This window comes from Burkholderia sp. Bp9099 (assembly GCF_003857805.1).
Taxonomy (GTDB): Bacteria; Pseudomonadota; Gammaproteobacteria; order Burkholderiales; family Burkholderiaceae; genus Burkholderia.
Genome location: NZ_QTPU01000012.1, coordinates 168,678 through 226,348 on the forward strand (window position 1 = coordinate 168,678; position 57,671 = coordinate 226,348).

The following is a 57,671-nucleotide window of genomic DNA, read 5'->3' on the forward strand; positions in this document are numbered from 1 at the left end:
GCGACACGTTCAGCTTCGTCGCGATATCGACTTCGTTGAGCTTCTCGCCCGGCGCATATTCGCCGGACACGATCGCGCGCTCGAGCATGTCCTGGACAATCATCGCGAGCGACTGGCTTTGCAGGAGTTCGATGGCGTTGAGCGCGTTCGGGGCAGTCATGGTCGGGCAGGCAGCGACGCTGCGGAAGAAAAACGAGGGCGCCATGTCGGCGAATGATCGTTATATACCCTCGGCCCGATATATTGTCAACAGTTTTCAGTTTCCAAAAACCGGTTCCGCGTGCCGGAATGCAACCGGCACGCGGCATCGTGCGGCCGGCGTGAGCACGCCGAACCGCTCGATGCGGGCCCGCCGTCAGGCCGTCTGCTTCACCGGCCCCGGGTCGCTCTGGCTCGGCCGCCCCGTCTCGACGTGGCCCGCGAAGCGGCGCACGACCTTGTCGTCGCCACCGCGCAGCGTGGTCGCGGTGATCGTCAGATCGTACCAGCCGTGGCTCGACGACAGCTCGAAGTGATCCTCGATGCGCTCGCCCGGCTCCAGCGTGTAGCTGCGCGCATGCGCATGGCTGTACGCGTTGTCGACGACCACGCGGCACGCCGCGCCGCCGCTGTTGCGCAGCTGCAGGTACACGTGGCGGTTGCGCACGTCGTAGCCGATCTTCGCTTCCGGGTTCGCGTGGCGGCCGTCCGCGGCCAGCCGCGTGTTGCCCTGGAATTCGCACAGATAGCCGTTCGGGCCATAGGCGGCGAGATGGTAGTCGCCGCGCGCGGCCGACGTGCTCCAGGTATCGGCGAAGCGGTCGTGCGAGGACACCGCGTAACGGCGCGGCGGCGTCGCCGGATTGCGGCGGTCGTACACGTAGAATGCGGCGCCCGCGTCACCCGAATTCGCGAAATCGAGCGACACGCTGTCGTCGCGGCCGTTCACGCGGGCATGCACGAACAGCTCGTACGGCAGCGCCCGCGCCGGACGCGTGCCGGGCTCCTGCGCCGGCATCGACTGCTGCGCGGGCACCTGGTACGCCTGGCCGGCCGTCTGGATGTGCTGCGGCACCGTGAAGCTCACCGTGCGCGTATCGGGTCGCGCGGAGAAATCGAATGCCGACGTGAGGTCGCCGCAGACCGAGCGGCGCCACGCGCTGATGTTCGGCTCCTGCACGCCGAAGCGCGCTTCGAGGAAACGCAGCACCGACGTGTGGTCGAACGTCTCCGAGCAGACCCAGCCGCCCTTCGTCCAGGGCGAGATGATGATCAGCGGCACGCGCGGCCCGAGGCCGATCGGCTGGATGCCGCCCGGGTCCGCACCCGGCACGAGCGGGCTCATCTCGCCCGGGTACTTGTTCAGGTCGAGCAGCTCGTCGCCGAGGTTCGACAGCAGGTTCGACGACACGATGCCCTGGCCGCCCACGCCGCTCCTGACCGGCGGCACCGGCGGCACGACGTGGTCGAACAGCCCGTCGTTTTCGTCGTAATTGAGGATGAACACCGTCTTCGCCCACACCTCCGGGTTCGACGTCAGCGCCTCGAGCACCATGTTGATGTAGAACGCGCCGTCGGTCGGCGACGCCTGCGGGTGTTCGCTGTACTTGTACGGCGACACGATCCACGACACCTGCGGCAGCCGGTTCGCCTGCACGTCGGCCTTCAGCTCGGCGAGCGTGTGGTCCGACGCGCCCTTGTCGACCAGCGGGCCGCTCGCGCCTTCCTTCACCTGGAAGCGCTTGAAGAACATCAGCGAGTTGTCGGTGTAGTTGTCCGTCGGGTCGCCCGGGATGCCCGTGCCGCCCTGGTACAGCTTCCAGCTGATCTTCGCGTTCTCGAGGCGTTCCGCGTAGGTCGTCCACGTGTAGCCGTTCGTGTTGTTGCGCTCGCCGATGCCGGGGCCGTTCGGCTGCGTGCCGTAGACGTTGCGCGAATCGATCGTGCCGGTCCACAGGTAGATGCGGTTCGGCGCCGTGTCGGCGTGCGCGGAGCAGAAGTACGAATCGCAGATCGTGAACGCGTCGGCGAGCGCGTAGTGGTACGTGAGGTCCTGGCGCTTCAGGTAGCCCATCGTCAGCACGTCCTGCTTCTGGTTCACCCACTGGTCCCACTGGCCGTTGTTCCAGGACAGGTGGCCGCTGCTCCAGCCGTGGTTGGTGCCCGGCTGGAATTCGGTCGTCTGCTTCGGGTCGAGGTAGAACGGCAGCACGTACGGCGCGGACGGGTCGAGCCCGCGCGAGTGGTAGTTCTTCGTGAACACCGACGCCGGCGGCTGCTGCCACACCGGCGCGCCGCTCGGCAGCAGGTGCGGGCGCGGGTCGTTGAAGCCGCGCACGCCGCGCAGCCCGCCGAAGTAATGGTCGAACGAGCGGTTTTCCTGCATGAAGATCACGACGTGTTCGACGTCGCGGATCGTGCCGGTGCGATAGGCGGCCGGCATCGCGAGCGCCTTGCGGATCGCCGGCGGGAAGCCGGCGTAGGCGGCCATCGCGCCGGCCGACTGGGCGGCGAGGCGCAGGAAATCGCGTCGATTGGTGGCGGACATGAGGAGGATCCTGTGGGTCGGTAAGGGTGGCGCCGGTCGAGCGGGGCCGGCGGTCGGTGCGTTGCCGCTATTACTCCGCACCGGCATGTCCCGGCCGTGACCGGTTCCAGCAGGTTTCTTGCGGTCACCCCCAGCTTTTTTTCGAAGCGGCGCACGACGCACCTTTCACGTGGCCGACACACGCATGCGCTACGCTGACGCGCGATGAAGAGGGGGGAGAAGCCGAGTCGTGTTCGATCAGCTGAAGGCGTTCCACGCGACCGTCCGGCAGGGCAGCATCACGCGCGCCGCGCGCCACCTGGGCGTGAGCCAGCCGACGATCGCCGCGCAGATCCGGCAGGTCGAGCAGTTGTACGGCGTCGAGCTGTTCTATCGCAGCGGCCGCAAGCTCGAGGTCACCGAGACCGGCATCGAGCTGCTGCCGCTCGTCGAGAAGATGATCGCGCTCGAGGCGCAGGCCGACATCATGCTGCGCAACGTCGGCGGCCTGTTCGAAGGCCATCTGCGGATCGGCGCGACCGGGCCGTACTACATCATGGACGCGGTCGGCCGCTTCTCGCACGCGCATCCGTCGATCGCGCTCACGTGCCGGATCGGCAATTCCGAGGAAATCCTGCAGGCGCTGCACGAATTCCGCATCGACCTCGCGGTGTCGTCGCAGCGCAATGACGCGGACGGCCTCGAACGCAAGGTGATCTCGACCGATCCGCTCGTGCTCGTCGTGCATCGCGACCATCCGCTCGCACGCTTCGACGCGATCGACGCCGCGCAGCTCGCCGACGTGCGGCTCCTGATTCGCGAGGAAGGGTCGGTCACGCGTCGCTGCACGGAGACGATCCTCGCGGCGGCCGGGGTCGCGGCCACGTCGGTCGCCGAGATCGGCAGCCGCGAAGCGATCCGCGAGGCGATCCTGCATGGCGTGGGCGGAAGCCTGTTTCCGCGCGGCGAGGCCGAGCGTCACCCGGACCTGCGCGTCGTCGCGCTGCGCGGCGTCGACACGACGATCGACGAATACGTGTACTACCTGAAGGCGCGCCGCCAAAGCCCGGCGATCGATGCGTTCCTCGCGTGCATCGTACCGGCGCAGTCCGCGACCCGCGACGCAACGCACGCGACGCGGCCGGTGAACGCGCGCTGAGCCGCCGCGCGTTCGTCGGCTTCGCGTTTTTCCCTTCGCGCTTCCCGGCGCTTTTCCGGGCGCGTTTCCCGCGTTGTTCCCGCGTTGTTCCCGCGCCTTCCGTCGTTGTGTTCCTCGTGCCTTCCTTGCCGCTTCCCGCCGCGCGTCACTTCGGCAGCGCGGGGATCATCCACGTCAGCACGTGCTGCTGCAGGAACACGAGCACGCCGAGCAACAGTGTGAGGATCACGCTGTGCCAGAACGTGCGCGCGAACACGATGCCTTCCTGCCCCTTCAGGTCGGTCGTCGAGACGCCCGTCGCGATGTTCTGCGGCGAGATCATCTTGCCCATCACGCCACCCGACGAGTTGGTCGCGGCCATCAGTACCGGATCGAGGCCGAGCTGCCGCGCGGCGACCACCTGCAGGTTGCCGAACAGCGCGTTGCCGGACGTGTCGCTGCCGGACAGGAACACCGCGATCCAGCCGAGCGACGCCGACACGAGCGGGAACAGCGCACCGGTCGACGCGACACCGGTGCCGAGCGTGTAGCTGATTCCCGAGTAGTTCAGCAGGTACGCAAGCCCGACGATCATCATCACCGTGATGATCGCGATCCACGTCTGCCGCCACGTCTTGACCACGCATTCGAGGAACGCGCCGGCGCCGGTGCGCGTCAGCACGGCCGTGATGATCGCCGACAGGAGGATCGCGGTGCCGGTGCCGAGCGGCTGGAAGTCCCAGATCGCCGCATACGGCTTGTGGTACAGCGACACGAAGACCGCGTTGTGCAGGCCCGGCCACTTGATCTTCACGTCGCCGATCGCCGCGATGTTCGCGTGCACCCAGACGATCACGACCACCGACACGACGATCCACGGCAGCCAGCCGCCGAAGCCCGCGCGCGCGGCGCCGGCCGTCGCGGGCACGCTGCGCGCGAGCGCGTATTGCGGATCGGGCTGCGGCTTCCACACCTGCAGGAAGCCGATCGTGACGATCAGCGACGTGAGCGACGACAGCACGTCGGTGAGCTGGTAGCCGAGGAAATTCGACGTGACGAACTGCGCGATCGCGAAGCTCGCACCCGACACGAGCAGCGCGGGCCACAGTTTCGAGATCGAGCGCAGGCCGCCGTACGCGCCGACCACGTAGAACGGCAGCAGCAGCGCGAAGAACGGCAGTTGCCGGCCGACCATCGCGCCGAGCGTCGCGGGCGGCAGCGACGTGACCGCGCCGAGCACGGTGATCGGCACGCCGAGCGCGCCGAACGCGACTGGCGCCGTGTTGAACAGCAGCGTGTAGGTGAGCGCTTCGAGCGCGGGGAAGCCGAGCGCGATCAAGAGTGCGCTGGTGATCGCGACCGGCGTGCCAAACCCGGAGATCCCTTCGAGCAGGCAGCCGAAAGAGAACGCGACGACGAGCAGCACGAGGCGGCGGTCGTCGGGCAGGTGGTCGAGCATCCACTGCCGGAACTGGTCGAAGCGGCCCGACTTCACCGCGATGTTGTACAGCAGCAAGGCGTTGAACACGATCCACATCACCGGCACGACCGCGAGCGCCATGCCGGCGCCGACCGCGTTGAACGCGAGGCCGGCCGGCATGCCCCACGCGCCGATCGCGACCGCGAGGCCGGTGACGAGGCCGGCGAGCGACGCCTGCCATGCCGGCCGGCGCAGCACGCCGAGCGCGATCAGCGCGACCGCGATCGGGATCACGGCAACGAGGAACGACAGGAACAGCGAGTTGGCGACGGGCGTCAACGGCTGCGCGAACAGGATGCCGGGCGGCAGGGTTGCGGTGGGATTCATCGTGTCTCCGTGTCGACAGGAGTTAGCGCTTTAGCGCTTACTCCTGTCCCATGCTTCGCGGTCGACAGGAGTTAGCGCTTTAGCGCTTACTCCTGTCCCATGCTTCGCGGTCAACAGGAGTTGGCGCTTTAGCGCTTGCTCCTGTCCCATGCTTCGCGGTCGACAGGAGTTAGCGCTTTAGCGCTTGCTCCTGTCCCATGCTTCGCGGTCAACAGGAGTTGGCGCTTTAGCGCTTGCTCCTGTCCCGTATCAAACGTGCGTTCCACGACGGCGAAGATCACCCGACGCTTGCGCATGCAACCATGCCGCAGCGCCGACCGATCGGTCGCTTAAAAAAGGTTAGGAGGCGCATCGCGCTTGCACAAGGAGGGCAAGCCCGATGCGCGCGGCGTCGACACACGGAATCCGCCGCACGCTGAACGGCGGCTGGCGCCGCACTGACACGCACGCCAGCATGCCGCCGGCGCAATGTTGCTCAGGCGACAAAGGTGACTGACGGCACGCGGGGTGTTTCGTTTGGCGTCCGAAGCCTAGACTGGCTGCATCGATTCCGCCCGCGCCGACGAAGGGCGCGGCGCCGGATACCTCACGGAGCAAACACGATGAAGACCATAAAACTTGCGGCGTGCGCATTCCTGCTGATCGGCTCGGCTGTCGCCGCCCAGGCCCAGGCAGCGTCGACGCTGACGCGCGCGCAAGTTCGCCAGGAACTCGCGGAACTGCAGGCCGCCGGCTACCGGCCGAGTCTCGCCAGCAGCCCGGACTTTCCGCAAAACATGCAGGCGGTCATGCAGCGCGCCGCGCAGGCGCGCGGCGACGCGGCCGGCTACGGCAGCAACGGCCATGCGAATGTGGAATCAGGAAAACCGGCACTGCCGCACGTGGTCGATCGCGACACGTACGCGCATCACTGAAGTGGACGAAACCGGGCCGGGCGCGTGACTGCGCAACCGGCCTGCCCGCCGCGCAATGCGCAGCGGGCAGCGGGCAGCGGCCATCAAACGCTGAAGCGGTTCAGCGTATACGCACGATAGGCCGCGACGAACGCGTCGAACGATCCGGCCTCCTTCGTTTCCAGCTCGGCCTGCTCGGCCAGCGACTTCGCGGCGAGCGCCTGCTCGGCGCGCATCGTCTCCGCCGACGGCGGGTTCGCGCGCAAATGCGCGGCATGCGCTTCGCTGTGTGCGCACGCGAACGCGAGGAACGACTGCCCGTTCTCGCGCATCGTGCGCAGCACGCGCGCCGACGGCGTGCGCTCCGGATCGGCGAGCTTCTCGCGCTGCGCGGCAATCGCACGCACATGCTCGTCGCCACCGCGGATCTCGTCGAGACGGCGCCCGACGGTTTCGATATCGGTCATCAGGTCGTCCGCCCACGCCTGCAGCGTGACCGGCTGGCCGTCGCGCGTCAGCGTCAGCCCGGGCTTGCGCCCGTCCATCGTCACGCTGCCGAAGTTCGCGTTCGCTTCCTTGTACGCGTCGCAGTCGAGCGCGGGGCTCTCGTCGAGCGCGCACGCGAGCAGGAATGCGTCGATGAAGCGCGCGGTCTCCAGCGCGATGCCGGTCGGCTCGAACGGATCGATGTCGAGGCAGCGTACTTCGATGTACTGCACGCCGCGCGACGCGAGCGCATGCAGCGGGCGCTCGCCCGAATACGTGACGCGCTTCGGCCGGATCGTCGAGTAGAACTCGTTCTCGATCTGCAGCACGTTCGTGTTGATCTGGATCCACTCGCCGTCGCGATGCGTGCCGATCGCCTCGTATGGCGGATACGGCTCGCTCACGGCCTTCGACAGCGCGTCGAGATAGCCGGGCAGCGTGTTGTAGTCGACTTGCAGCGCGGCCTGCGCGGTCGTGTTCGAGTAACCGAGGTCGCTCATCCGCAGGCTCGTCGCATATGGCCGGTACAGCGTATCGGCGTCGAACGTGTCGAGCTTGTGCGGCTTGCCGCGCAGGAACTTCGTGTCAAGCGCGGGCGACGCGCCGAACAGGTACATCAAGAGCCAGCTGCGGCGGCGGAAGTTGCGGATCTGCGCGAGATAACGCTCGGACTGGTAGTCGACCAGCGTGGCCGTCGAGCCCTCTTCCGCATGCAGGCGCCGCCACACTTCCTCGTGCAGCGAGTAGTTGTAGTGGATGCCGGCGATGCACTGCATCGTGCGGCCGTAGCGATACGCGAGGCCGCGCCGGTACACCGTCTTCAGGCGGCCGATGTTCGACGTGCCGTAGTCGGCGATCGGGATTTCGTCGTCGGCCGGCAGTTGGCCCGGCATCGAGTTATTCCACAGCATCTCGTCGCCGAGCGACGCATACACGTAGCGGTGCAGATCGTCGAGGCGTTCGAGCGTGATCGACGCGTCGGCTTCCGCCGGCGTGATCAGTTCGATCAGCGCTTCGGAATAGTCGGTCGTCAATGACGGGTGCGTGAGTGCCGAACCGAGCGCGCGCGGATGCGGCGTGAACGCGATCATCCCGTCGCGCGTCACGCGCAGGCTTTCCTTTTCGATGCCGCGCAGGCCGTCGGGCAGATGCTGCCGCGTCGGGCCCGAGCTCAGCGCTTCGAGACGATTCAGCAGCAGTTCGGACTGGCGGTGAGTCATGGTGTTCGACATGGAGACGCAAGTGCGTGACGGCCGCGCGCAGGATGCCGCGCGGCCGGCTGGATTATTGGTCGCTTCGTTGGTAGCGGGCACTTTAACATCTCGCCGTCACGCGCGCTTGAGGTGACTCCGGGTGGTGCGCGCCCGCCGCGGCGGGCCGCCGGGCGGGCCGATGACGACGATCGCCGCGCGCGCGGCGGACCGTCCGTCGGCACCGCCGGACGCGACGATCACGCGAAATTCGTCGGAAGTAACATGAGCCGTGCACGCCACGGCGCCGCCAGGTGCAACCCGCGCAGCCGAACCCGCGATGCGTCGCCGTCACGCTCGAGCCGTCCGCACGCCGGGGGATGACGGCCGCCGGAACGGGGTGATCGCCGTCAAGCGTCGCAACCGTGAGCACCACCGACCGATCGCTGCCGGCCCGGCGCCGTTTGCGGGTCGCAGCGCGGCCCTGCCCCGCGCACCCGCCGGCCGGCCGCGGCGACCGTCATCCGCCGCGCGCGCCGCCGGCCCGGTCGGCCACGTCGTTCCACAGATGCAGCGCCGCATACGCGCGCCACGGCCGCCAGCCTTCGGTGCGGCGCTTCTGGCTCGTGAGCCGGTCGAGCGACGGATCGCGCGCGGTGATCGACTGCATCAGCACGAGATCGGACGCCGGCCATGCGTCCGGGTCGCGCCACGCACGCATCGCGATGTATTCGACGGTCCACGGGCCGATGCCGGGCAGGTCGAGCCAGGCGCTCCGCAGCGTCGCGAGATCGGCCTGGGCGGGATCGAGCGGCGCGTGGCCGGCCGCCACCGCGCGCGCCACGCCCGTCAGCGCCGCGGCCCGCTTGCCGGGCATTCCGATCTTCTCCAGATCGCAGGCTGCGAGCGCGTCCGGCGTCGGGAAACGCCAGGCGGGCACGCCGTCCGACGCCGCCATGCCGTCGTCGTGCGCGACGCGCTCGCCGGCCCGCTGGACGAGCCGGCCGACGATCGTCGTCGCCGCCTTCACGCTCACCTGCTGGCCGACGATCGCGCGCACCGCGAGCTCGAATCCCGACCATGCGCCCGGCACGCGCAGCCCCGGGGCTGCATCGACGAGTGGCGCGAACCACGGATCGCGTGCAAGCCCGCTCCCGATCGCGGCCGGATCGGCGCCGAGGTCGAACATCGACGCGACGCGGCGCGCGAATGCATCGTCGACATGCCGCGCGGCCGCCCCGTCGACCGTCGCGATCAGGCAATGCCTGCGCGGATGCTTCGTGACGGTGAGCCGGCCCGCGTCGCCGTGCAGGTCGACGATGCGGCGATACACGCCGTCGACGACCTGTTCGACGCCCGGAATCGCCCGTCCGCTGAAGAAGCGCAGCACGCGCGCCCAGTCGTACGGCGCCTTGAAGCGCAGTTCCATCTGCGCGGACGGCGGCACCTGGCCGCCATCCGCGATCGACGTAATCGTGTTTTTTTCGATGCTCAAACTGCGTTGCCCTCCGCAACGGCTTCGGTTTCATCGTCGTGCGCATGGCGCGCCTCGGACGCGAGCAGCGTCGCCTTGCGGCGCACGCCCCAGCGATATCCGGCGAGCGCGCCGCCCTTCTGCACGACACGGTGGCACGGGATCGCGAGCGCGACCGGGTTCGACGCGCAGGCCGATGCGACGGCCCGCACCGCACGCGGCGCGCCCAGTGCCTCGGCGATCTCCGAGTAGCTGCGCGTTTCGCCGTACGGGATGTGCGTCAACGCTTCCCAGACGCGCTGCTGGAACGCGGTCGGCGCGATGTCGAGCGGCAGGTCGAACGCGTGCCGCGTGCCGTCGAGGTAGGCGCGGATCTGCGCGACGAACGGCGCGAGCCGCGAAGGCGATTCGACCAGCTCGGCACGCGCGAACGCATCCGTCAGTTCGCCGACGAGCGATGCAGGCTCGTCGCCGAACGCGATCCGGCAGATGCCCTGTTCGGTCGCGGCGACGAGCACCGTGCCGAGCGGCGTCGACGCGGTCGCGTAGTCGATCCGCAGGCCGGCGCCCTGGCGACGGAACGCGGACGGCGCCATCCCCAGTTCGCGCGGCACCGATGCGTAGAGCCGCGACGGCGAGTTGAAACCCGCGTCGACGGCCGCCTGCGTGACCGGCTGCCCGCTTTGCAGCGCCTCGCGCAAGGCGGCGCCGCGCTGCGCGGCCTGGTACTGCCGCGGCGACACGCCGACCACGCGCTTGAACAGCCGCTGCAGGTGGAACGGGCTTACGTGCACGGCGTCGCTCAGTTGCTGCAGCGTGAGCCGCTCCGCATGCGCGTCGAGCACCGCGCAGGCACGATTGACGATCTCGAGCTCGCGCGGCAGCCCTTCCGGCTGGCAGCGCTTGCACGGACGAAAACCGGCCGCGCGCGCGTCGGCCGGACTGGCAAAGAAGGACACATGCTCGCGCCGCGGCAGCCGCGACGCGCAGCTCGGGCGGCAGAACACACCGGTCGTGCGCACGGCGTAGAAGAACGCGCCGTCCGCATGCGGGTCGCGGGCGGTCACGGCGCCCCAGCGGGCATCGTCGGTCGGATAGGCGGTTTTCATCTGAACCTCGCACTCTCTAGTGTAGATGGTGCCTACTCTAGACATCGGCATGGGCCGTCGCGCCCTGAATCTTGCTCTGTGATTCGCACCGGCGAAACCGGGGGCACATCGCAATCGATCAATCGGACGAAACACCGCGCAAAGCGCTGCTCCGGCACCGCTTTCGTCATCGGCGCGTCACCCTTTTGCTGCAGTGCGGCTGCGACCAATCGCCGTCCTGACCATTTTTTACACTCGGAATATTGCAACGCACCATCGCCGTGTGTATAGTTGGAACTGTCTCCTCCATGTCTCCTCCTGATATGGATTAAGCCCGTTCCGCTCTGCGTGAACGGGCTTTTTTTCGTCCGTCGATCGTGCAGCATTGCGGCATCCTTAGCCGGCGCGGTCTACACTCGGTGCACGCCATCCGAAGGAGTGCCCCGCTCATGAAACCGACCATCCGCGCGATCGATCACGTCGTGCTGCGCGTGACCGACATGGCTGCGATGACGCGCTTTTACTGCGATGCCGTCGGCTGCCACGTGGAGAAGGAACAGCCCGACCTGGGCCTCGTGCAGTTGCGCGCCGGCGACGCGCTGATCGACCTGCTGGCGGTCGGCGGCCCGATCGATCGTCCCGACAGCGGCCCGCCCGGCACCGGCCGCAACCTCGACCATCTGTGCCTGCGCGTCGAGCCGTTCGACGCCGACGCGCTGATCGAGCATTTCGCCGCGCATGGCGCGCGCCCCGGCGCCCCCGCCGATCGCTACGGCGCCGGCGGCTACGGGCCGTCGATCTATCTGTTCGATCCCGAAGGGAACATGCTGGAATTCAAGGGGCCGCCCGCCGCGTTCGGCTGAGCGGCGCGCCGGCGGTCAAGCGTCGGCGAACGGCTTCAGCACCGTCCATTCGACCGCCACCGGATCGTGGTCGGCGCTCGAGATCCAGGCGGCGCCGTCCTGCACCGTGCACTGCAGGCGCATCGTGCGCTCGGCGAGACGCCCGAGCGCGGCCGCGACGCCATCGGCCAGCGACAGCACCTGCACGTTGCGCAGCCGCTCCACCTTGCTGCGCACGCCCTGCCACCAGATATCCGAGGTCTTGCCGCCGTACGCGATCACCGTGACCTGCCCGGCGCGGCCGGCCGCCTTCGAGATGCGCCGTTCGTCGGGCTGGCCGGCCTCGATCCATACGTCGATCGCCCCCGTCAGGTCCTTCTGCCACAGATCGGGCTCGTCGACGTCCGACAGCCCCTTGCAGAATTCGAGACGCTCGTGCGCGAACAGCGCGAACGCGACGATGCGCACCATCATCCGGTCGTCGGTTTCGGACGGGTGACGGGCGACCGTCAGCGCGTGATCGGCGTAGTAGTGCCGATCCATGTCGGCGATTTGCAGCTCGGCTTTGTAGATCGTGGATTTCAGCGCCATGCGGATACGGCCCGGGCGGGCATTCGGTTCGGTCGGGCCGTGATGATACCGAATGCGCGCCGCCCGGCGCGTGACGGGCGCGCCACAGCACGACGGCCCGGCATCGGCCGGGCCGCGTTCGGGTCGCGCCGCCGGCGGTTGCGGCAGGCGCGCGGGGGCGAGAGGTGCGCGTGCGGGTTACTGCTTGACGAAGCGCGAATCGGTCCAGAGGCCCTGCTGGTCGCTGTTGTCGGCGCTGACGAACTGGACGTCGCCCTGATCGACCGACACCACGCGGAAGCGCTGGCCTTCCGGCACCGACAGGCAACGGTAGTCGTCGAAGTACTGCTGCTTCGCCTGCGACTTGCCGTCACGGTCGTGACTCAGTACGGAGTCCAGATTGTCTTTCGACAGACAGCCCCACGCATTCTTCGTCAGCTGGATTTCCTGCTTCGGCTGGACAGCCGCATCGCCGCCCGCCTGGGCGATCGACACCACGGAAAATGCGCCGACGAGGGCAAAAAGGACACCGGTACGCTTCATCATGTTCTGTCTCCAGGCTTGCGGGCACCAGGCTCGGTTAGCTATGTGTTTAAAGGTGATCGTGAACCCGCGTTTTTCACTTTAGAAGACCGGCAAGCGATATCAAGCACATTTGTTGTGCGATCGCAATAGCGGCGAATTGTCGCACCCTGCGCGCGCCCGGTTTTTCACTTGCTGCGGCGTCTGCCGTCCGGCGGATTCGCCAGCGCCGCCGGAAGCAAAGCCTCATCCGGCAAGCCTTTCGGAGAAACTACAGTCCATCGGCTGAACGGTTTGGATAATTCATTTCAATAGCGGGACCGTTTTGATGCGTTGCACATAAAGTCATCCGAAATGATCTGAATTTACCGCAGTGCGGCACCGGATTTACCTGATACAAGAAAAATGCCAGGTATAAGCGCACTCGTATTTACCCGTATTTTTCCGGGCAGGCTTGGCGCCCGCTGCAGCGGAGCCGCAGCGGGCGTTCGCCAGTATTTTTACCCCACCTTATTTAGATCGCTTGCGGACGCTCGAAATAATCGCGCTGGAAAATGCACATGCGATAAGCGTTGTGATACGCGCCGTTTCCGAAAAATTCTTCCTTCAATTCCGCCTCGTGCTGGAATCCGCATTTCTCGTACACGTGGATGGCCGCCGCATTCGACGTGTCGACGATCAGGTACAGCTTGCGCATGTTCAGCACCTTGAACGCATATTCGATCGCGAGGCGCGTCGCCTGCCCCGCATAGCCGCGCCCCTGGCATTGGGGCGCGATGATGATCTGGAATTCGCCGCGACGGTGAATGTAGTCGAGCTCAATCAGCTCGACGAGGCCGACCAGCTCGTCCTGCGGATCGACCGCGACGAAGCGGCGCTCGCGCTGGTCGTGCACGTGACGGTCATACAGTTGCGACAGCTCGGAGAAGGTTTCGTACGGCTCCTCGAACCAGTAGCGCATGATCTTCGCGTCGTTGTTCAGCTCGTGAACGAAGCGCAGGTCCTGGCGCTCCAGCGGCCGTAGTGCAAGCGTGTGCTTGTCGTTCTGGAGTTGCATGTTCGTGTCCTTTTTGATGCCCGCGCGCGCATGAAACACCCGTGCGGCGGCGCCGCGAACGGGGCGCGTTCCGCGCTGTAAGAAGTTGACCGCGGGCGAAGGTCAGAGCCTAGAATGGACACAAGGGTTCCTGCCACCGCAAGGAGGCTATCGTGATCGAGCAAGTCATACTCGGCATCTTCCTCGTGCTGCCACTCATGATCGTGGCTGCGCTGTTCTCCGACGAACTGTGGCAGGAACATCGGCGCCAGCATCCGCGCGACGAAAATGCACCGCATATCGACTGGAAACATCCGTGGCGCCGGGTGCGGCGCGGACACTGAGCCGATCGCCATCCCCGCAGCGCACCCGCGCGGGCGGGGCGCTGCACACGGTGCAAACGGTGCAACCGCTTTCCGCCACGAACCGCGTCGAACCGAATCCCGTCCAACCAGCGAGCCGCCGCCGTGAACGACAAACCCGCTCTCCCTCCGCACGATATCCCCGGCGAAGCGATCGACCTGCAGATTGCCGACGTGCTGGCGGCCGTCCGTTACCCGGCCAACAAGGATGCGATCGTCGACGCCGCACGCGACGCCGGCGCCAGTAACGAAGTGCTGTCGATGCTCGACGGCCTGCCCGAACAGGACTACGCGGACGTCGATGCCGTCACGCGCTGGGTCGCAGGCAACTTCGGCCCCGGCCTCGGTATTTGAGCGCACGCCAATAACGCGATAGGATCGGGCCGCACCGGTTGCGCTGCGGCCGGATGCATGCTGCCCGGCGCCAAGACCGGGCGTGACCGCACGAGTGCCCGGGGGAATCCATGGAAGGCATCCTGATCCAGCATACGACGCGTCGTCAGCTTTGGTTCGGCGCGCTCACGGCACTCGTCATCATGCTCGCGCTGGCGATCGCCGTGCCGCACGCAAACGTCACGCTGCCGGCCGTCGAGCCGTTCATGCCGATGTGCGCGCTGACCGTGTTCACCACCGCGAGCATCGCCGCCTTCTTCCTCGGCGCGCAGTTCACCGTCACGCGCCAGCCCGTGCTCGGTGCGCTCGGCGGCGCCTATGCGTTCACCGCACTCGCCGTCGCGCTGCAGCTGCTCACCTTCCCCGGCGTGTTCGCGCCGCAAGGCCTGCTCGGCGCGCGTCCGCAAAGCGCCGCGTGGATGTGGGTCTTCTGGCACGCCGGCTTTCCGTGCTTCGTGATGGCCGCGCTGCTCGCGCGCGAGCGGCTCACGCATGCGCCGGTCGGCGCGGCGCAGACGCGCCTGTGGACCTTCGCGCTGGTCGGCGGCCCGGCCGTCGCGGCCGCGCTGCTGTGCGTGCTCGCGCTGAACGTCGCCCTGCCGCCCGCGTTCCATCCGCCGGGCGATGCAGCCGCGCTGCCCGTCGACGGGATCGCGCTGGTCGTGTGGCTGCTCAATGCGCTCGCGCTCGTCGCCGTGCTGGCTTCCGGCCGACTGCGCACGACGCTCGACCTGTGGCTCGCGATCGCGGTGCTCGCCTGCCTCACCGATACGACGCTGAACCTGCTGACCACGAGCCGCTTCACGGTCGGCTGGTATCTCGCACGCGTGTTCAGCATGTTCACGCCGGGCGTGCTGGTGTGCGTGCTCGCCTGGGAAGTGACGAAGCTGTATCAGCAGCTGTTCGAGGCGCACGCGACGCTGGTTCGTTCGTCCGCGCGCGACGGGCTGACCGGCGCGTTCAATCGCAGCCACTTCAACGATCACTTCCACACGTTGTTCCTGCAGGCGCGGCGGCAAGGCGAGCCGCTGTCGCTGCTGATGGTCGACGTCGATCACTTCAAGGCGTACAACGACGCGTTCGGTCACGTGAAGGGCGATGCGTGCCTGATCGCGGTCGCGAATGCGCTGGCCGGCGCGGTGCGGCGGCCGGCCGATATCGTCGCGCGCTACGGCGGCGAGGAGTTTGCCATCGTGCTGCCGAACACCGGTGCGCGCGGGGCACGGGTCGTTGCCGAGGAAGCGCGCGAAGCGGTGCTGCGGATCGATCTCGCGATGCCCGGGTCGCCGGCCGGGCGCGTGAGCGTCAGCGTCGGCTGCGCGACCGTGTCGGCCGACGACCTGTCGACGCCCGATGCGTTGATCGAAGCCGCCGATGCCGCGCTGTATCGTGCGAAGGATGCGGGGAGAAACCGCGTCGTGGCGGCGTGAAAACGTCTGCGGATTGGGGATTTGTTACGGTCATTGTGACCGGAATAATCCGCCGTTACGGATTGCCGCACAGGGAAACGATCGCTTACAGCCGGTGTTGAAGGCGCTCGCTATGCTGGGTTCATGTCGAATCCGAGCAGGTGAGCGTGATGAAGAAAACCCTTTTGCTGATTGCCGGTGTCGCCGTGCTGTTGAGCGGCTGCATCGTGGTGCCGGATGGTGGCGGGTATGGGTATTACGGTGATGGCGGGTATTACCACCATCATCATCGGCATTGGGATTGATGCATTGCACCCCGGCTGTCGCGACGACGCAGTCCGGATCAGTCCATTGATCCGGATCGCTGGGGACGGGAATTCGAAGCGCCGGTGTTCCGTTGAAATGCCCGCCTACTTGCCAATACAGAAGCAAGAGAAAGCTGTCTACCCATTTGAATCTAAAGCGTTTTTTGGATTTCACTTTAGGTGCTTGGACATAAACTTGGACATACGTTCATGTTCTAGCGCTTCTTGGCCGATTGTGGATAACAGTGGAGACACTAGATGCCACGCGGAAGCGGGTTCTGTGGATATCTTCCGCTGCCAATCGTCGGTCAACGCCGGCCAAGAGACAGGCCCTGTCTCTCATGGAAGCCAGACGTGCTTGATTCTAGCCTCGAAGCCCACTTTTTTCACGCCCTTGTTCGCCCGTAAATAGGAACTGGCGCATGCCGGATTGTTCGACGACACGAAGGCAGGCTTCGGCTGACATATGGCCCATCTGGCTACCTCGCCAGGACCGTATGGAGACCGAACATGTTCGACCAAACCAACCCCTCGTCCAATGATTCGCGCGCCTCGACCAACCCCCGCTCGCCCGGCAATGTCAGCGTCCCTCTGGGCTTGCTGCTCGATGAGCGGCTGACGCCGCTGGAGCGCAATGCCTGGATGGTCTTCCGCGCCCGCGTGGGTGAAGACGGCACCAGCGCGCTGCCCAACTACGAACAGATGCGCCCGTTCCTGGCCTGCAAGGCAGGCAATCAGAGGGCAGCGTACGAGACAGCCTCGCGCACTGTCTGCGTGCTGCGCATGACGCGTTGGGTGCATCTGGCGGGGCATCGCCGTGACCCACTCACCGGCCAGGTGCAGAACACGCTCTACGCCGTGCATGACACTCCGCAATCCTGCCCGGAGGTGTGTGCCTCGGACCCCGAGTACATCGAGTTGCTGGAACGCTCGGTCGCGCATCCCAACCACGTCGTGCGCTCGGTGGCGATCGGCGTCTTGAATGAACTGGCAGCGGACCGGGACTTGCCCGCGACTCTTCGCCAGCAGATTGCCTTGGCCCGCGCACGGGCCGGGCTGGCGGACGATGACAACCCCAGCAACCCGCCTCCGTCTCCGCCGCCAAAGGGGAAAGCACCTTTGCCAGTCGCCCACGACAACGCGGGTTCGACCACATCGAAAGCTGATTCGCCAGTACGTACGTATAAGTATTCTTTAAAAGAAGTACGTACGTTCCGCGCGAGCGCGCAAGAAAGCGACCCACCAAAATCGGCGTTCGCTCTGCGGTTGCCACCATGCCTGGACAAGATGGCACCGGACCAGCACCGCGATGTGGAGATGGCCTTGCGGCGTCTGCCAGGTGAGCACCAGCAAGATGTGCTGGACGAGTTGGAGGCGCGCGTTCGGCAGGGGGCTGTGCGCAATGCCGTGGCCTATCTGTTCGGCCTGGTGCGGCGTGTGTTGGCAGGGGAATTCCGCTTGTGGGCGGCGAGGAAACCCGCCAGCACGGACCCCGCTAATGCGCCTGTCCACAAGGTAACCCCGGCTGCGCCGCCTGCACCGCCGACACCTGCGCATAAGCCTGCGGCGCCCGAGGTGGCGCAGGCACAGCTTGCCCGGGCTCGCAGGCTCTTGGGGCTCCCGGAACGGGCCGGTGACCTTGTGGCCGAGCGGTTCCTGCAGGGTGTCCACATGCGGCCAAACTCCGCGTAAGCCGCTGGCCCAGTTTCGCGGCCTGCGGCCTTGACCAAGAGGTGCCGCCTCTTGGAACTCCGTTCTTGCCGAAGGGCAAGGGTGCAGGGGGTAAAGCCTCCCTGCACCCCGCCGTGAGGCTTGGGTCGCTGCGTGGGCATCAATGGTGCGCTGCGCCGGGTGCTCGCCCGTTCGGTGCTCGCCTGCGGCTGCGTTCCGCTGCGGCCTGTGCGCCCGCCATTGCCCCCCACTGCGCGACGTCCAGCACCTCCCAGGCAAGCCGCTGCACAAATCACGCTGCCCGTGCTGGGTGTGCAATGGGGAACCCATTGCGCGCCCAGGGCGGGTAGCCGACAAGCCCCGTAGGGGCGGCGTCAGCAGGCACGCACACGACTGGCCCAGCAGCCCCTATGCGCGGTGCTGCCGCAGCGCCTTTGGTTTCTTGCACGGCACCCTAGCAACGCGATGGGGCCGTCACTGCACACCGCAGTGACGGCCCCACGGAACCCGCGCGAAATATGGGTTTGCGCGCGTTCCTATTGTTTGCGGCATGCGTGACGAGGCCCTCCTACACTGGCCCTGCAGTACGCCAAGACCGATGGGCTTTGTTCATCGGCAACCCCAAAGACGCAGGTTCCTGCAAGCGTCTCCCTGACCAGGGCGGAACCATCCCCAGGCATGCCCAGGCTCCCCCGCATGCCGCTCCTACCCACGGGGCAGAGCCATTTTTCTCCGGCTGTTCTCGTCAATCCTGCGCCCACGGCGCGCTATTCCTGCGGCCACGTTTTGAGCGCAACGCTCGCGACCGGCTCTACCCATCCCACTCACTCAAAGGAGGTTTTCATCCCCGCCACTGGCTTGTTTGGTCTTTCGCTGACCCTCTGCCCCATCTCCCTCCAGGGAGTACGGCAGACGCCTCATTTCGAGGCAAAACCGGTGTTCTGAGCACCATGCCCTCGTCCTTCGGGAGCCTCGCCTAGCGAGCCGGCAATTTCACTTACCGATTCGATCTCAGAAAGCAAGACAAGACGCAACACCCAGGAGGTGCGCCATGGATGATTTGACCTACGGGCTGCGGCAGCTTTGCCGGCGCAACAAGGATGGCAGCCACACCACCCAGGCCGACCGGCTGCGCGGGCTGACGCTGGTAGCTCGCCAGTTGGGCGAGGCGGGTTTTCGGCGGATGTCGCCGAACTCGCTCAAGGGCAAGCATGTGCAGGCGCTGGTCGAGCGCTGGCAGGCCGAAGGCTTGTCGGCCGGCACCGTGAAAAACCGCATGTCGCATCTGCGCTGGTGGGCCGAGAAGGTAGGCAAGGCCGGCATCCTTCCCGCCGACAACGCCCGCCTCGGCATCCCTGAGCGGCAGCATGTGACCAATGCCGATAAGTCAAAGGCGTTGGGGGATGCACTCGACAGCGTGCGCGATGCGCATGTGCGGATGAGCCTGCAATTGCAGCAGGCTTTCGGGCTGCGGCGCGAAGAGTCCATCAAGTTCCAGCCCGGCTATGCCGACCGGGGCGACCACATCGCGCTCAAGGGCAGTTGGACCAAGGGCGGGCGCGAACGGACCGTGCCGATCACGACGGCCGAGCAGCGGCGCGTACTCGACCTGACGCACCAACTGGCCGGCGCAGGCTCGCTGATCCCGGCGCATAAAAGCTATATCGGGCAGCGCCACACCTACGACGGGCAGTGCAAAGCGGCGGGCCTGAGCAACATGCACGGTCTGCGGCATCGTTACGCGCAGAATCGTTACGAAGCGTTGACGAGCTGGAAAGCGCCGGCCGCTGGCGGTCCTTCGGCGCGGTCGCTGACGCCGGCGCAGCGCGCCTTGGATGCGCAGGCGCGGCAGGCGATCAGCCGCGAGCTGGGGCACGGGAGGACGCAGATTACGGCGGTGTACTTAGGGCGATGATCATTTCTCTTTCAAATCGATCTCGCGTTCGAACTTGCGCAGTTCATTACGATCTTCCCCATCTTTGGGCAGAGAAAGGGATAGAACATCTGCGCCGAATTGAGCAATGAATCGGGAGTTTTTCTCACCCGAGGCCCACATTCGGCGGAAAGCGTCCAGTGCAACTTGGACAGAGTACTTTCGAGCGATCATATCCCCAACAGAGAAGCGCAACTTCTCATCATCATAACCTTTTGAGTTATTAACCAAGGCTTCCAACAGGATGCCTTTTTGATCAATGGAGAGCTTCTCAAAGTCGTTGTAAATTCCAGAAATGAACCCCTCTATACCTTTTCTGGAGAAAATCAGAGGATCCGAAAATACCTCCAGATACAGTGAAAATATATTCCCGGGCAGGGGGGAAACCGTTAAAGACAGGTACTCTAGTGCGAACGCAATCTCTGCGACCTCTTTTCGCCTAGATTTTGCTCGCAAAGCGTTTATACGAAACCGTAGTTCGTCAATAGTCGTCGTCATGGTGTCATCGCGTTAGCGGGAATAGTCCGCCATAGATGTGGCACCAAGCATGGAATCATCTGAATAGCCCGATATGCGAAGATATAGAAACGCAATCAGTGAGTCACTCTGGAGGCTAGCTCGCTGTCAAGTGCGCTAGATATATCCGTTTCTGCCTTTACTGCGGCCAATGATTTTTCAGTAACAACAAAATCTGAATCAGGAAGTATTTTTACTTCAGGCATTCCTTTCGCATTTGCCAGCATTACCGCATATCCCTTGGTTTTGCCTTTTATCGGAAACCCAATTACCGTCAAATCCGTCTCAAGGGCTTTACGCAAAACAAAATAAGGATTTTCGTTTTCCTTATTTCTATATTGATATTCAATCGACTGGAGCACAGAGTATTCACGCTTGTTGATGGCTTCATTTTTCATGGCCCCTCCATCGCATCCGCAAAGAATAGCCGCTATAAACACCCAATACTTTTTAATCACATCAACCTCACGGCCTGTTAAAAACCGAGAAGATTTCTGGAATTTTCCCGCCTTTTGGAATGTCAATTATGGTCGCGGCATTTCTTTGAGCGATGACACCCGTATCTATTGGGAAAGGACTTGTCAATGGAACGAAAACGGATTTAACTCCACCGGCTTCAAGGGCGTTCTGAGTTCGCGTTGCACATGTGTCCCGCGCAGCCGCACTTGGACTTTTCGTTGGATCCGGCAGAGGAGTATTTCTGTACTCTTGAATCTTTTCTAACATTTCAGCCTCTTGCTGTGGCGTGGTTTTGATCGTGTATACGGTCGTATCTCGATACTTGGCTTGCTTCTCAAGATAATCAGTCACACCCCCCCCGAGTGGTGTACCCGTGCCATAGCTATAGACCCCCTGCCCCGAAAATCCGATTGCAACGTGGCCAAACGGATTGCTTAATATGCCTCGACCATGAATAACAACCGTATCCAGCCCCAGTGGATCGAGTGAAGTTAGCGGATTCCCGCCCGCGTAAAGATAAAGATTAAGGCCACCAGCGAAACCAAGCAGGTCTTTAGTTATATAGCGAGCACCATGCGGATCGTAGTACCGATGCCGGTTGTAGTGCAGCCCCGTCTCATGGTCATGGTACTGCCCCTGGAACCGGATCGGGTTACGCAATTCCACGCGCCCACCGGAGGCCTTGCGGATCACTTCCTTGACTGCGCCCCAAGCACGATACTCCGCGCTCCACGCAATCTCGCTATGCTCGTCCGTCAACTCCTGCGGCGTGCCCAGATGGTCGCACTGGTACCACGCCAGACTGTCGATGGCCGGCGCGGGCGGCGGCGATAGCCACAGCGGGTCTTCGTCCTGCCGGTAGTAGTCGCCGTACTCAGGCTGGTCGGGCAGTTCGATGGCATCCTGTCGCACCGCCTGCGCCACCGGCACGAAACTGCCCGGCTCGTAGACGTAATGCGTGGTGCGCGCACCGAAGCCGTCTTCGTCGGCGATCTTGCTCTCCCACGCCAGCGTATCGCCATCCCAGCCGTACAGCGTGAAGCCGCATTGCAGTTCGCGGTTGCGCTTGACGCGCTCGCCGCGGTTCCAGTGCGGCCCGGCCTCGCGGCGTTCCTCGTAGTGGGCCTTGCTGTGCTTTGTCAGGCGCCGGCCGAGGGCATCGTAGCTGTAGTCCGCCTGCAGTCGCTCGTCTTCGTAGTGCGTCAGGCGGTCGAACAGGTCCCAGGTGTAGCGGCTCTCCTTGCCCTGGTGCCAGCGCTTGCTCAGGTTGCCCCGCGCGTCGTACTGGTAGTGGGTGCCGGCGTACTGCTTGAGCAGGTTGTCCAGCGCCTTCGGACGCGGCATGTGCTGGCGCTGTGTTTCCCTTTCCGCCTCGGGGTCGATCAAGTTGCTGGCCGGATCGAACGCGAAGGGTTCGTGGCCGAGGCGGCTCTGTGCTTCCAGCAGCCGACCCACCGGATCGTAGCGGTAGGCAAGCTGGCCGCGCCGCGTGTCGTTGATGTCGGTGAGCTGGCCGCTGGCATCGTAGCGGTAGCGGCGCACCAGCAAGCGGCCGCCGCCAGCAGTCTGCGCGGCCGGCCCTTTGGCCTCGTGAGCGAGCACCTGTTCGCTGAGACGGCCCAGCGCGTCCCACTGCTGCGTCTGTAGCAGGCGGTTGCCCTGGGTGCGGAGGACTTCTCGGTGCAGGTCGTCGCGCTCGTAGCTGACCAGTTCGCGCTCGTCCAGTTGCAGGGCCAGCAGGTGGCCGCTGCCGTAGGTGAGCCAGCTTACGCGGTGCCCGTCCGGGCGCACAGTGGCGGTGCGCTGATTGAGCGCGTCGTATTCGTGCTGCCATACCGCCACCAGCGGCTTGCCCAGGCTGCGGTAATGCTGGTGCTCGCGCACCAGGTTGCCGGCTACGTCGTGGAACCATTGCAGGCGGCTGTCGGCGTTGGTCGCCAGCGCGAGGTTGCCGTTGAGGTCATACGCGAAGCGTTCCACCTGCCAGTCCCGCTCGCTAGGTTCGGCATCGCCGGTTTGCAGCGCCGCGCGCCGCTCGGCAAGGCGGCCCATGGCGTCGAAGGTGTAGGCCGTGATGCGCTGCCCGTCCACGGCGCGTGCCAGCTTGCCGGTTTCTTCCTCGTACTCGTAGCGGGTGGTCGCGCCGTCGAAGCCGGTTTCGGCGAGCAGGCGACCCACCGGGTCGTAGTGGAACTCGGCATCGCGGCCGTTTTCGTTGCGCAACGCGGTGAGTTGGCCGAGCTTGTCCCACTGGTAGCCCAGGCGCTGGCCGGCCGCGTCCACTCGGCTGGCGAGCAGCCCGGCCTCGGTGTAGTCCCATTCGGTGCGCCGCCCCAGCGCGTCGATGTGGGTCAGCAGGCGCCCTTCGGCATCGCGCTCGAAGTGTTCTTCGCTGTTGTCCGGGTGGCGGATAGCGGCAAGCTGGCCCGCGTCGTAACGGTAGCGGGTGACCTGTCCCGCCGCGTCGGTGAACTGCACGAGCTGGCCGCGTTCGTCGTAGGTCCATGCGCTGGCCTTGGCGGAGCAGTCGACGTAGCGGGTAAGCTGGCCGTTGGCGTTGTACTCGAGTTGCTTGGTCTTGCCGTTAGCGTCGGTGATACCGATGGGCAAGCCCATCAGGTTGTACGCGTACTCGGTCTTGTTGCCCAGCGGGTCGATGGCCTCCGTGAGCCGGCCGCGCGTGTCGTAATCGCGCAGCCAGAGGCCGCCCTCGGCGTCGCTGATCTTGATGAGCTGGTCTTTCGTGTCCCACGCGTAGTGCACGGTGGTACCGTCCGCGCGGATGTGCTCCAGCAGGTTGCCGTTCTCGTCGTAGGCGTAGCGATCGTCGCTGCCGTCGGGACGGATGTGGTGGACGATGTTCTTGGCGTCGTCGCGGTGGAACCACTCGGAACGTTTGTCCGGATGGATGATGCGGTAGGTGTAGCCGAGCCTATCGTAGTAATGCCTTGTTTCCTGCCCGTGGGCATCAGTGACGTAGGTGAGGCGGATGTTTTCGTCCCACGCCAGACGCATCGCAAAGCTGCCGTCGTCGGCCCATTCGTGCACGGCGCGGGCATCGGGGCCTTCGCCCTGCCAGGCGAGGTTCATACCCCGGCCGGTACGGTCGGTGTAGCGGGTGATCAGGTGGCGCTGGTACTGGTAGGTCCAGACCTCGGCGTTCTCGTCCTGGGCCAAGGTGAGGTCGCCAGCCTCGTCGTAGCGATACAGGCTCAGGCGTCGCAGGGGCTCGTCCTCGCCCATCAGCCACAGGCCGATGATGCGTCCATGCGCGTCCACGTTGGTGCCCAGGTGGGTATGCGGCTGGCTCGGGTCGTCCTGGTAGGTGACGAGGTCGGAGAGCACCACGCGCTCGCCCACGCGGTGGTCGTAGCCGAGCAGCAGGCCAGCGCCGCCGCGCAGCTCGATCTGCACGAGCAGGAAACGCTCGCCGTGGCGCTGGTAGGTTTCGCGTTGCTCGTAGCCGCGGCACAGGACGAGCTGGTGGTCGCTTGCGCGCACGAGGAGGAGGTCTTCGATGCGATCCTCATGGAACTGCCCGACCTTGGGTAACGGGTAGTCATGGCTGCGGCCGTCGGCGCCGTGATAGCGCAGGCCGTCGCCTTGCACGTCGAAGCGTGTGGTGTACGGCGTGATCCAGCGCGCGCCCTGTTCACCCGCATCGTAGGCTCCCAAGTTGGAGCGGTAGGTGCGCGTCCAGGTAAGGGGGAACGGGCCCGGCAGGGCGAAGTCGGTGTGCGAGAGGGTTTCGGTGCCCGTGGCAAAGCTGATGCTGCTGCCGCTACCCGACGGTGCGCCGTTCTTGCACATACTGGGATCTTGCTCCGCGGGCCGCTCCTTGACCCGTACATCAAGGGACTCGCCGGGGACCTGGCGCCCAGCGATGCTGGTCGCGTCTGGCTTGATGCTGGCACTCTGCCCGGCGCCCGCTGTCCGGGCATCAAGCGAGCGGACCAATCCTGCTGCAACCCACCCCACGCAGCCTGCCTGCGTGGCCTTGCCTTGTTGCCGCACCTGCTTGCCCAATAATGCGGCGAACTGGCGCAATGCCTGGGCGTTGGTGCTGACCAGCGCCGGCGACTCAAGGGGCGAACTCTGTTCGAGAGGGGGACGGGCAGCCGCGTTGCTGCGAAGGAATTGATAGGCTGCGTCGTAGAGGTTGGAAAACGCAGCGGCTGGATCGCGCAGTTCGGTCGTTGCCGATGCGCTGGCCCCCAGGGTAGCCGGCGCAGAAGGCTTCGCCCGGGCCAGTGCCTCCAGGCCATTGGCAAGGTCCAATAGCAGGCTTTCGCCAAACGCCGCCGCCGCGTCTAGCAGACCGGGTAGCCTTAACTGCACCTGTCGCGCGAGGTTATCCAGTTCCCCCTCGATACTGTTGTTCAGGTTGGCGGTCAGGGTACGCCGTGCCGCCTCGCCCACCAGCGCATTACCGCCCTGCAGGAGTTCCTGCCGCGCCAAGAACAGGGTGGGCCGCAACACCATACGGGCAGCGGCGGTACCCGGCTCGGGCATCAGGCCGATCAGGTTGAGGCTGACGCTCAACCAGTCAGAGGCATGAGGCTCGGGGTGGGTCGTAAGGGTGACGATATCGCCGAGCAGGTCGGCCAGGTTCAAGATGTTGAGGACTGCAGGAAAATTCCCAGCGACGGTGCGCAGGCGGTTCAAGTTCGCGCTGCCATGGCTGATTGCGCCAAGCCATTCGTCAAACGCTGAAATACTGAGGGTCACGTCGCCCAACTGAATCTGGTTGAGCGGCGCGACCGAGATTTGGCGCTCAAGGGATACGTCGGTGGACATGCTGGATGCTTGGCTTGCCATAGATGCTCCAAGTGGGCTGAGCACCTACGGTTGCTGCCGCCAGGGCACGGCTGGCAGCGGGCTCTCAGCAGATATAGGACGTCCGTGGGCGTACATGGACGCCCACGGAAGCAAGCCTAGGTATCTGCCGTTCCCATGTATATGGGACAGGTTCGAAAAACATAACGCTGTCCAACGGCACAGCAGCGTCAACATTCCTGTGCCAAGAAGCAAGCTCCGGAGCAGATGGAAAAAGGCCAGATGCAAAGACCAAGGGAAGGGGTTCAAGGGAGAGAAGCCCTACCCGAAAAGGTCAAGAGGCCTTGGCTACGGCCGTGAAACAACCAAGTTTGCGCAAGGTACAAGCGTGTCGATGGTATCGGACCATGCTTGCAACATCGCCTTGCGTTGTTCCGCGTATTCGGCCCGGTTGTAGACACCGCGCACGCCACCAATGGTGTGATTGAGCGCCTTCTCTACGACGTCGGATGCCCAGCCCTTTTCATGGAGCAAGGTGGATGCCGTCCGGCGCAGGTCGTGGATGGTGAACGCTGGAATATCCTGCCCCCGCAGCGACACGTTTAGCGCCTGGTTGAGCGCGTTATGGGCGAACGGCTTCGTCTGTGTGCCACGTCCAGGCAAGGCCCACTCGCTTGTGCCTGCGAGCACGAAGAGTTCGCGGAACAGCATTACCGCCTGCTTTGACAGATAGACGATGTGCGGCTTGCCCGTCTTCGAGTTCTCCTGGGGGATGTGCCACTCGGCCTCTTCGAGATGCACGTCCTTTTGCTTGGCCAACAGCAGCTCCGACTTGCGGACCAGCGTCATCAGGATGAGTTGCAGGCTGATCTTGAACTGACGGCGGACGTTCGACAGGTGTACAGCTTGGAGGAACTGCTTGACTTCCTCGGTGGGCAATGCACGTTCACGCGAGGCAGCTTTGTAGATATGCCGCATGGGCAGTGCCATGACTGGATTGGCCGAGATCAGCCCGCATGTCACCGCGTAATCCAGCATGCGTTTAAGCAGGCCGCGCACCTGGCCCGCCGCCGCGTCGAAACCCTGCTCCTTCTTGCGCCAGATAACCGACCGAACGTCTTCGGCCGTGAGTTCACATACCGGCTTCATGCCGATGTGCGGAAGAATGTCCTTGTCCAGATAGCGGCGCGGCATCGTGTTGTTCTTGCGGTCGCGCTGCTGGATCTCCTTGAAAAAACGCTCGGCGAATTGGCTCAGGGTGGTGTCTTCCGGGCCGGCCACCTTGGCGCGCTGTTTCTTCTGCGCAGGAGACTCGCCAATGGCCGCCATCTGCGATGCGCCGTCGCGCATGAGCCTGGCGTTCTTGAGGGTCAATGCCGGGTACTTGCCCAGCGTGAGCTTTTCGTACTTGCCGTTCAGCCGGTAGCGGTAGCGCCAGACCATCCCCCCGGTTGGAAATACCTCCAGGTACAGGCCGCGATCGTCGCTAACGGTGTAGGTCTTGTCCCTGGGCTTGAGTGCCTTGAGGGCGGTGTCGGTGAGTGCCATCTTCTTCCTCCGTATGTCCAAGTAGAGGAAGGCCTGGGCCAAAACCGCTACTTGGACATAAACTTGGACATAAAAACAGACGGCTTTCAGTGTGCTTCAGCAGAGCTTGATGGGCAAGAAACCTAGTATTCATGCGGGTTTCAAGGGTTTCAGTGGACCTTGATGGAGCCCGGTGGAAGCGAGGTTATTTCCCAATACAAAACCTGCTGAAAATCACGCCCAGCAGATCATCCGAAGTGAACTCCCCGGTAATCGCATTGAGTTGCTCCTGCGCGAGCCGCAGTTCCTCCGCAAACAGATCGAGCGATTGCGCGCGCTGCTCGGCGTGATCCGCCGCCTGCGCCAGATGCTCCTGCGCAGCCCGCAGCGCAATCAAGTGCCGCTCGCGCGCCAGATAAACGCCTTCCGCCCCCGCCTGCCACCCCGCGATCCGCAGCAGTTCCGCGCGCAACATGTCGATGCCGTCGCCGCGCTTGGCCGACAGATGCACCTCGGTCAGGTCGCCTTCGGCCGCCGGATGCTCGACGCACGCCGGCACGCCGGTGAGGTCCGTCTTGTTCAACACCCGCACCACCGGCACGCCATCCGGGAACCGTGCCGCGATCGTCTCGTCGTCCGCCGTCATCCCCGTGCGCGAATCGAGCAGATGCAGCACGACGTCGGCGCGCTCGATCTCGCTCCACGTGCGCGCAATCCCGATCCGCTCGACTTCGTCCTCCGTCTCGCGCAGCCCGGCCGTATCGATGATGTGCAGCGGAATCCCTTCGACCTGGATCGTCTGCGCGACCTTGTCGCGCGTCGTGCCCGCGATCGGCGTAACGATCGCCAGCTCCGCGCCGGCGAGCGCATTCAGCAGCGACGACTTGCCGACGTTCGGCTGCCCCGCGAGCACGACCGACAACCCTTCACGCAGCAGCGCGCCCTGCCGCGCGTCACCGAGCACGTGCGCCAGTTGCTCGCGGATCCTCGCGAGCTTGCCGCGCGCATCGGCCGCTTCCAGGAAGTCGATTTCCTCTTCCGGGAAATCGAGCGTCGCCTCGACCAGCATCCGCAGCGTGATCACATCCTCGACGAGCGCGTGGATCTGCCGCGAGAACGCGCCGTCGAGCGAGCGCCCGGCCGAGCGCGCCGCCGCTTCAGTACTCGCCTCGATCAGGTCGGCCACCGCCTCGGCCTGCGCGAGGTCGAGCTTGTCGTTCAGAAACGCGCGCCGCGTGAACTCGCCCGGTTCCGCGAGCCGCAACCCGAAGCCGCGCCCCGCATCGAGGCAACGCTGCAGCAGCAGCTGCATCACGATCGGCCCGCCGTGCCCCTGCAACTCGAGCACGTGCTCGCCGGTGTACGAATGCGGCGCGGGGAAATACAGCGCGATTCCGCGGTCGAGCGGCGCGCCGTGCGCGTCGAGGAACGGCACATAGCTCGCATGGCGCGGCGCGAGCCGCTGCCCGCACAACGCGTCGATCAGCGGCAGCGCGGCCGCCTCGCCGCCGCGCCCGAACGACACGCGGACGACGCCGATGCCCCCCCGGCCGGCAGCAGTGGCAATGGCGACGATCGGATCGGAATCGGTAGCGAGCATGGGAATCGGATGAATCGGGTGAACAGAGCGTCAGTGGTGCGCCCGCACAACAGTTCGGGCATCGGGACGCCGGCATTGTAGCCTGCCGGCCCGCACGCCACCGGACGCCTGATCGGCGTCGAACTTACCCGAATTTATCCCGACGGGGATAAGTCGAGTATCAATGCCGGACAATCACGTCCTGTCCATTTCGGACGAGTATGCCTTTCCGAACGGTCCGACACTGCGGCCCCAATTCCGCCGCACGGTCCACGGCAGGTTGGGATTCGTCCGTATAGGCTATGTTTAGCCTATATGGTTGTCTGAGACGTGTCGGCGGAATTGCACAATCACCCCCATGCCGACACCCGAAGAAAAAGCAGCGTTCTCGGAACGCCTGAAATTCGCCTTGCGGCGCAGCCCGGACAAGGTCACCGGCGCGACGGAACTCGCGAACCGGTTCAATCTGCGTCACCGCGGTGCGCAGCCGGTTTCGCCGCAAACCGCGCACAAATGGCTGACGGGCCGCACGATTCCGACGCCGGACAAACTCGAAACGCTCGCCGACTGGTTGCGCGTCGAACTGCATTGGCTGCATTACGGCCCGTCGCCGAGCGTGACCGAACACACGACGCCGCAACCGCTGCCGCGCGACGAGCGTTATCCGCCAACACCCGAGACGATCGAACTCGCGTCGAAGATCGAGGCGTTGCCGCCGCATCAGCGTTACCTCGTTCAGGAACTGATCGAGCAGTTCTACGGCGGCGACACGAAAATCGAAGCGAAGAAAGCCTGAACGGCAGCGGTCAACGCCCCCGCGCCGCCACGCGACAGAAACAAAAAAGCCGCATGGATGAAACCATGCGGCTTTCTTACGTGCATCGCGGACGGCTGGCCGCCCGCGTGTGCCAAGGGCGTCAGGCCTTCTTGCCGCCGCCGAGCTTGCGCGTGATGTAGTACTGCTGCGCGATCGACAGCACGTTGTTCACGACGTAGTACAGCACGAGACCTGCCGGGAAGAAGAAGAACATCACCGAGAACGCGATCGGCATGAACTTCATCATCTTCGCCTGGACCGGGTCCGGCGGCGTCGGGTTCAGGCTCGTCTGCACGAACATCGAGACGGCCATCAGCACCGGCAGGATGAAGAACGGGTCGCGCTGCGACAGGTCGTGAATCCACAGAATCCACGGCGCGCCGCGCATTTCGACCGACGCGAGCAGCACCCAGTACAGCGAGATGAACACCGGGATCTGGATCACGACCGGCAGGCAGCCGCCGAACGGATTGACCTTCTCGGTCTTGTACAGCTCCATCAGCGCGGCGTTCATCTTCTGCGGATCGCTCTTGAAGCGTTCGCGCAGCGCCTGCATGCGCGGCGTGATTTCCTTCATGCGCGCCATCGACTTGTAGCTGGCAGCCGACAGCGGGAAGAACACCGCCTTGATCAGCACCGTCAGCAGCACGATCGCCCAGCCCCAGTTGCCGACGAAGCCGTGGATCTTCTCGAGCAGCCAGAACAGCGGCTTCGCGATGATCGTCACCCAGCCGTAGTCCTTCACGAGTTCCAGGCCCGGCGCGACGCCCTCGAGCATGCGCTCTTCTTCCGGACCGGCGAACAGGCGCGCCTGCACGTCGGCCGACTGGCCCGGCGCGATCGCGGCGACCGGCTGCTTCACGCCGACGCGGTACAGCGCCGGATCGATCTTTTCAGCGTAGATGTCGCGCTTCGCGCCCTGCTGCGGAATCCAGGCCGACGCGAAGTAGTGCTGCACCATCGCGACCCAGCCGTTGTCGGAGGACTTCTCGAAGTTCGCCTTGTTCTTGTCGAGGTCGCTGAAGTCGATCTTCTGGAAGTGCTTCGCGTCCGTGTAGACCGCCGGCCCGAGGAACGTATGCGAGAACATCGGCGTTTCGACGGCCGTGTTGTCGCGCACCAGTTCCATGTAGACCGTCGGCGTGACCGGTGCCGTGCCGACGTTGTCGATCTTCGTGTCGACGCCGATCACGTAGCTGCCGCGCGTGAACGTGTAGGTCTTCACGACCTTCACGCCGCCCTTCACCGGCGATTCGAACGACAGCTTCAGCGTGTTCTGGTCGCCCGTCAGCGACGTCGGGCCCGCGTTGACCTGCGTGTAGACGTCGTTGTGGTTCGGGAAGTCGCCGCCGAGCAGGCCCGAGCGCGCGAGATACGTGTGGCCGGCCGTATGGTCGAACAGCGTGATGTACAGGTCGGGCTGCTTGCCGTCGCCCTGCTTCTTCAGCGTCAGCTTCGCGAGCGTGCCGCCGCGCGTGTCGATTTCGCCGTCATACACGTCGGTCGAGAACTTCACGAGCTGCGCCTGCGCGGCCGGTGCCGTCGTCGACGGTGCGGTGCCTGCGGCTGCGGCAGGTGCGTCACCTACGGTCGTCGTCGTCGCGCCCGTGCCCGATGCACCGCCCGCAGCCGCGGGGGCCGTTTGCGTGGCGCTCGGGAAGAACATCGACGGGCGTCCATGGTCGCGCTGCCAGTTGTCGTACAGCATGACAGCTGACATGAAGAAGATCACCCATAGGACGGTGCGTTTGATATCCATGCGTTGTCTCAGAGTCGATGGGACCGCGCGTCGGCTTCGCCGCGAGCGCGAGTGTCGGAGTTGGGCGGCGGGACGAGGTCGATGCCGCCCGCGGAAAACGGATGGCATCGGCACACGCGCCTGACGGCGAGATACGTGCCGCGCGCGGCGCCATGATACTGGATTGCCTCGCGCGCGTAATCCGAACAGGAAGGATAAAAACGGCAACGGTTGCCGAGCATCGGGCTCACGGCAACCTTGTAGAAGCGCAGCAAGGCGATCAATACCGTTTCCATACCTTGGGCGGCGCCGTAAGACGCCGCGTCAAAACCGGCCGGGCAGGCGCGAACGCCGCACCGGACACGGATGCGTCACTCGGACGCGGGCTTCGACGCCCGGCGGGCGATTTCCCGGACTGCCCTGTCGAGCAGTTCGCGGATCTCGGCCGCGCACATCGCCGCGAGCGGGGCGGAAGCCGCGCTCGGCAGCGCTTTCTTGTCGAAGCGCGTGTGCTGCCGCAGCAGCAGGTCGTAACCGGCGAATTCGGTCCGGCGCAGGCGAAACGCGTCGCGCGCCAGCCGCTTCACGAGGTTACGTGTTACTGCACGCGGCGCATACTTCTTGCCGACGACGAGCCCCAGACGCGCGGGCTGACCGGTCGGCTTGCCGTAGATCACGAAGTGCGCGGAGCGCCGCCAGGGGCGCAAACGAAAAACGGATGAAAATTCATCCGTTTTCAGAAGTCGCGCAGCTTTCGGGAAGGCGGCTTTCGTCTGCGACGGATTCGCACCCGGCTCGACGGCACCTTCCGCAGGACTGCGGACGGCGGACACAGCGCGCAACCTGCCTTAGATGGCGAGGCGCTTGCGGCCCTTCGCGCGGCGAGCGTTGATGACCTTGCGGCCACCTGCCGTCTTCATGCGGACACGGAAGCCATGGGTGCGCTTGCGGCGCGTCACGGACGGTTGGTAAGTACGTTTCATGATGTTCTCACTTGTTCGAGAATGTCGAAATTCAGGGGACCGCGTGCCCTTAACCGGAGGCATTCGGGCGAACGCAATCGCCGGGAATACAGGATTGGTTTTCGCGGAACCCGCTATTTAAACCGTTTTTCTCTTGACGGTCAATACTTTAGGAGTCGCTCGCCTGTGCCGGCCCGCGCCGATCCGGCCCCGCGACCCACAATCCCGGCCTGTGGATAACTCGCGCTGTGGCCGCGTTTGGCGGTAGAATCTCGCCTTATCTCCAAGAATCCCGCACGCCGCCTCGGCCCGCGCCTGCCCCTCCAACACTGTGACGCAGGCGTCCGAGGCACGCTCGCACGACCGCTTCGGGCCTTGTTGCGCAACCGCGACAAGGGCGCCGGCGAGCCGCGCTGTGCACGCAAAAAACGACAGTTACTTGATGAACGATTTCTGGCAACACTGTTCCGCACTGCTGGAGCGCGAGCTGACGCCCCAGCAGTACGTGACGTGGATCAAACCCTTGGCCCCGGTGGCCTTCGATGCGTCGGCGAACACGCTGTCCATCGCCGCGCCGAACCGCTTCAAGCTGGACTGGGTCAAGAGCCAGTTTTCGGGACGGATCTCAGATCTGGCCCGAGATTTCTGGAATGCGCCGATCGAAGTCCAGTTCGTCCTCGATCCGAAGGCAGGCATGCGCAGTGCAGCGGCCAGCGCCGCACCGGGCGCAGCCGCGCCGCGTGCGCCGCTCGCACCGAGCGGCCCGGCCGCCACGGTGGCCGCGATCGCCGCCAATCTGACCGCGAATGCATCGGCCGCACCGAGCGCGCCGGCCGACGTGCCGATGACGCCATCGGCTGCCGCCGCGCATCACCTGAACGCCGACGACGCCGACATCGACCTGCCGAGCCTGCCCGCGCACGAAGCGGCGGCCGGCCGCCGCACGTGGCGTCCGGGCCCCGGTGCGGCACCCGCGAACGGCGGCGAAGCCGATTCGATGTACGAGCGCTCGAAGCTGAACCCCGTGCTCACGTTCGACAACTTCGTGACCGGTAAGGCGAACCAGCTCGCGCGCGCCGCCGCGATCCAGGTCGCGGACAACCCGGGCATCTCGTACAACCCGCTGTTCCTGTACGGCGGCGTCGGCCTCGGCAAGACCCACCTGATCCACGCGATCGGCAACCAGCTGCTGCTCGACAAGGCCGGCGCGCGGATCCGCTACATCCATGCGGAACAGTACGTGTCCGACGTGGTGAAGGCGTACCAGCGCAAGGCGTTCGACGACTTCAAGCGCTACTACCACTCACTCGACCTGCTGCTGATCGACGATATCCAGTTCTTCTCCGGCAAGTCGCGCACGCAAGAGGAATTCTTCTACGCGTTCGAGGCGCTGGTCGCGAACAAGGCGCAGGTGATCATCACCAGCGACACGTATCCGAAGGAAATCTCGGGCATCGACGATCGCCTGATCTCGCGCTTCGACTCGGGCCTCACCGTCGCGATCGAGCCGCCCGAGCTGGAAATGCGCGTCGCGATCCTGATGCGCAAGGCGCAGTCGGAAGGCGTGAACCTGTCGGAAGACGTCGCGTTCTTCGTCGCGAAGCACCTGCGCTCGAACGTGCGCGAACTCGAAGGCGCGCTGCGCAAGATCCTCGCGTATTCGAAGTTCCACGGCCGCGAGATCTCGATCGAGCTGACCAAGGAAGCGCTGAAGGACCTGCTGACCGTGCAGAACCGGCAGATTTCGGTCGAGAACATCCAGAAGACCGTCGCCGACTTCTACAACATCAAGGTCGCCGACATGTATTCGAAGAAGCGCCCCGCGAACATCGCGCGGCCGCGGCAGATTGCGATGTATCTCGCGAAGGAACTCACGCAGAAGAGCCTGCCGGAAATCGGCGAGCTGTTCGGCGGGCGCGATCACACTACCGTGCTGCACGCGGTGCGCAAGATCGCCGACGAGCGCAGCAAGGACGCGCAGCTCAACCATGAGCTGCACGTGCTGGAACAGACGCTGAAGGGCTGAGCGCGCGCACCGCGCTTGATAATTCGGCCTCCGCCCCAATTTAAGGGGGGCGGTTCGGTTTTGAGGCACAATACTGGTTTGACCGCCCCGGTGGTGGCGGGCCAAGAGCCCGGCCGGCGGGGCGCTGCGAGGCTGCTGCGCTGCAGGCCGTTACTCAACGAAGGAACTCTATGCAACTGGTCAAGACCGAACGAGACACACTCCTCAGGCCGCTGCAAACGGTCAGCGGCATCGTCGAACGCCGCCATACGTTGCCGATCCTCGCCAACCTGCTGATCACCAAGAACGGCCCGGACGTTTCGTTCCTGTCGACCGACCTGGAGCTGCAGATCACCACGCGCGCCGATTTCGGCGTCGGCGGCGACCAGGTCGCGACCACCGTCGCCGCGCGCAAGCTGCTCGACATCCTGCGCGCGATGCCTGACGGCCAGGTCACGCTGTCGCTCGCCGACAAGCGCCTCACCGTTCAATCGGGCAAGAGCCGCTTCGCACTGCAGACGCTCGCGGCCGACGAGTTCCCGACCGTCGCGCAGGCGAAGGATTTCGGCGCCACGCTCACCGTCCCGCAGAAGTCGTTCCGCCAGCTGCTCGGCATGGTTCACTTCGCGATGGCGCAGCAGGACATCCGCTACTACCTGAACGGCATGCTGCTCGTCGTCGACGGCGACCAGCTGATGGCCGTGGCCACCGACGGCCACCGCCTCGCGTTCTCGTCGATGAAGCTCGAAGGCGGCACGTTCGGCCGCCAGGAAGTCATCGTGCCGCGCAAGACGATTCTCGAGCTGCAGCGCCTGCTCGAAGACATCGACGACACCGTCACCATCGACATCGCGCAAACCCAGGCCAAGTTCACGTTCGGCCAGGTCGAGCTCGTGTCGAAACTCGTCGAGGGCAAGTTCCCCGACTTCCAGCGCGTGATCCCGAAGGCGCACAAGAACACGTTCGAGATCGGCCGTGAAGAACTGCAGCGTTCGCTGCAGCGCGCGGCGATCCTGACCTCGGACAAGTTCAAGGGCGTGCGCTGCATCATCGCACCGGGCCAGCTGAAGATCATGTCGACCAACGCCGATCAGGAAGAGGCGCAGGAAGAACTCGAAATCGCCTACCAGGGCGATACCGTCGACATCGGCTTCAACGTCACGTATCTGCTCGACGTGCTCGCGAACCTGAAGGTCGACACCGTGCAGGTGAGCCTCGGCGACGCCAGCTCGAGCGCGCTGATTACCGTGCCCGAGAACGACGAGTTCAAGTATGTCGTGATGCCGATGCGCATCTGACGCGCACGACATCGCGACACACACCAGGGGGCGGCAAGCCCCTTTGGCGTTTTTATGGCGAACCGACAACCCGCCCTTTTAGTGCCTTTTCGGCACTTCGGGCGGGCCAGGAAACTGGAGCGGCCCGGCGATTTCTCGCTGAAACGCACCGCGCCGCCACCTGAGTGGCCTCGCAGAACCGGAAGATATCCATGAGTGAACAGCACAATTCGCAACCCGATAACAGCAGCTACGGCGCCTCGTCGATCCAGATCCTCGAAGGTCTGGAAGCGGTGCGCAAGCGCCCCGGGATGTACATCGGCGACACGTCTGACGGCACCGGTCTGCACCACCTCGTGTTCGAGGTGCTCGACAACTCGATCGACGAAGCGTTGGCCGGGTACTGCAACGACATCCACGTGACGATTCACGCCGACAACTCGATTTCCGTGACCGACAACGGCCGCGGGATTCCGACCGACGTGAAGATGAACGACAAGCACGAACCGAAGCGCAGTGCGGCTGAAATCGTGATGACCGAGCTGCACGCCGGCGGCAAGTTCGACCAGAACAGCTACAAGGTGTCGGGCGGCCTGCACGGCGTGGGCGTGTCGTGCGTGAACGCGCTGTCGAGCTGGCTGCGCCTCACCGTGCGCCGGAACGGCAAGAAGCATTTCATGGAGTTCCATCGCGGCGTCGCGCAGGAGCGCGTGCTCGAGACGGTGGACGGCGTGGAAGTTTCGCCGATGCTGATCACCGGCGACACCGAGAACCGCGGCACCGAAGTGCACTTCATGGCCGATCCGACCATTTTCGGCACGGTCGAGTATCACTACGACATCCTCGCGAAGCGGATGCGTGAACTCTCGTTCCTGAACAACGGCGTGCGGATTCGTCTCACGGACCTGCGCTCGGGCAAGGAAGACGATTTCGCGTTCGCCGGCGGTGTGAAGGGCTTCGTCGAGTTCATCAACAAGACGAAGACCAACCTGCACCCGACGGTGTTCTTCGCCAACGGCGAGAAGGATGGCGTGGGCGTCGAAGTCGCGATGCAGTGGAACGACAGCTACAACGAAAACGTGCTGTGCTTCACGAACAACATTCCGCAGCGCGACGGCGGCACGCACCTGACCGGCCTGCGGGCCGCGATGACGCGCGTCATCAACAAGTACATCACCGACAACGAAATCGCGAAGAAGGCGAAGGTCGAGACGACCGGCGACGACATGCGCGAAGGGCTGTCGTGCGTGCTGTCCGTGAAGGTGCCGGAGCCGAAGTTCAGCTCGCAGACGAAGGACAAGCTGGTTTCTTCCGAGGTTCGTGCGCCGGTTGAAGAGGTTGTGGCGAAGGCGCTGGAAGAGTTCCTGCTCGAAACGCCGATCGACGCGAAGATCATCTGCGGGAAGATTGTTGAGGCTGCTCGCGCACGTGATGCAGCGCGGAAGGCACGCGAGATGACGCGCCGTAAGGGCGTGCTCGATGGCGTTGGCCTGCCGGGCAAGCTCGCGGACTGCCAGGAGAAAGACCCGGCGAAGTGCGAAATCTACATCGTCGAGGGTGACTCGGCAGGTGGCTCGGCGAAGCAAGGGCGTGATCGCAAGTTCCAGGCGATCCTGCCGCTGCGCGGCAAGGTGCTGAACGTCGAAAAGGCACGCTACGACAAGCTGCTGTCGTCGGAACAGATCGTCACGCTCGTGACCGCGCTCGGGTGCGGGATCGGCAAGGAAGATTACAACCTCGAGAAGCTGCGTTATCACCGCATCATCATCATGACCGACGCGGACGTCGACGGGGCGCACATCCGGACGCTGCTGCTCACGTTCCTGTATCGCCAGATGCCGGACATGATCGAGCGCGGGTACGTGTATATCGCGCAGCCGCCGCTTTACAAAATCAAGGCGGGCAAGGACGAGCGGTATCTGAAGGACGACGTGGAGCTCAACGCGCATATGCTGCGGTTGGCGCTGCAAGGGTCGGAGCTGGTGCCGGGTGAGAATGCTGCGGCGATTTCGGGTGATGCGCTTGGGGAGTTGGCACGGTCGTATCTGCTGTCGCAAAGCGTGATCGAGCGGTTGAGCCGGTTGTATGACCCGGCTGCGCTGGAAGCGGTCATGGATGGGGTGGTGATCGATCTTTCCACTGAGACTTCGACTGAGGCTTCGGCTAAAGCGCTGCACGCTGCGTTGCATGATGAAGCGCTGAAGAACGAAGTTCGTGTCGTGCCTTCGTATGACCCGGTTCGCGAACAGCGGTCGCTGCATGTCGAACGTACCCATCACGGCAACGTGCGGGTTTCGGTCATCGACCAGGAATTCCAGCACACGGCGGATTATCAGCAGCTCGTGACCACCGCGAATACGTTCAAGGGGCTGATTGGGGAAGGCGCGGTCATCAAGCGCGGTGAGCGCAGCATGGCCGTGGCGGACTTCAAGAGCGCGATGAAGTGGCTGCTGGCCGATGCTGAACGCAACGTCTCCAAACAACGCTATAAGGGGCTCGGCGAGATGAACCCCGAGCAGCTGTGGGAAACGACGATGGATCCGGCAGTGCGGCGGTTGCTGCGTGTGCAGATCGAAGATGCGATCGCTGCGGATGGGATCTTTACTACCCTCATGGGGGATGATGTCGAGCCGCGGCGGGCGTTTATCGAGTCGAATGCGTTGCGGGCGGGGAATATTGACGTTTGAACGCCCTGCCAGCTGTCGAATGTCACTATAAGTGAAAAATTCGACACAAAAGCTGAAAATTGAAGACGCATTTGGTGAAAATTTCCGAAGAAATTTGGCGCGAGTCATGCACCTTTCCTGGTGAAAATTTTTAAGAGCGAGTGCAAAGCCATGGCGTTGGCGTTCAGCTTTGCAGTACAAGTTGAGGGGCTCGCCCCCTCTTCTTCCTGACAACCGTTCCAATCCCGTTGCATATGAGGCAGGAAGGATAATTTTGCACTGGGTGCAAAGATATGCATCGACAACAAAAGCCGACCGCGAGTCGGCTTTGTTGTTTTAAGACCTGGGATTCCTCGTCAGAAGGGCTAAGCCGCAGACTGTCCACTGAAAAGTGTCGGATGGCGACGGCGATGATCTATGATCACTGAGTGTCACGCGGGAGCACCGTATACTGGGCGGCACTACGTTGATAGGTCGCGGACGCCATGCTGCAAACGCCCGTACCGCTGTAGCCTGACGTAAAGCAGTCGGGAGTTGCAGTATCAGCCTTCGGCATCGTAGAGAAGGCTGGTACGCAAAATGCCAACAATGTGGCCTGGCGTGCGCGTCCCGCTGTCGGAAGGACCACGTCAGAACTAGCCCACAACAATAAGGAAGTAGATTCAGTGGACGTGCTAGGAACCCACTCCAGAGTTGTTGACGACTACGCTAAGTACATCCAGAGCTTCCTCAACATCATCGATCCCCAGATTCGCTCGGCGGTCGAGGCACGATTGTCTGAAGGTCGACTCTGGCCGGAGCCATTGCTGCAGTTCAACCCCGCGTTCGAATCCGCTGGCACGGTCGCTGAAGTCGCCGCTATGGGCATCGTTCATCCGGACCTTGTCTCCATTCTCAAAGGCTACTCGCTCTACAAGCATCAAGTCGACGCCATCCAACTCGGCACGGCAGGCAAGGACTTCATCGTCACGTCGGGCACGGGCTCTGGCAAGTCGCTAACCTACATCGCGACGATATTTAACGACTTGCTGGCCAAGCCTGCTGTGGGGGGCATCTGCGCGGTTATCGTGTATCCGATGAACGCGCTCATCAACTCCCAGTTCGCGGAGTTTCGCCGCTATCAAGAGAACTACGAGAAGGCGACGGGCCAAGCCTTTCCTATCACCTTTGGTCAATACACTGGTCAGGAAAAGCAAGATACCCGCGATAGTATGCGCGAGAACCCGCCTCACGTCCTGCTCACCAACTATATGATGCTGGAGTTGTTGCTTACGCGTACTGCGGAGCAGACCATACGCGACAGCATCTACGAGCACTTGCAGTACCTTGTCTTCGACGAGTTGCACACCTACCGCGGCCGCCAAGGCGCAGACGTGGCGATGCTCATCAGGCGTATTCAGGCGCAATGTAAGCACAAGCTCGTCTGCGTTGGCACTTCCGCCACGATGGCGTCCGGTGGTGATCTCGCTCAGCAGAAGCAACAGATTGCCGACGTCGCGTCGGTGTTGTTCGGCAGGCCCTTCCTGGCCTCTCAGGTGGTGAACGAATCGCTCGCGCCATCGCTTGGAGACAAGCTCGAGCGGCCCGATGTTGCCGCGCTCAGAAAGGCCGTTCAGGCTGGTATCGACAGTAAGGCTAGCCTTGATGTTTTGTGCTCCAATCCGCTCGGCAAGTGGCTGGAAAGCTCCATCGCGCTGGCCGAGGCGCCGACCGGTCTTGTCCGAGGCAGGCCACAAACGCTGACCGAGGTTATACAACGGCTTGCGTCAGATGCAGGGGTCGACGCCCCGATTGCCAAGCAAGCTCTCGGTGATTTACTGCGTTGGATCAGCAACGTAAACCAATCGCTGCAAGACGCTGGTCAGCGCTACACGGTGCTCCCCTTTAAGCTGCACCAGTTCATTTCGCAGACCGGGTCCGTGTACACGACGTTGGATCAGGACGAGAACCGCTTCGTCACGCTAGAACCTGGCTTCTTCAAGAGCGACGAGGACAATAAGAAGCCGATTTTCCCTAACGTCTTCAGCCGTTCCAGCGGTCACGCCTTCATCTGCGCTACGCGCGTCGGCGACCGCCTGGTGCCGCGCGAGTTCCGTGAGTCTAGCGATGAAGAGGATGGTGGCCAGGATGGCTACCTGATCGTGGGTGACGACGTTTGGGATGACCGCGAGGATTTGACTTTTCTGCCGGACACATGGCTGAACCGGGGCCGGAACGGCCCGGACACCCGCAAACGCGCTTTCTTCCCGGTGCGCCTGTATTTCGACGAAACTGGCCACTGTTCAGAAACCGAAACGCTCAAATGGTGGGGCTGGTTCATGAAGGCTCCATTGTTGTTCGACCCTACGGCGGGCGTCTTCTTCGACACCAAAACCAACGAAGGCACTAAGCTCACCAAGCTCGGTAGCGAAGGCCGCAGCACGTCCACCACGATCACAACGTTCTCAATCCTCAACCGCCTTAGCGACGCTGGTTACGAGCTGCGCAGCCAGAAACTCATCAGCTTCACCGACAATCGCCAGGACGCCGCCCTCCAGGCCGGCCACTTCAACGACTTCGTACAGGTGGTGCGCCTGCGCGCCGGCATCCATCGCGCGGTCGCGAGTGCTGGCGACGAGGGTCTTACGTTCGAGCGCCTTGGGCCCACCATCTTCTCGGCACTGAAGCTCCCGTTCATCGAGTACGCGAACCGGGCCGACGAGCCTGAGCTACCCAACATAAAGCGCAGCTACGACGAACAGTTCCAGACTTTCCTGCTTTATCGTGCGCTCGGAGATCTGCGCCGGAGCTGGCGCATCGTTCTGCCCAATTTGGAGCAGTGTGCGCTACTCGACGTAGGTTATGTGGACCTGACCGAGGTTGCGGCCCAGGACAAGTATTGGGAAAACGTGCCTATCTTGGACGAGCTAGAACTCGACGACCGGCTGCTCTTCCTCACCGCGATCCTCGACTTCTTCCGTCTCGAATATGCACTTCACAGCGAGAACTACCTGACCCACACTAAGCTACGCGAACACGAGAAGCTATTCCGCGAGAAGTTGCGTAGCCCGTGGACGCTAGACCCCAACGAAACGCTGCGCGAGCCGTTCTACATGCGTCTGGAAGCGCTGCATCGCAGCGCCAAAGTGGCATCCAAAAGTATGGGGCCGGCCAGCGGCTTGGGCAAGTTCATTAAGCTCTTCGTCAAGCAGCGTGAACTAGATATCGAATTGCGTGGCGACCATTACGGCGTCTTCATAAGGACCCTGCTGAAGAAGCTCGAAGGCGCTGACTATCTTGCTTCACAGTCTGCCAAAGGCGAGAACAACGAGAGCATCACTCTCTACCGTCTGCGTATCGAGAAGATCCTATGGCGTCCAGGTGACCTCGAGACCGTCAAGGCGGACCTCATTAAGCGCCGCAGCTATAAGCAGCAAGCACCTAAGCCCAACCGCTTCTTTCAGGATCTATATCAGCGTGACTTTGCCGCCGCGAAGCGCCTGCGTGCCGAGGATCACACGGGCCAACTTGGCGTGGCCGAGCGTCGCGACCGCGAAGAGCGTTTCCGCGCTGAGTGGTTCCTCGATCCCGAGAAAAATATCCCTGATCTGCCTCGTATCCGCAGTCAATCGATCAGTGCATTGTTCTGCTCACCGACCATGGAATTGGGCATTGACATCGGCGGGCTGAGCGTTGTGCATTTGCGCAATGCGCCGCCGAACCCAGCGAACTACGCCCAGCGCGCGGGCCGCGCGGGCCGGGGTGGGCAGGGCGCTCTCGTGTTTACCTATTGTTCGACCTACTCGCCGCACGACCGCCACTACTTCAGTCGTCAGGTTGATCTCGTCGCTGGCGTCGTGCAGGCACCACGCTTGGATTTGGCCAATCGCGAGCTACTGCAAACACACCTCAACGCCTTGGCGATCTCCGAAGTCGGCCTGCCGGGTCTGGAGAGCGGTGAGAGTGGTCGGCCGGCCGTGGCCCGCTTCATTGACGAAGAGAAGCACGAACTTCCGCTGCTCCCGGCCGTTCGCGCCGGCCTACAATTAGGTGCGGCGACCAAGGACCGTGTTCGAGCCGGCTTCCAACGCGTCATCAAGGACTTCGAGCCCACTCTTAAGGAAAAGGCCGCGCACTGGTTTACCGACGCCTGGTCCGAGAAGACCCTGCAAGCATTGCCTGATAACTTGGACCACGCCATCGAGCGGTGGCGCGTTCTCTACCACTCCGCTCGCAGTACGCTCGATAAGGCCACGCAGAAGATCCAGAGCGGCACCTTGAGCCTGGGTAGCGACGAGTACCGCAAGTACAAGCGAGCCCAGGATCAGGCCACCCGCCAACTCGACCTGCTGCGCAACCAGGGTGGCGGATTCTCTGAACTATCGGAGTTCTATCCCTATCGCTACCTGGCTGCCGAAGGTTTCTTGCCCGGCTACAACTTCACCCGTCTTCCCCTACGTGTGTTTTTGCCTACGGCCGACACGCACGGTGAATTTATCTCGCGCCCGCGCTCGATCGCGTTGCGCGAATTCGGTCCGCTGAACATCATTTACTACAGCGGTCGCAAATACCAGGTTCGCCAACTCGTCGTGCAAGAGCCGGATGCCGCGCTTACCGAAGCCAAGATCAGCACCAAGGCTGGTTACTTCCTTGTCGGTGACCAGTTGCAGTTGGAAATCTGCCCAATCTCAAGCGTTAGCCTCGCGGACAACACCAACAAGCTGCACTTGCATAACCTCCTTGAAATGGCTGAGTCGCGTGCGGAGGAGGTGGATCGCATTTCTTGCGAGGAAGAAGAGCGCGCCTCGCGAGGCTTTGAAATTAAAACCTATTTCAGCATCGACGGCGGTGACGTAGATCGGGTGCAACGCGCTCGCCTCAAGGTGGCTACGGACGCAATGGTCAACCTGATGTTCGTACCTGCGGCGCGCCTGGTTCACGTCAGCGAAAAATGGCGCTCCCAAAGTATCGATGGCTTTCCCATGGGTATGGTTAGCGGTGAGTGGCGTGCTTCGATGCCGGAGGCCAACGATCAGCAGCGCGAGGAATACCGCCGCGTTCACCTCTGGACTTCGAACCTGGCCGATGCTCTCTACATCGTCCCTGTCCAACCCCTCGGCCTCACGCCGGAGGGCGTTATCACGCTTCAGTATGCGCTCAAGCGCGCCATCGAGCAGGTCTTCCAGGTCGAATCGAACGAAGTCGGCGTCATTAGCGTCGGCGACCCCAAGGCACCCAATATTCTGCTGTACGAGTCGGCCGAAGGTAGCCTAGGCATCCTCTCTCGCTTCGTCGAAGATATTGACGCCTTCCAAGCGGTGGTCGAGCAGGCGCGTACGCTCTGCCGCTTCGACGCCTCTGACTACAAAGGTCCGGCCTCGTACGACGATTTGCTCAGCTACTACAACCAACGCGATCACCAGACAATCGATCGCCACCTGATCCAAGACGCCCTCGCGAAGCTGGCCCTATGCGAACTGGAGATCCAGACCAACAAGAGCTATAGCAGTTACGAGGAACAATACACCACCTTGTTGAAGAACCTGGACTCCAGCTCTTCCACCGAGCGCAAGTTCATCGAGCATCTGCACGCTAACGGCCTTCGCCTGCCTGATGCTGCGCAGAAATCCGTCGACGGCCTCTACGTCCGGCCAGACTTCTATTACGAGCCTCGTATCTGGATCTTCTGCGACGGTACGCCACATGACGACCCTTCGGTACAGGCCGACGACGCCACCAAGCGCCAGGCCATCCTTGCTCGCGGCGACGAGGTCTGGGTCTACTACTACAAGGACAATCTGGCCGCCAAGGTGGCCGCGCGTCCGGACATTTTCAAGAAAGTAAAATGAACCTTGCCCTGCAACCCGGTAAGCTGGTCTCGCTACGCGGGCGCGATTGGGTCGTGCTGCCCTCGGAAGACCCGGAGCTGCTGGTCCTGAAGCCGCTGGGCGGCTCCGACGACGAAATTGCAGGTCTGTATCTGCCGTTGGGTGGAGAACAGCCACAGGACGCCCGCTTCGAGGAACCCGGGGCCGCCGACCTCGGCGACTTCGCCACGGCACGCTTGCTCTATGATGCCGCGCGCCTAGCCTTCCGAAATGGTGCGGGGCCATTTCGTTGCCTGGCCAAGCTTTCGTTCCGCCCTCGCTCGTACCAGATGGTCCCACTCGTCATGGCGTTGCGCCAAGAGCGTATCCGCCTGCTCGTAGCAGACGACGTTGGGGTGGGCAAGACGGTCGAGTCGCTGCTCATCATTCGCGAATTGCTGGAGCGCCGCCGCATCAAGCGCTTTGCCGTCATCTGCCTGCCGCACTTGTGCGAGCAATGGCAGGCCGAGATCCGAGCTAAGCTCGATCTGGAAGCCGTGATCATCCGCTCCAATACACAGGCCCGGCTGGACCGCCAGATCCACGGCGACACTAGTGTGTACGACCACTATCCGTATCAAGTTATCAGCATCGACTTCATCAAGTCCGAAGTGCGGCGCGATGTCTTCATCGAGCAATGCCCCGAGCTGGTTGTCGTTGACGAGGCGCACACCTGTGCTCGTCCGACTGGCACCTCGGCTAGTCAGCAGCAGCGCTATCACTTGGTAAGCCGCATTGCCGCCAAACCCGACCAACACCTGATTTTGCTCACTGCCACGCCGCACAGTGGCAAATCTGAAGAGTTCCAGTCACTGCTCGGCCTGCTCCAGTCCGAGTTCGAATACATCGACCTGCCCTCCGCCTCTCGTGCCGAGCGCACGGAGTTGGCCCGCCATTTCGTCCAGCGCAAGCGCGGTGACGTCGAAAAATGGCTGGGCGAAGACACGCCTTTCCCCAGTCGTGATGCCTTCGAGCTGAACTACAAGCTCTCGGCGCGCTACCTGCAACTCTTCGGCGAGCTGATCGACTTCTCGCGCAAGCTGATCGCACCTGACAAAGACAGCCATCGCCAGCGCGTTCACTACTGGACGGCACTGGGCTTGTTGCGCGGCGTGATGTCGAGCCCCGCCGCTGGCATTGAGATGTTGAATACCCGCATGTCGGCACTCGCCAAGGTTGGGCAAACGGAAGAAGGTGATGCTCAGCCTGACGACGCTCCCAATCCGGTCGGCGACACCGAGTTTGGGTACGAAGGTGACAACGCGCCGATCCAGATCATCGAACGCGCAGACTGGTCCGAGTACCAGCGCCGCCAATTGCGTGGCTTTGCCGAACGTTTGCAAACACTCGTCGGGCCAGACCACGACCGCAAGCTTGCTGCCACAGCCAAGGAAATTGCCGATTGGCTCAAATTCCCTACGCCTTTCTGCCCAGTCGTCTTCTGCCGTTACATCGAGACTGCAAAGTACGTCGGCGAGCATCTGGAACCACTGCTGCGTCAGCAGTTCCCCAAGCTTGACCTGCAAGTTATCACCAGCGAGCTGCCCGACGAGATACGCAAGCAGCGCATCGAAGCCATGGGCAAGTCCGGTTTACGCGTGCTCATCGCCACAGACTGCCTGAGCGAAGGCATCAACCTGCAAGATCAGTTCACCGCCGTCCTCCACTATGACCTGCCTTGGAATCCCAACCGCCTGGAGCAACGTGAAGGCCGCGTGGACCGCTTCGGTCAAGTAGCGCCTGAGGTCAAAGCCTGCCTGCTCTATGGCGCCGATAATCCTATCGACGGCGTCGTGCTCGACATACTGCTACGCAAGGTACGCGAGATCAAGCGCTCCACTGGCATCAATGTGCCTTTCCCCGAAGACTCGCAGAGCATCATCGACACCATCACGCAGGCACTGTTGCTTAACCCTAATCGTCACATCGGCACAGAGCACGGCGTGCAAGGTCTGCTTTTCGACTTCAGCGAGTTCGAGGAAGCAGCCGCCGCCAAGATTGAGGTCACGCATAAACTTGACGAAGCTGCTGCGCGCGAGAAAGCCTCACGCAGCATCTTCGCCCAGCACGCCATCAAGGCACACGAGATCGAGGCCGATCTGCGCGAAGTAGACGAAGCCATCGGCGATCCCCAGGCGGTGGAGAGCTTCGTTACCGGTGTGCTGGCCAACCTCATGGGCGTGCAGATTTCACCCTTGGGCGCGGGCTACCGCGTTGTCACTGCCAACCTGACGGCAACACTGCGTGAGGCGTTGCCCGCCGGCGAGACACTGCTCGTCAGCTTCCGCTCGCCTACGCCTGAGGGCCACCTGTACCTGGGCCGTAACCATCCCTTCGTTGAACTGCTATGTCAGACGGTAATGGCTAACACCATCAATCGTCAGGACAAGCGTGCAGCCCGTGCCGCTGTTATTCGCACCCGTGCGGTAAGCGTGAAGACTTCACTGCTGTTTTTCCGTTGCCGTAACGTAATCGAGCAGTCGAATAGCCATCATCAGATTGTCGCTGAGGAAATGCTGCTCTGGGGCTGGCGAGGCACGCCGCAGCAGAAAGAGCTCCTGGATCAAGCTGCGGCTAAGACTCTTATCGCCGAGGCGCGAGCCACTTCCGACCTGTCATTCCAGGCACGCGCTGACTTCCTGGACAACGAACTGGGTCTGTTGGATGCACTGGGAGACGCCTTCACCGAGATCGCCGAAGCGCAATCCAAGCGCCTCGTCGAGGCCCATGAACGCTTTAGTGCACTGATGGACAAACAGCGCTTCCAGGTCGTCTATCCGGTGTTGCCGATGGACCTTCTGGGTATCTACGTGCTGCTGCCGGAGGTAGCACCATGAATTACCCCAGTATACGCATCGAGGGCTCCATTCTCTCGCCCGACGTCCTGGGCCGCCTCGATGATCTAGCCGGCCAGCGGGCCGCCGACTTCGGGCTAGAGGGCACCGCTCGGGTCAAAGATGAGATCGCCCGCGCCTGGGCCGATGCACAGGACTACTGGCGCATTTTCCAGCGCAGGCTTGAATCGCTGCGTCCCGAGAGCTCTGCTACGACCGAAACGCGCCAACAATGGGTACTGCCATTGCTGGGTCTGCTTGGCTACCAGCTTGAATACCAAGCCAAGAGTGCTGAGGCCAACGGCAAGCTCTACCCGCTCTCGCACCGTGTGATCAATCGCGGCGGTACCGTGGTACACGTGGTCGGTGCGCGCGACCCCGCGGGATTGGACCGCAAGCCTGAACCGCGTCCCGGCATGCTACGCATGTCCGCCCACGCTATTGTGCAGGAATACCTGAATCTGACCGATGAGCTGTACGCGCTGGTCACCAATGGCCGGGTGCTGCGCCTGCTGCGCGATAGCTCGCGCCTGGTCAAGCTCACCTACCTCGAGTTCGATCTCGACCGCATCTTCGGGGATGGCCTGTTTGCCGACTTCGCAGTGCTTTACCGCCTACTGCATGCCAGCCGTTTGCCAGTCAATTGTGATGAGGCTGCGCACAGCTGGATTGAGCGCTACCACCAGGACTCGCTAGACGCTGGCTCGCGCATACGTGAAGGTCTCTCAAAAGCAGTGGAGCAGGCTATCGTTGGCCTAGCAAACGGTTTTTTGCAGCACAAGTCCAACGAGGCGTTGCGCGAGCAAGTCGTTGGCGGCCAGTTGAGCGCTGCAGATTTCTACAAGCAGTTGCTGCGTCTGATCTACCGCTTGCTGTTCCTGATGGTCATCGAGGAGCGCGGCCTTATCTTCCCACACGGCGCGCCAACACGACAACGCGATATCTATGAGCAGTTCTACAGCGTGACGCGGCTGCGCCGCCTGAGCGAGAAACGCCATTTGGCCGACCGCCGCCATGCCGACCTGTGGCCGGCGCTGCTAGCCAGCTTTCGCCTTTTCGAGGCCGGCGGCCCTGGAACCAAGCTGGGCGTGCCGCCGCTGGCTGGCGATCTGTTCAGCCCTCAGGCCATCGCAACGTTGGCCGGTTGCACGCTGGGCAATGACGCGCTACTCGCGGCGCTATGCGCCTTGAGCGTGTACGCGCACCCAGATACTGGCCAGCTTATTCGCGCCAACTATGGCGCGCTCAACGTCGAGGAGTTTGGATCGGTGTACGAGGGCTTACTGGAGTATGAACCAGTCATCCTGCCGGACGGCGCACGGACCAGCTTCGCCTTTAGGCACGGTGACGAGCGCGCTAATACCGGCTCGCACTATACGCCGGACGAACTTGTGCAGCCGCTCATCAAGCACTCGCTGGACTACCTGATTGTCGAACGATTGAAGGCCGCGGATCCACAGGCCGCGCTACTCTCGCTGCGCGTAGCCGACGTGGCCTGCGGGTCCGGCCACATCCTGCTTGCTGCGGCACGACGCATCGGATTGGAACTAGCCATCGTTCGCACCGGCGAAGATCAACCGTCGCCGCTGGCGCTACGCATGGCGATCCGAGATGTGATCCGCCACTGTATCTACGGCGTGGATCTGAACCCGCTGGCAGTGGAATTATGTAAGGTGGCGCTTTGGCTGGAAGCGCACGTGCCGGGCGAACCGCTGAGCTTTCTGGACCACCACATCAAGTGCGGCAATGCCATCGTGGGCTACGTACGGCGCGGGGATATTGAGGCGCGGGGCATTCCCAACGAAGCCTTCGCCGCAATGCCGGGGGACGACCGCGAGATCGCGACCCAGCTACGGCAACGCAACCGTGCAGAGCATGCGGGACAGCGTTTGTTGAGGTTCAACCCTGAGGTGGAACGGCAACTCGACGAGGCGCTCAAGGGCTGGCGTGGGCTGGAAGTGTTGCCTGAACATACACCGGAAGAGGTAGATGCCAAGCGGCGGCGTTTCGACGCGCTGTCTCATTCGGCAGAAGCGTTATGGCTGGAGCAGCTTGCGGCGTTGCCGATCGCGCAATTCTATCTTCCGAAGCTGAAGAATCAGTCGGGAATGCACATCACCGAGGAAGAATTTCGCGGCTACTGGAGAGGTGAGTGCAAGCCGCAGGGACAGTCGGTGGCCGAAGCGTGGGCAGTAGCCGAGAGGAAGCGCTTTTTCCATTGGTTCTTGGCGTTCCCGGAAGTTATGGCGGGGGGCGGATTCGACTGCATCTTGGGAAACCCACCCTACCTCGGGGGCCAAGACCTGAGCGGGAGCTACGGCCACCCTTTCTGTCACTACGTGAAGTGGGAGTATGCTCCTGCGGGGCTCAGCGATCTCGTTGTCTACTTCGTTCGTCGCATCTTTAGCCTCCTGAAGCCAGGTGGATTCATTTCATTTCTTGCGACAAACTCAATCAAAGACGGCGATGTTCGTCGCGACGGGCTGGAAAGAATCTTGGCCGCAGGCGGGCAGATCAACTACGCGGCGCGGGCGATCAAGTGGCCCGGACGAGCCAACTTGGTAGTGTCGATGGTGACCGTGCACAACGGGACATGGAGTCAATCGCGTCAGCTTGATGGCCGCTATGTGGACACGATCAATGCGTTTTTGGAAGACGCGGCCGATGACGGCGAGCCGCAGGAGCTTCGAGCAAATAAAGCGAAGGTATTTCAGGGTTCGATATTCTTGGGCGATGGATTTTTGTTGGACCAAAGCGAGGCCGAAAGACTGCGCAGCATCGACCGGAAGAACGCAGACGTATTGTTTCCAATCATTAATGGACAAGAGCTCAATGGTGATCCTGAGCAGAAGCCAGGGCGAACCATCATCAATTTCTTCGATTGGAGCCTTGAGAAGGCGTCTGAGTATGTTGCGCCGTTTGCCAGAGTCGAGGAGTTGGTAAAGCCCATTCGCGCCAAGGGCAATCGTGCTGCTAGGCGTGAGCGTTGGTGGCAGTACGCCGAGCGAGCTGCCGGGCTTTATCACGGACTGGACGGTTTGGATAGGTGCTTCATTGCGGCCCGCACGACCAAGCACCTCAACTTTTCGGCGTCACCGACCAATCGAGTGTTCTCCGATGCGCTCTACGTCTTCACGTCTGACCGATGGGACCATTACGCCGTTGTTCAATCCACGCTTCATGAAGTCTGGGCTCGCAAGTACAGCGGTGCGTTGGAGACCCGACTTCGGTATTCGCCATCGGATTGCTTCGAGACCTTCGCGTTTCCCGACGGCTTGTGGCGAGCTGCGAATCCGACGTTGGTCGAAACTGGCGAGAAATACCACGAGTGCCGCCGTCACTTGATGCACGAACTCTGGCTCGGCCTTACCGACATCTACAATCTTTTCCATTCGCGGGACCTAAGTCCCGAGTTGGTCGCCAAGGTCAGTAAGAAACCCGCCGACATAGCCCGCACGGGCTTTGATGGCCTAATCGAACTGCGCCGCTTGCATGTCGCCCTCGATAACGCCGTCCGCGATGCCTATGGATGGGGCGAGTTGAACCTCGGCCATGATTTCGTTGAGATCGACACCCTGCCCGAGAACGACAACGTGCGCTATACGATCAGTCCCATGGCGCGCAAGGAGATCCTCAAACGGCTACTGGCACTGAACCACGAGCGTGCCGGACAAGAGGCGGTGCAAGCGCCGGAGAAGGGCAAAATCACGCGACCGTCGGCAAAGCGGGCCGCCGCGGCCGCTCCGCCAACTGCGCTCGTCGGCACGCCCGCGTTCGAAACTGTTTTGGCCGAAGTCGCCGCACTGCCGAAGGCCGTCTGGGCCTCTGCAGGTGAGGATCCAGCAACGAACGACACAATGGCGCTGGCTGCGGTGTTGAAAGCCTTTGCCGCGCCGGCTGCGATGCAGCAAGTACGACTGGCGGCGCTGATGTGTGCCGAACCTGGGCTGTTTGCCCGCATTGCGCCACAGCCCGTGGCGGTCCAGTGGTGTCTGCTCGTCGGTTCCCAAGCCGCGGAACTGCCTGAGGGCGTCGACAGGCTGATACCAGTCGCACGCACAAGCTTCGGAGTGGCTGTGAAGAAGATGCGCGCCCGTGGCGAACTAGTGGAGGAGCCGCTTCTGGACACTTGGGCACCAGGCGATGGCCTGCAGTTTTATGACACTTCGGGTTGGGCTGATGGCCGGGCACGGTGGATCGTCGGCTGGCTAAAGGAGAAAGATATGGGCACGCTGCTGCAAGGCCTCCCTCTAGACTTGGTGGAGTTCGTCAATGAGCAGGCAGCCTGACTTATTTGCCGGTGAATCTCTGAAGGTTACGCCTCGTGTGGGCGAGCGCGAGCCGCGCCTATGGGTGCGTAGGCTCACACTCTGGAGAGATGCCGAAACCATAATCCGCGACATCTCTTTACGCCCGGGATTGAATGTCGTTTGGTCACCCGATCCAGCGGAAGCAGGTGACGACACCGGCAGTAACCGTCTAGGCCATGGCAGTGGCAAGACGCTGTTCTGCCGCTTGCTACGTTACTGCCTGGGCGAGCAAGGACACTCGACAGAAGAGCAACAGCAACATATTGCCGCAGCTTTCCCCTCAGGCCGGGTCACCGCCGAAGTGATGCTGTGTGGAAAACTGTGGGGCGTGGTGCGCCCATTGGGGCTAAGCCGAGAGCACTACGCGGTGCAGGGGCAATTGCCTCAGACGCTGCTGGAGTCGCCGCCGGAACAGCCGACGGGAATGGCTCCGCTTATCGAGGCGATCCAGCGCCAGGTGTTGACCGAACCCATCGCTGCTTTGATCCAGGGCGAACGAGCGCACGATCCGTGGCTGATCGCGCTGGCGTGGCTGACGCGTGACCAGGAGTGCCGCTTCGACAAAGTTTTGGATTGGCGTGCGGCGGATTCCGAGTCTGGGTCGCCAGTTCGATCGATGTCTCAGACGCGTGTGCTGGAAGCTCTTCGGGCGTTGTTGGGGGCCATCGGTATCGAAGAGCTCACGGCGCGAACAGATATTTCGAAGATTGAAGAGAGTGCCAAAGCAACAGGCACTGAGGTCGATCGACTGCTGTGGCAAGTGAGGCGTTCGCGCAAGGAGGCGGCGGAGGCAGTTGGGCTGATTGTCGAAGATCTGCCTGAGGGAAAGCTATGCGTTGATGTGCTTCGGCGCGCTGCCACCGAGAGGCTGGCGAAGCTAGCCAAAGTTGATAGTACGGATATGCAGGGAGATGTTGCGGAACTGCGCGCAAAATATGAAATTAAGCAGAGCATTGTTTCGGAGCTGGAGAAGAGTGAAACAGCCGCGAAAAATACGATTGCGGTGCTGAAAGGGCTGTTACCAACGCTAAAAGGCGAATTGAGCGCTGGAACAATGCTGGTTCATGACGCAGCCTCACCTGTCTGCCTCGTCTGCGAAGTGCCTATCGATCGCGCTCTCGCAGAGGGGTGTGGGTTGTCGCACAAGATGCCCGATCTAGATGGCTTGCGTCGACGCGCCAAGCAGTTGGAAGACAAAGTCCGGCAGTGCGAACTGGACCTAAAAGCGAATGAGGATGCCTTGCGCGGGGCTGCTCAAGCATTGCCAGCCGCCCGCACCCAACAACGAGAGCTGAAAAAAGCACTCGATGCTGCCGAGAAGGCGCAAAACGCACGCTCTGGAGCGTGGCGCGGCGCGCAGATGGGAAGAGAGGGGGCAAAGCGGCTCGCGGATCTTTATGACGAACTTGAGGCGGCAAGAGCCAAATCGGACAAGCATGCTGAACTCATTGAGGCCAAGCGTGATCAGTTAGGAACCTATCGCGAGGCGGCACAGCGCGAGGCCTTCGACCAATTGTCTGCGCAGTTCGACGCCGTGATCCGTGCGCTGATCGCGCCTGAGTCGAACGGCCGTGTGCTTCTTGGTGCAGATCGATTGAAGTTGAACGTCGAGCTCGGGGGCGCGCGCTCAACTGCGGCAATCGAATCGCTCAAGGTCATCGCCTTTGATCTGGCCGCCTTGTGTATGAGTATCGAGGGGAAGACATATGTCCCGGCATTCTTTGTCCACGATAGCCCGCGTGAAGCTGATTTGGGGTTGAGTGTATACCGGCGGCTGTTTGAATTGGTTGCCGAACTGGAGCGGATCGGCCCCACTCTGTTTCAGTACATCGTAACAACAACGACAAGTCCTCCTCAGCACCTCTCCGCCAAGCCATGGCTCGTGGAGACGCTATTTGGTTCGCCAGCAAATCGACGGTTGCTTGGTGTGGACTTGTAGTTGGTTGAAGGATTTGGTGCGATAGCGTCGCAAATCCATACCGGCGCAGGTGATCGAGTAATGGCGTGAGCGCAAAGTTCGTGCGCTCGTGCATCGATGCTATTGAGACTTGCGGGCAGACATACCATACCGCATGCGCATGGTGAGGCGTCTCCACCTCTCCCTAGGCTCGGCGAAATAATTCGCCTCTCTTCTGAAACCAACCATCGGGTCGCCTGAAAAAACTAACGCGCAAAGCACTCAATAGAAAAATTTAATAAACCATCGACTTTCGTCGGCCCCTTAGGACCTTTCATTCTTTTGCGCGTGTGATCTAAGAGTTCGATTTTTCCAGACTGGTCATCTGCCACCTAAATTAATAATTTTTCCACGAAATTTTAGTTTTCCCTTTAAATCGAAACAAAAAACAGATATTTAATTTGTCTCGACCGAGACGAATTCTAAATGTACGTTGCTCCATCATTCTCTGGCCGTAGCGCTATCCATCGATTGCCGGCGAAGAAAGCGATCGATATCCTGATACATCTCCCATCTTCTACATGTAGTCGACTTGATGACCGCACTCGGAAGCTTCGTTCGAGATCATCGAACCGAGCTCGGCCTCACGCAGGCCGCGCTTGCAGCACGTATGGGTGTCGACGACACCTACATCAGCGCAGTAGAGACTGGACGGCGGACGCCAGATGGCTCGCCTTTCTTGGACATGCTCGGTCGAGCTTTGGAGCTCGACAGCGACGGACGTCGTCAGTTAAACGACGCGGCGCGCAGGTCCCAGCGATTCTTCCGCCTGCCGGAAGAACTGTCGCCGCGCAAGCACGCCGTGTTGATGGCCATCGCGGAGGACCTGCCGCAATTGAGTCCGGCAGACGTGGAGGTTATCGCAAGCGTTCACGCGGCACTTGTGCGGAACCGGAAATTTGACGCTCCACACAATGTCGACGTTATCAAAGGAGGAGCCATGTAAAGAAAAAGCGCCGCAAACCCGAGGGGCCTGCAGCGCTCTGTGGTCGGAACTAAAGAAGATTCGCAATTTGGCGATTTCGAGTCTCCTCCGCTCCGCCCCCAGAGTCAAGCCCTTCTTTTTCCTTTCGATCCGCCGCCCCATGCGATTCGAGCAAACTTTGTCGAATCGCGGATAGCGCTCGCCCAGCGTCGGCGCAATTCTCGACAACGGCTAGTTGTCGAGGGGTAGCTCACACCCCAAAAAAAGGAGCAACAGTGAACACGAGGTCGATACCGATACCGTGGTCTGCCGGGCACACACCGGTCCGCAAAATTGTGACGCGGTCTGGAGGAATCCCGCGTGGACTCTTCCCGAGTCGCAAAAATAACCGAATGGTCGGATATGAACACTTGCTGGAAGCAGATGCATGTGTCCTATTCGAGATGTCTCCCAAAATCACGGCCTATCATGAACAGCCAATACGCATCTCGTTTCCCGATAGAGATCGGACACGCCTTTACACACCTGACTATCAGCTCGAACTGACGGACGGCAGGCAATTCGTGGTCGAGATCAAGCCGGCGCGTCGCCTGGCCGTCCCGGAGATCCGTGACAAATTCGATCGCATCGAAGAGCACATGCATCGACTCGGGTTGTCATTCCTAGTTCTAACGGACGAGCTCATTCGCAAGCAACCGCGATTGACCAACCTCCGGCGCCTGCGATATGACGCGCCACTCTTCGCAGTCGACTACGATGCGATTCGCCGCAGCCTGAGGACGGTATCTCATTCTGGGATCGTTACATTAGGACAACTTATCGAACTCCTCGATTCAAGTACCGTTGTTGATCTTCTTATGCGTGGGCATGCGACATGCCCCCTCGATCGTCCACTCAGCCATGACACGCCTGTCAACATATCTCTGGAGAGTAAGCATGAATGGTTTCTCATTGACGAAGGGACAGGTTTTTAAGATCGATGGTGTGAAATTCCGTATCGAACGCACACTCGATAATGGAATTGTCACACTTGAGAATTGCGAGACATTGGACCTGGTCCGTAAGACAAGGCAGGAGATTTTGGAGGCTTACGCGGAAGGACGAGTGGTGGTCGTACCCCGACGTCTCACCGAGGCAGATGCCCCTTCTGACGACGCCGCTTTGCGCTCCCGATATGGGCGTCCGTTTTGCGAGCTTAAAAAATCAGTACAAGTAGCTGCACTCCGGCGGAAAGCATACGTGGATCTCATTTTATCGAATGGTCGCCCATCATACACACCGAAAATTTTACAACCATTCATACTGCAAGTAGCCCAGACAATCAACGATAAAAAACCTCCGAGTCCCACAACCATTTATCGCTGGTGCGAAGCGATTGGAACCTCAAACGATCCCCGCAGGCTAATACCCCGACACGACCTCAAAGGCCCACGCAAACCGCGAACGGACCAGAAAGTCATTGACCTCTTCATGGAAAGCATTGTTGAGGAAGCAGCCATCGCTCGCAAACTGGTGATGACAAATGTCGAGGACCGCCTTTCAAAAAAGATCACCCACGCCAATCACTTTCTCCCAGAAAACGAGCATCTTCAGATTCCCGATACGAGGACTCTGTATCGATTGTTCGGCAGAGTGCCTGAGTACGACATCACTATACTCAATGAAGGAAAACCTGTCGCTGACCGACGATATCGAATTGTTCGACGAGGTGTACAAGTTTCCCGTGTCCTTGAGCGGGTAGAAATCGACCATACACCATTCGACGTGTTTCTCTTGGACGAAAAAACGTGGCTTCCGTGCGGTCGGCCAACCTTGACAATGCTGATCGACGTCTTCAGCCGCATGCCGTTAGGCTATTACATTAGCTTTGACGACACATCAACACTGGCAGTCATGCGCGCCGTCCGACATGCACTTCTTCCAAAGAAGCCAGCTAGAGCCGTCGTGCCAAACCTGATCGTGCAGAACCCTTGGCCCTGCTACGGCCGGTTCGAAGTGCTGGTGTGCGACAACGGCGCGGAGTTTCACAGCGCCTCCCTAGCTGCCGCCTGCTTCGACTTGCAAATACAGTTGTTGTTTTGCCCAAAGAGGCAACCTCGGTTCAAGGGCGTGGTAGAGCGCTTTCTGAAGACTTGCAATTATTCCTTTGCTCATAGATTGCCGGGTACCAGCCTTGCACATTTCGCAGCTCGCGGTGACTACGATCCACTCACCAACACGGTTCTAACAATTTCCGAATTCACCCATCTCTTTGAGAAGTGGCTTCTTGATGTTTACGCGCAAACCGTACACAAAGGTATCGGTACCACTCCGAGCAAAAAATGGGAAGAAGGAATTGCCGGCGTATCTCAGAATCTTCCTGCGTCGGCCGAGGAAATCGCTTTGCACCTTGGAATCTACAAAAGGCGTAGCCTGCGCCATGACGGTGTGTTGCTCAATGGCCTTTACTACGCAAGCGACGAACTACTACCGATCATCTCTACATACGGCATAGGCGTACGTGTCCGAGTTGCGTACGACCCCGAAGACCTTGGCTCTATATGGCTTTGGGCGCCCGACGGGCAAGAGAAAATTCGCGTGCCGGCCGTCGACGCAGGCTACGCCAAAGGACTTCGCTTGGCACAGCACAAATTGATCAGCAAGTACCGTCGTGATAGCGAGGAAAACGGTGAGCGCGCCAAGAGCCTAATGGAAGCACGCATCGAAATTGCCGAGGCCTTATCTGGCCTTGCAAGCTCGAAGCATCTCCGGCAGCGACGAAAGGCGGCTAAAGCGCTAGGCGTGAGCAACGAAAACCCGTCCGGGAACGCAACGCCGAGTCTTCCCCCTCCTCAGAAATGTCGTGTGACGACCTCCCCAGTCAACGCCCGAGATTCCTCGGTAAAGCTAAATCGAATCCGGCGAAACATCATCTAACGGGTGGAAAAATGAAGGAAATCTCAGCCTTGTCTGCAAAGCAGTTGGATGCCTTGGATCGGTTTCGCCGTGAAACCCTCATGTTTCCACAATTCGAGACCGCCTATCGCAGCATATCGGAATCGCTGACCCTGTACCGAAGAACGGGGCTCGCCGAATGCTTGGCTATATACGGTGAAACTGGCTGTGGCAAAACTACGGTATGCAAAGTTGTCGAGGGTGAAAATCAGCGCTACTCTGAACCGCACCGCGACGTCGTTCCTGTCCTCTATGCTTCTATCCCAGCACTAGCGACCATCAGTTCGGTCGCCGAGTGTCTCCTGACGAAAATTGGAGATCCGGCTCCATCCAAAGGGACCAACTCGTCGAAGACCGAACGATTGATTGGACTCATTCAGGCATGTTCGGTCGATTTGGTCATACTCGACGAGTTGCAACATGTTCACGATCGAGGGCAGTCGCCAACGATCTACAAAGTGGGCGATTGGATCAAGAACTTCGCGGACCGAATCGCGAAACCCGTCGTTCTTGTCGGTATTCGCCGTGCCGAGATACTTGTCGCCACAAATGGGCAGCTCCGTCGTCGATTTTCGGCCGCTCTGCCCATGGATCCCATGACGTTCGATAGCGAGCAAGGAATTCAGGAATTCATGGCTCTGGTGTCGACTCTATTCGACGCGCTACCAGTTCAATGTGCACTCCAGCCCTCGTCATACCAAGCACTCGAGCGACTGTACTACGCGACCGATGGTCGGATCGGCTATTTGGTCTCGCTATTTCAACGCGCGCTCATGCTTGCATTCCGCTCCGATTCGAAAATCGTTTCGGAAGCTATCCTAGAGCAAGCCTTCGTCGAACAAATTTGGGAGGCTGGCTATGGCCAACTCAACCCGTTCAACAAAGACTTCTGTCTTCGTCGCTTGGACAGACGGCTAG

At 62.2% G+C, this 57,671-nt stretch carries 40 protein-coding genes (2 of these 40 cut by a window edge); 21 read left to right on the forward strand and 19 right to left on the reverse strand.

The annotated features are described in order from the left end of the window. Together DIE17_RS16030 and DIE17_RS16035 are read right to left on the reverse strand one after the other, a co-directional pair. On the reverse strand, positions 1–160 hold the 5' portion of the coding sequence (locus DIE17_RS16030) for a phosphonate utilization associated transcriptional regulator (protein WP_044847361.1). 566 nt of this gene lie to the left of the window's left edge; 160 of the gene's 726 nt are visible here — the first part of the coding sequence; its start codon is at positions 158–160; its stop codon lies beyond the left edge, outside the window. A 195-nt stretch (positions 161–355) separates the two neighbouring features. Next, the gene (locus DIE17_RS16035) at positions 356–2,527 is read right to left on the reverse strand and encodes a phosphocholine-specific phospholipase C (protein WP_124520575.1); all 2,172 of its coding nucleotides are present in this window, start codon (positions 2,525–2,527) and stop codon (positions 356–358) included. 229 nt (positions 2,528–2,756) lie between these two features. On the opposite strand from DIE17_RS16035, the gene DIE17_RS16040 reads away from it, so the two are divergent. After that, entirely contained in the window at positions 2,757–3,665 is a 909-nt protein-coding gene (locus DIE17_RS16040) for a LysR family transcriptional regulator (protein ID WP_124520576.1), read from the forward strand. A gap of 145 nt (positions 3,666–3,810) precedes the next feature. Here DIE17_RS16040 and DIE17_RS16045 read toward each other — a convergent pair whose 3' ends face one another. After that, positions 3,811–5,451, reverse strand: a complete 1,641-nt coding sequence (locus tag DIE17_RS16045; RefSeq protein ID WP_124486726.1) for an L-lactate permease — start codon at positions 5,449–5,451, stop codon at positions 3,811–3,813. 602 nt (positions 5,452–6,053) lie between these two features. On the opposite strand from DIE17_RS16045, the gene DIE17_RS16055 reads away from it, so the two are divergent. Further along, a complete protein-coding gene (locus DIE17_RS16055; RefSeq protein WP_124520577.1) occupies positions 6,054–6,365 on the forward strand; it encodes a DUF4148 domain-containing protein in 312 nt (103 codons plus the stop codon). An 83-nt stretch (positions 6,366–6,448) separates the two neighbouring features. On the opposite strand, the gene gshA is transcribed toward DIE17_RS16055, so the two are convergent. The 3 genes from gshA to ada all read right to left on the reverse strand — a co-directional run bounded on the left by gshA (position 6,449) and on the right by ada (position 10,603). Beyond that, a complete protein-coding gene (gene gshA, locus DIE17_RS16060) occupies positions 6,449–8,062 on the reverse strand; it encodes a glutamate--cysteine ligase (protein WP_185500353.1) in 1,614 nt (537 codons plus the stop codon). A gap of 478 nt (positions 8,063–8,540) precedes the next feature. Further along, positions 8,541–9,515 (reverse strand): DNA-3-methyladenine glycosylase, encoded by a 975-nt coding sequence (locus tag DIE17_RS16065; RefSeq protein WP_124520579.1) that lies wholly within the window; start codon positions 9,513–9,515, stop codon positions 8,541–8,543. Further along, positions 9,512–10,603 carry a bifunctional DNA-binding transcriptional regulator/O6-methylguanine-DNA methyltransferase Ada gene (gene ada, locus DIE17_RS16070; RefSeq protein WP_044847321.1) on the reverse strand — a complete coding sequence of 364 codons (1,092 nt, stop codon included), beginning with the start codon at positions 10,601–10,603 and terminating at the stop codon, positions 9,512–9,514. Before ada ends, DIE17_RS16065 begins: the two co-directional genes overlap by 4 nt. 428 nt (positions 10,604–11,031) lie before the next feature. Between ada and DIE17_RS16080 the strand changes: the two genes are divergently transcribed. Beyond that, the gene (locus DIE17_RS16080) at positions 11,032–11,445 is read left to right on the forward strand and encodes a VOC family protein (protein ID WP_124520580.1); all 414 of its coding nucleotides are present in this window, start codon (positions 11,032–11,034) and stop codon (positions 11,443–11,445) included. Between the two features lie 15 nt (positions 11,446–11,460). Here DIE17_RS16080 and DIE17_RS16085 read toward each other — a convergent pair whose 3' ends face one another. From DIE17_RS16085 to speG, 3 genes are all read right to left on the reverse strand, one after another. Further along, on the reverse strand, positions 11,461–12,015 hold the full coding sequence (locus tag DIE17_RS16085) for a YaeQ family protein (protein WP_124486733.1): 555 nt from the start codon (positions 12,013–12,015) through the stop codon (positions 11,461–11,463). A gap of 177 nt (positions 12,016–12,192) precedes the next feature. After that, positions 12,193–12,540, reverse strand: a complete 348-nt coding sequence (gene sap1 / locus DIE17_RS16090) for a surface attachment protein Sap1 (protein WP_185735380.1) — start codon at positions 12,538–12,540, stop codon at positions 12,193–12,195. Positions 12,541–13,030: 490 nt separating this feature from the next. Next, a complete protein-coding gene (speG, locus tag DIE17_RS16095; RefSeq protein ID WP_124520581.1) occupies positions 13,031–13,573 on the reverse strand; it encodes a spermidine N1-acetyltransferase in 543 nt (180 codons plus the stop codon). A gap of 152 nt (positions 13,574–13,725) precedes the next feature. On the opposite strand from speG, the gene DIE17_RS37445 reads away from it, so the two are divergent. From DIE17_RS37445 to DIE17_RS16115, 6 genes are all read left to right on the forward strand, one after another. Next, entirely contained in the window at positions 13,726–13,896 is a 171-nt protein-coding gene (locus tag DIE17_RS37445) for a hypothetical protein (protein ID WP_044848668.1), read from the forward strand. Between the two features lie 123 nt (positions 13,897–14,019). Continuing rightward, complete coding sequence (locus tag DIE17_RS16100; protein WP_006756942.1) at positions 14,020–14,268, forward strand: DUF2795 domain-containing protein; 249 nt, start codon at positions 14,020–14,022, stop codon at positions 14,266–14,268. A 110-nt stretch (positions 14,269–14,378) separates the two neighbouring features. Further along, positions 14,379–15,737 carry a GGDEF domain-containing protein gene (locus tag DIE17_RS16105; protein WP_124520582.1) on the forward strand — a complete coding sequence of 453 codons (1,359 nt, stop codon included), beginning with the start codon at positions 14,379–14,381 and terminating at the stop codon, positions 15,735–15,737. A 149-nt stretch (positions 15,738–15,886) separates the two neighbouring features. Next, positions 15,887–16,021: a hypothetical protein gene (locus DIE17_RS37985; RefSeq protein WP_257773917.1), complete on the forward strand. Its 135-nt coding sequence runs from the start codon at positions 15,887–15,889 to the stop codon at positions 16,019–16,021. Positions 16,022–16,531: 510 nt separating this feature from the next. Beyond that, a complete protein-coding gene (locus DIE17_RS16110; protein WP_124520583.1) occupies positions 16,532–17,713 on the forward strand; it encodes an STY4528 family pathogenicity island replication protein in 1,182 nt (393 codons plus the stop codon). Positions 17,714–18,743: 1,030 nt separating this feature from the next. Continuing rightward, positions 18,744–19,607, forward strand: coding sequence for a phage integrase N-terminal domain-containing protein (locus DIE17_RS16115; RefSeq protein WP_124520584.1), 864 nt, complete (start codon positions 18,744–18,746; stop codon positions 19,605–19,607). Here the strand turns inward: DIE17_RS16115 and DIE17_RS16120 are convergent, their stop codons facing one another. The 6 genes from DIE17_RS16120 to mnmE all read right to left on the reverse strand — a co-directional run bounded on the left by DIE17_RS16120 (position 19,608) and on the right by mnmE (position 28,503). After that, positions 19,608–20,123 (reverse strand): hypothetical protein, encoded by a 516-nt coding sequence (locus DIE17_RS16120; protein ID WP_124520585.1) that lies wholly within the window; start codon positions 20,121–20,123, stop codon positions 19,608–19,610. Next, positions 20,120–20,182, reverse strand: coding sequence for a hypothetical protein (locus DIE17_RS38410; RefSeq protein ID WP_409333450.1), 63 nt, complete (start codon positions 20,180–20,182; stop codon positions 20,120–20,122). Before DIE17_RS38410 ends, DIE17_RS16120 begins: the two co-directional genes overlap by 4 nt. A 36-nt stretch (positions 20,183–20,218) precedes the next feature. Continuing rightward, a complete protein-coding gene (locus DIE17_RS16130) occupies positions 20,219–20,539 on the reverse strand; it encodes a hypothetical protein (RefSeq protein WP_185500354.1) in 321 nt (106 codons plus the stop codon). 67 nt (positions 20,540–20,606) lie between these two features. Continuing rightward, positions 20,607–25,397, reverse strand: a complete 4,791-nt coding sequence (locus DIE17_RS16135; protein ID WP_185735381.1) for an RHS repeat-associated core domain-containing protein — start codon at positions 25,395–25,397, stop codon at positions 20,607–20,609. A gap of 327 nt (positions 25,398–25,724) precedes the next feature. Further along, complete coding sequence (locus DIE17_RS16140) at positions 25,725–26,924, reverse strand: site-specific integrase (RefSeq protein ID WP_124520588.1); 1,200 nt, start codon at positions 26,922–26,924, stop codon at positions 25,725–25,727. A 184-nt stretch (positions 26,925–27,108) separates the two neighbouring features. Then, a complete protein-coding gene (gene mnmE / locus DIE17_RS16145) occupies positions 27,109–28,503 on the reverse strand; it encodes a tRNA uridine-5-carboxymethylaminomethyl(34) synthesis GTPase MnmE (RefSeq protein WP_124520589.1) in 1,395 nt (464 codons plus the stop codon). 337 nt (positions 28,504–28,840) lie between these two features. Between mnmE and DIE17_RS16150 the strand changes: the two genes are divergently transcribed. Next, on the forward strand, positions 28,841–29,278 hold the full coding sequence (locus DIE17_RS16150) for a helix-turn-helix domain-containing protein (protein ID WP_124486743.1): 438 nt from the start codon (positions 28,841–28,843) through the stop codon (positions 29,276–29,278). Between the two features lie 121 nt (positions 29,279–29,399). On the opposite strand, the gene yidC is transcribed toward DIE17_RS16150, so the two are convergent. The 4 genes from yidC to rpmH all read right to left on the reverse strand — a co-directional run bounded on the left by yidC (position 29,400) and on the right by rpmH (position 32,020). Continuing rightward, positions 29,400–31,058, reverse strand: coding sequence for a membrane protein insertase YidC (yidC, locus tag DIE17_RS16155; protein WP_124520590.1), 1,659 nt, complete (start codon positions 31,056–31,058; stop codon positions 29,400–29,402). Between the two features lie 8 nt (positions 31,059–31,066). Continuing rightward, positions 31,067–31,333 (reverse strand): membrane protein insertion efficiency factor YidD, encoded by a 267-nt coding sequence (yidD, locus tag DIE17_RS16160; protein WP_006750110.1) that lies wholly within the window; start codon positions 31,331–31,333, stop codon positions 31,067–31,069. A gap of 75 nt (positions 31,334–31,408) precedes the next feature. Beyond that, positions 31,409–31,870, reverse strand: coding sequence for a ribonuclease P protein component (gene rnpA, locus DIE17_RS16165; RefSeq protein ID WP_069746674.1), 462 nt, complete (start codon positions 31,868–31,870; stop codon positions 31,409–31,411). Between the two features lie 15 nt (positions 31,871–31,885). Then, the gene (rpmH, locus tag DIE17_RS16170; RefSeq protein WP_004198824.1) at positions 31,886–32,020 is read right to left on the reverse strand and encodes a 50S ribosomal protein L34; all 135 of its coding nucleotides are present in this window, start codon (positions 32,018–32,020) and stop codon (positions 31,886–31,888) included. Between the two features lie 421 nt (positions 32,021–32,441). Between rpmH and dnaA the strand changes: the two genes are divergently transcribed. The 11 genes from dnaA to DIE17_RS16225 form a co-directional block, all read left to right on the forward strand. Then, complete coding sequence (gene dnaA, locus DIE17_RS16175) at positions 32,442–34,025, forward strand: chromosomal replication initiator protein DnaA (RefSeq protein ID WP_044848662.1); 1,584 nt, start codon at positions 32,442–32,444, stop codon at positions 34,023–34,025. A gap of 170 nt (positions 34,026–34,195) precedes the next feature. Then, a complete protein-coding gene (gene dnaN, locus DIE17_RS16180) occupies positions 34,196–35,302 on the forward strand; it encodes a DNA polymerase III subunit beta (RefSeq protein WP_006756934.1) in 1,107 nt (368 codons plus the stop codon). Positions 35,303–35,493: 191 nt separating this feature from the next. Further along, entirely contained in the window at positions 35,494–37,968 is a 2,475-nt protein-coding gene (gene gyrB / locus DIE17_RS16185; RefSeq protein ID WP_124520607.1) for a DNA topoisomerase (ATP-hydrolyzing) subunit B, read from the forward strand. Between the two features lie 644 nt (positions 37,969–38,612). Then, positions 38,613–43,775, forward strand: coding sequence for a DEAD/DEAH box helicase (locus DIE17_RS16190; RefSeq protein WP_124921089.1), 5,163 nt, complete (start codon positions 38,613–38,615; stop codon positions 43,773–43,775). Continuing rightward, positions 43,772–46,630 carry a helicase-related protein gene (locus DIE17_RS16195; protein WP_124921090.1) on the forward strand — a complete coding sequence of 953 codons (2,859 nt, stop codon included), beginning with the start codon at positions 43,772–43,774 and terminating at the stop codon, positions 46,628–46,630. The genes DIE17_RS16190 and DIE17_RS16195 overlap by 4 nt, the downstream gene beginning before the upstream one ends. Continuing rightward, complete coding sequence (locus DIE17_RS16200) at positions 46,627–50,916, forward strand: Eco57I restriction-modification methylase domain-containing protein (RefSeq protein ID WP_124921091.1); 4,290 nt, start codon at positions 46,627–46,629, stop codon at positions 50,914–50,916. The genes DIE17_RS16195 and DIE17_RS16200 overlap by 4 nt, the downstream gene beginning before the upstream one ends. Next, positions 50,900–52,876 (forward strand): chromosome segregation protein SMC, encoded by a 1,977-nt coding sequence (locus tag DIE17_RS16205; RefSeq protein WP_124921092.1) that lies wholly within the window; start codon positions 50,900–50,902, stop codon positions 52,874–52,876. The genes DIE17_RS16200 and DIE17_RS16205 overlap by 17 nt, the downstream gene beginning before the upstream one ends. 553 nt (positions 52,877–53,429) lie before the next feature. Further along, complete coding sequence (locus DIE17_RS16210) at positions 53,430–53,840, forward strand: helix-turn-helix transcriptional regulator (RefSeq protein ID WP_069253081.1); 411 nt, start codon at positions 53,430–53,432, stop codon at positions 53,838–53,840. 389 nt (positions 53,841–54,229) lie between these two features. Beyond that, complete coding sequence (locus tag DIE17_RS16215; protein WP_185735382.1) at positions 54,230–54,793, forward strand: TnsA endonuclease N-terminal domain-containing protein; 564 nt, start codon at positions 54,230–54,232, stop codon at positions 54,791–54,793. Beyond that, a complete protein-coding gene (locus DIE17_RS16220) occupies positions 54,756–56,735 on the forward strand; it encodes a Mu transposase C-terminal domain-containing protein (protein WP_185735383.1) in 1,980 nt (659 codons plus the stop codon). Before DIE17_RS16215 ends, DIE17_RS16220 begins: the two co-directional genes overlap by 38 nt. Before the next feature lie 11 nt (positions 56,736–56,746). Further along, positions 56,747–57,671: the 5' portion of a TniB family NTP-binding protein gene (locus tag DIE17_RS16225; RefSeq protein ID WP_124573069.1), read on the forward strand. It continues 71 nt past the right edge of the window; only the first 925 of its 996 coding nucleotides appear in the window; the start codon lies at positions 56,747–56,749; its stop codon lies off the right edge, out of view.

Excerpts from the sequence above, each read along its gene's own strand:
- DIE17_RS16035 (WP_124520575.1), bottom strand. The coding sequence starts at position 2,527 with ATGTCCGCCACCAATCGACGCGATTTCCTGCGCCTCGCCGCCCAGTCG.
- DIE17_RS16045 (WP_124486726.1), bottom strand. The coding sequence starts at position 5,451 with ATGAATCCCACCGCAACCCTGCCGCCCGGCATCCTGTTCGCGCAGCCG.
- DIE17_RS16055 (WP_124520577.1), top strand. The coding sequence starts at position 6,054 with ATGAAGACCATAAAACTTGCGGCGTGCGCATTCCTGCTGATCGGCTCG.
- gshA (WP_185500353.1), bottom strand. The coding sequence starts at position 8,062 with ATGTCGAACACCATGACTCACCGCCAGTCCGAACTGCTGCTGAATCGT.
- ada (WP_044847321.1), bottom strand. The coding sequence starts at position 10,603 with ATGAAAACCGCCTATCCGACCGACGATGCCCGCTGGGGCGCCGTGACC.
- DIE17_RS16080 (WP_124520580.1), top strand. The coding sequence starts at position 11,032 with ATGAAACCGACCATCCGCGCGATCGATCACGTCGTGCTGCGCGTGACC.
- DIE17_RS16085 (WP_124486733.1), bottom strand. The coding sequence starts at position 12,015 with ATGGCGCTGAAATCCACGATCTACAAAGCCGAGCTGCAAATCGCCGAC.
- sap1 (WP_185735380.1), bottom strand. The coding sequence starts at position 12,540 with ATGATGAAGCGTACCGGTGTCCTTTTTGCCCTCGTCGGCGCATTTTCC.
- speG (WP_124520581.1), bottom strand. The coding sequence starts at position 13,573 with ATGCAACTCCAGAACGACAAGCACACGCTTGCACTACGGCCGCTGGAG.
- DIE17_RS16105 (WP_124520582.1), top strand. The coding sequence starts at position 14,379 with ATGGAAGGCATCCTGATCCAGCATACGACGCGTCGTCAGCTTTGGTTC.
- DIE17_RS37985 (WP_257773917.1), top strand. The coding sequence starts at position 15,887 with ATGAAGAAAACCCTTTTGCTGATTGCCGGTGTCGCCGTGCTGTTGAGC.
- DIE17_RS16110 (WP_124520583.1), top strand. The coding sequence starts at position 16,532 with ATGTTCGACCAAACCAACCCCTCGTCCAATGATTCGCGCGCCTCGACC.
- DIE17_RS16115 (WP_124520584.1), top strand. The coding sequence starts at position 18,744 with ATGGATGATTTGACCTACGGGCTGCGGCAGCTTTGCCGGCGCAACAAG.
- DIE17_RS16120 (WP_124520585.1), bottom strand. The coding sequence starts at position 20,123 with ATGACGACGACTATTGACGAACTACGGTTTCGTATAAACGCTTTGCGA.
- DIE17_RS16130 (WP_185500354.1), bottom strand. The coding sequence starts at position 20,539 with ATGAAAAATGAAGCCATCAACAAGCGTGAATACTCTGTGCTCCAGTCG.
- DIE17_RS16135 (WP_185735381.1), bottom strand. The coding sequence starts at position 25,397 with ATGTCCACCGACGTATCCCTTGAGCGCCAAATCTCGGTCGCGCCGCTC.
- DIE17_RS16140 (WP_124520588.1), bottom strand. The coding sequence starts at position 26,924 with ATGGCACTCACCGACACCGCCCTCAAGGCACTCAAGCCCAGGGACAAG.
- mnmE (WP_124520589.1), bottom strand. The coding sequence starts at position 28,503 with ATGCTCGCTACCGATTCCGATCCGATCGTCGCCATTGCCACTGCTGCC.
- DIE17_RS16150 (WP_124486743.1), top strand. The coding sequence starts at position 28,841 with ATGCCGACACCCGAAGAAAAAGCAGCGTTCTCGGAACGCCTGAAATTC.
- yidC (WP_124520590.1), bottom strand. The coding sequence starts at position 31,058 with ATGGATATCAAACGCACCGTCCTATGGGTGATCTTCTTCATGTCAGCT.
- yidD (WP_006750110.1), bottom strand. The coding sequence starts at position 31,333 with ATGGAAACGGTATTGATCGCCTTGCTGCGCTTCTACAAGGTTGCCGTG.
- rpmH (WP_004198824.1), bottom strand. The coding sequence starts at position 32,020 with ATGAAACGTACTTACCAACCGTCCGTGACGCGCCGCAAGCGCACCCAT.
- dnaA (WP_044848662.1), top strand. The coding sequence starts at position 32,442 with ATGAACGATTTCTGGCAACACTGTTCCGCACTGCTGGAGCGCGAGCTG.
- dnaN (WP_006756934.1), top strand. The coding sequence starts at position 34,196 with ATGCAACTGGTCAAGACCGAACGAGACACACTCCTCAGGCCGCTGCAA.
- gyrB (WP_124520607.1), top strand. The coding sequence starts at position 35,494 with ATGAGTGAACAGCACAATTCGCAACCCGATAACAGCAGCTACGGCGCC.
- DIE17_RS16195 (WP_124921090.1), top strand. The coding sequence starts at position 43,772 with ATGAACCTTGCCCTGCAACCCGGTAAGCTGGTCTCGCTACGCGGGCGC.
- DIE17_RS16200 (WP_124921091.1), top strand. The coding sequence starts at position 46,627 with ATGAATTACCCCAGTATACGCATCGAGGGCTCCATTCTCTCGCCCGAC.
- DIE17_RS16205 (WP_124921092.1), top strand. The coding sequence starts at position 50,900 with ATGAGCAGGCAGCCTGACTTATTTGCCGGTGAATCTCTGAAGGTTACG.
- DIE17_RS16210 (WP_069253081.1), top strand. The coding sequence starts at position 53,430 with ATGACCGCACTCGGAAGCTTCGTTCGAGATCATCGAACCGAGCTCGGC.
- DIE17_RS16220 (WP_185735383.1), top strand. The coding sequence starts at position 54,756 with ATGAATGGTTTCTCATTGACGAAGGGACAGGTTTTTAAGATCGATGGT.